Source organism: Mesorhizobium sp. B2-3-2 (assembly GCF_006442295.1).
GTDB lineage: Bacteria > Pseudomonadota > Alphaproteobacteria > Rhizobiales > Rhizobiaceae > Mesorhizobium.
On sequence record NZ_VFWA01000020.1, the window covers coordinates 55,152 to 104,657 of the forward strand.

Genomic DNA, 49,506 nt, shown 5'->3' on the forward strand with positions numbered 1-49,506 from the left:
ATGAAGCGCATGGCGAAGGCGAGGCAGGTGTCGGCATGAGCGCGATCCGGCTGCAGAACCTGGTCAAGACCTTCGGCGATTTCACCGCGCTGAAGACCATGGATCTCGAGATCGCCGATGGCGAGTTCATGGCGCTGCTCGGGCCGTCCGGCTGCGGCAAGTCGACGACCATGAACATGATCGCCGGCATGGAAGAGCCGACAAGCGGGAAGATACTGTTCGGCGAACGCGATATGGCCGGTGTGCCGATGGGCCGGCGCGGCGTTGGTTTCGTGTTCCAGAACTACGCCATCTTCACCCATATGACGGTGCGCCAGAACCTCGCTTACGGACCAAGGATGCGGGGCGCGGCGAAAGCCGAGATCGACCGCCGTGTCGGCGCCATTGCAGAAATGCTGCAGCTGACCTCACTTCTCGACCGCAAGGCCGATCGGCTGTCGGTCAACATATTGCAGCGCGTGGCGATCGGCCGTTCGGCGATCATGGAGCCTGCGATCTTCCTGCTCGACGAGCCGCTGTCCAATGTCGATGCGGCTTTCCGGGCGATCATGCGCACCGAGCTCAAGCAGCTGCAGCGCCAGTTCCGGCAGACCATGGTCTACGTTACTCACGACCAGCTCGAAGCCATGACCATGGCCGACCGCATCGCGGTGATGGACCATGGCGTGTTGCAACAGGTCGGAACTCCGCTCGAAGTCTACAACAATCCGGCCAATGTCTTCGTCGCCCGTTTCATCGGCGCGCCGGGGATGAACCTGCTCAAGGGCAGGCCGGCGGAGAGCGACCGTGGGCTGGTCGTCGACCTCGGGCCGTTGGGCATCACGCCACCGCTGCCGGACGAACTCGCGGCCGTCTTACGCGGTGCTGGCGGCGACGTTCTCTACGGCTTCCGGCCGGAGCAGGTGATGCTCTCCGACCGCGGGCTGTCGATGCCGGTGACCTTTGTCGAGCGCATCGGAGCGCGCACCATCGCTCATCTCGGCCACGGTGAGGGTGCGGTGAAGGCGGTCTTCGAGAATGATGTCGGGTTGTCGATCGGGGAAACGGCGATAGTCGCGCCAGAGGCGGCGTCGGTGCGCGTCTTCGATGCTGTCAGCAGCCTTGCGATAAAGGCGGTTTGAACCATGGCCGACATCGTCTTCCGCAACGTCACGAAACGCTACGGCGCAACGCTCGCCGTCGACGATGCCTCGTTCACGGTCAACGACAACGAGTTCTTCTGCTTCTTTGGTCCGCCACTATCGGGCAAGTCGACAATCCTGCGCCTAGTGCTCGGGCTGGAGATGCCGGACGCCGGAGAAATCCTGATCGGCGGCAAGCCGGTCAACGCCGTCTCGCCGGCCGAGCGCAACGTCGCCATGGTGTTCCAGAACCTGGCGCTGTTTCCGCATATGAGTGCGCTCGACAATGTCCGCTTCCCGCTGGTGGAACGCAAAATCGCCGAGCTCGACATCAGGAGACGTGTCGCCGATGTCGCCGCCAAGCTGCATATCGGCCATGTCTTGCATAAGCCGCCAGCGCAGCTTTCGGGCGGTGAACGCCAGCGCGTGGCGATCGCGCGGGCGCTGATGCGCGATCCCGCCGCCTATCTGATGGACGATCCGATCTCGGCGCTGGACGCGCGGCTGCGCGAGGAAACACGGGTCGAGCTGAAGCGCATCCAGCGCGAGCTTGGCAAAACGCTGATCTACGTCACGCACGACCAGGAGGAAGCAATGTCGGTCGCCGACCGCATCGCCATACTGGAGAACGGCCGCATCCGGCAGATCGGGGCGCCGGCAGAGATCTATGACCGGCCGGCAAGCGCCTATGTGGCAAGAATGCTCGGCTCGCCAATGATGAACATCCTGCCTTCGGTGCGGAGCAAAGGCGGCGTCGAGGCGGCGGATGGTGCAATCCGCATCGCCGACGACAAGGCGCCGGCCGAAGCGGTCGAAATCGGGCTCAGGCCCGAGGACATCAAGGTCCGCCCCTGGACCGATGGCGAAAAGATGGAAGGTGCGCCAAGCCGTCCGGCACAGGTATTCGAGGTCGAGCCGCTTGGTGGCTACACAGTCGTGACGCTTGCCGCCGGGCAGGCGCGGCTGAGGGCCCTGTTGCGCGGCCAGCCCGAGATCAGGCCCGATGCGATGGTGGCGATATCCTGCGTGTCGGCCAGAGTGCATTATTTCGCTCAAGGCGGAGGCGCGTTGTGACAGCGGCCGCAAGGAAAGAGTTTCGGGAGGAAGACATGGCAGGCAAAGGCTTCGAGCCGGACGTGAGGGTTCGCACCAGGGAATTCAAGATCGGCTGCGTCGGCGCCGGCATGATCATGGCCGAATGCCATCTCGCGGCCTATAAGGAAGCAGGCTTTCCTGTCGTGGCGATCGCTTCGCGTACAAGGGCGAATGCGCAGAAGGTCGCCACGCGCTGGGGCATTCCGGCCGTCCACGACACGCCGGAACGACTGATTGAGGATCCGCAAGTCGAGATCATCGACCTGGCTTTCCCGCCGGACCAGCAGCCGGCGCTGATCCGCCACGCACTGAAGCAGAAGCACATCAAGGCGATCCTGGCGCAGAAGCCGCTGGCGCTGTCGGTCGAGGAAGCGGTGAAGCTGCGCGACGAGGCGGCGAAGGCGGGCAAGATCCTCTCGGTCAACCAGAACATGCGCTACGACCAGTCGATGCGCGTGCTGAAGCAGATCATCGACAGCGGGGCGCTCGGCGACATCGTCTTCGCGCAGATCGACATGCATGCCATTCCGCACTGGCAGGGCTTCCTCGAGGATTATGACCGGCTGACGCTCGCCAATATGAGCGTGCATCATCTCGACGTGCTGCGTTTCCTGTTCGGCGATCCCGATGAGATCACCACACTGACGCGCAAGGATCCGCGCACGACATTCGACCATTCCGACGGCATCACGGTTTCAACCCTGCGCTTCCCGTCCGGCGTGCTGGCCGTGTCGCTGGAGGATGTCTGGTCCGGTCCGCGCCAGCAGGGTTATCGCGACGACCAGCACATCAACTGGCGCGTCGACGGCACCAAGGGCGTGGCCAAGGGTACGATCGGCTGGCCGACCGGTGCGGCCTCGACGCTCACCTACGCTTCGGCTGAGACGACAAGCGGCGAGTGGGTCAGCCCAAGCTGGGACACGATGTGGTTCCCGCATGCCTTCATCGGCGTGATGGAGCAACTCCAGCATGCGGTGAAAACAGGCACACCGCCAGCGCTCTCGGTCGCCGACAACGTCAAGACCATGGCACTGGTGGAAGCGGGCTACCGCTCGATCGCTTCGGGCCGCACGGTCAAGCTTTCCGAAATCTCGACAAACCCGATCAATTGAAATCACTGGCAACTGAATCGCTTACAGGGAGGAATTCACACCATGATGCAGGCAGGTATTTTCACGGGCTATTTCCCGTACGGCCTCGAAGAGACGGCGAAAAAGATCCGCGGGCTCGGTTTCAACACGGTGCAGCTCGACCTGCATTTCAAAGATGTCGATCTCTCGGCCGGGCAGATCACCAAGGAAAAGGCCAAGACGGTGCGCGATGTCTTCCGCGACCACAACCTGCCGGTCTGCTGCGTGTCGGGATACACCAACATCATCCATCCTGACAAAGCGGAACGCGAGAAGCGCGTTGGCTACCTCAAGGAGATCATCCGCAACGCTCGCCATTTCGGCTCGCCTTACGTGATCTCGGAAACCGGCACTTACAACACCGAATCCGACTGGGTGCACCACCCCAAGAACAAGACCGAGGAGGGGTTCGAGGAATGCCGCAAGGTCATCGCCGACCTTGCCCAGACGGCCTACGACCATGGCGCGGTCTTCCTGCTCGAAACCTATGTCAACAACGTCGTCGGCTCGGTCGAGGAGACGGTCAAGATGTTCGCGCAGGTCGACCATCCAGGCCTTGGCCTCTTGATGGATCCGACCAACTATTTCGAGACGCACAACATCGACCGGATGGACCAGATCCTGAACCAGGTGTTCGACACGTTGACGGACAAAATCAAGATAGCGCACGCCAAGGACGTCAAGCGCTCGGGCAGCGACAAGTCGGAAAAGCACGCCGACATCGGCGATGAGGATGCCATGGAAAGCCACACCTTCCGCGGCGTCGGCGAGATCGAACTGCCGGCGCCCGGCCTCGGCTCGCTCAACTACGACCTTTATCTTCAGCGGCTTGCCGAGAAGCACCCGAACATTCCCGTCATCATCGAGCACCTGTCGGAAGACGACGTGCCGCGCGCCAAGAAATTCCTCGACGGGAAGTTCCGCGCCAACGGGCTTTGATGGCTCCAAACAAGGGAGGAAAGAATGTTGAAATTCGCTTGGAAATTGACGGCCGCCGCGGCGGTGCTCGCTGGCGTGGCGCTTGGTTCGGCCGCGCAGGCACAGGACGGCCAGCAGACGTTCTACCTGCTGTCGCATGGCGGCCCGTCGGACGCGTTCTGGATCGACTGGAACGCGGGCGCCACCAAGGCTTGCGACCAGCTCAAGGTGACCTGCAAGATCTCCTTCAGCGGCGGCGACATGGCGGCGCAGAAAGAGGCATTCAACTCGGCATTGGCGGCCAAGCCCGACGGCATCGCCACCACCTCGGCGCAGCCGGGCCTATGGACCGAAGAGGTCAAGGCGGCGAAGGCCGCCGGCATCCCGATCGTGTTCTTCAACACCGACGACCCGGCGACGGGGCGGCAGGCCTATGTCGGAGCCGACCTGAAGGAGGCCGGCGCGACCTGGGCAAAGTATCTTGTCGACCACAAAATGGTGAAGCAGGGCGACAAGGTCTTCCTGCCGGTCGAGGTTCCCGGCGCCAGCTATCAGCAGCTCGAGACCGAAGGCATCGCCGGCGTTTTCGATCCGCTCGGCATCAAATATGACGTCGTCGATTGCGGCACCGATCCGGCCGGCATCATCGCCAAGATGACCGACTATATGGTCGCCAACAATCCGCCGGCGATCATCGCGCTCGGCGATTCCGTGGCGGCCAGCGTCAAGCGGGTCTTCGACGGCGCCGGCGTGCCGGCCGGCAAAATCCCGGTCGTCGGCTGGGGCAATTCGAAGGAGACGGCGCAAGCCGTCAAGGACGGTTTCGTCAACGCGGCCGCCTGGCAGTACCCATCGGCGCAGGGCTTCATGCCGGTGGCGCTGCTCGGGCTTGCCGCCTCGGGCGAGCCGATCGGCTACGACATCCATACTTTTGGTCTCTACGACGCCTCGAGCGTCGAGCCGATCCTCAAACTCTACGACAAGAAGTGAAAAATGGACGCCTGCCGCGCCGGCGGCGGGCGCCTTGCAAGCAGTATGGTTCAGAACGTTATGACAGTCACCGCGGAAGAGGGCGCAACAAGCGCCAGGAGCAGGTCGAGGCTGATGCGCTCGCCGCAATTTTCCTCGTTCATCATCCTCGTCGTCCTTCTCGTGGTGTTCGCGGTCGCGGACGGCAATTTCCTGTCGCCGCTCAACATCTCCAACATGATGGCGTTTCTGCCCGAGCTCGGCATCATCGCGCTCGGCATGACGTTGCTTCTGACGGCCGGCGAATTCGACCTGTCGGTCGGCGCCGTATTCGGCCTGGCGCCGGTGGTGGTGATGCTTCTGGTGCAGAACGGCGGGGTGGATATCGGCGTCGCGCTTCTGGCCGGACTTTTTCTGTGCATCGCGATCGGGGCGATCAACGGGGTGATCGTCACCAAGATCGGCATCTCGTCGTTCCTGGTGACCCTGTCCATGCTGCTGATCGTGCGCGGCGCGGCCCTCTACATCACCCAGGGTTTCCCGCTGAAGTCCTGGGACCAGCCTGGCTTCTTCGTGACGCTGCTTGCCGGCAGCTTCAATATCGGCTCGTTCCGCTTCTACACCTCGCTGTGGTGGTTCGTCGGCCTGTCGCTGCTGGCAATCTACGTGCTGCGCTATGCCAAGCTCGGCAACTGGATCAGCGCCATCGGTTCCAACCGCAACGCGGCGGTGGCGCGCGGCGTGCCGGCGGACGCCGTCAAGATCTGGCTGTTCATCGCCACCTCGGTGCTGGCCGGGCTTGCCGGCATGATCAGCGCCTTTCGTATTTCGGCCGCTTCGCCGGTGGCCGGCACAGGCTATGAGCTCGAAGTGATCGCCATGGTGGTGGTCGGCGGCACGGCGCTGACCGGCGGACGTGGCACCATCCTGGGCACCATCGTCGGCGCGCTGATGCTGCGTGCTATCCGCAACGGCATCGTGCTCGTCGGCGTGCCCGGGCTCGCCTACAACATCTTCGTCGGCGTGATCATCCTCGCCATGCTCATCCTGCATGCTTTGCTGCAGAAAAACGCGGCAAGGAGCTGACTGTGATGCAAGAAGTGCTTCGGCTGCAGAACCTGCAAAAATCCTTCGGCAGCGTGCGCGCGCTGAAGAATGCCTCGCTGACGCTGCGGGAAGGCGAGATAGTGGCCCTGCTCGGCGACAATGGCGCCGGCAAATCGACGCTGATCAAGGCGATCTCCGGCGTCTTCCCGGTCGATCGCGGCGACATCTATGTGCGTGGGCAGAAGGTTTCGATCCGCTCGACGCGCGACGCGATGGATCTCGGCATCGAGACCATCCACCAGGATACGTCGCTGGCACCGGATCTCAGCATCGCGCGCAATCTCTTCCTCGGCCGCGAACCGGTCAATCTCAAATGGTTGGGCGTGTTTGCGCCGCTCGATCTCGCCAAGCTGCGCGATGCTGCCTCCTCCCTGCTGAAGCGCGTCGGCATCTCGAAGAAACTCGACGCCGACGCGCTGGTCTCAACGCTGTCGGGCGGCGAGCGCCAGTCGATCGCCATTTCGCGGGCCATGCAGTTCGCCGCCAAGGTGATCATCCTCGACGAGCCGACTAACAATCTCGGCGTCGAGGAAACCCACGGCGTGCTGCGGTTCGTCAAGGAGATGCGTCAGGCCGGCCATTCGGTGCTGCTCATCACCCACAACATCCATCACGTGTTCGAGGTTGCCGACCGCATCGTCGTCATGCGCCGCGGCGAGATCGTTGCCGAGCAGACGGTCGCCGATACCGATCTGCTGACCGTGGAAAGCATCATCACCGGCGCCGACCTGTCGGCTCTGATGAAGAGGGCGCAGTGACGGCATGGTAGAGCTTTACGGCAGGACGCTCTCGCGCCGGCAGGTCTCGGAACGCTCAGGCATGCTGTCGCAGTTCGCCGGCGTGCGGCTGATGACGCTCGGCGACGGGGTGGAGCGCGGTATCCGCATGCTGGAGTTCCGCACCGGCTCCGGCCTGCGCTTCACCGCACTCGTCGACCGGGCGCTCGACATCGCCGATTGCGACTTCAAGGGTCAGGCCATCGGCTGGCACTCGCCGAGCGGTTTTCGCAACCCCGGTCTTCACGACTATGAGGGGGAAGGGGGGCTGGCCTGGGCACGCTCCTTTTCCGGCTTGCTGGTCACCTGCGGCCTCGACCATATACTGGGTCGGGAAGAGGTGCCGGCCGAGAACTACAACTATCCCGGCAAGAAGACCGTGATCCATTCGCTGCATGGCCGTGTCGGCACCATCCCGGCGCGTCTGACCGGCTATGGTGAGGCGTGGGACGGCGACCGCTGCGTGCTGTGGGCCGAAGGCATCGTGCAGCAATCGGCGGTGTTCGGTGAGGATCTGCATCTGATCCGGCGGATCGAGGCGGATGTCGGCGGCAACGAGATCCGACTGTCCGACCGTGTCGTGAACCATGGTTTCAATCGCACCCCGCATATGTATTTCTACCATGTGAATGTCAGTCATCCCCTGCTTGACGAGGGCTCGCGCTACCTGGCGCCAATCCGCGACGTGGTGTGGGCCGGCCATGCCGGGGAGCGCTATGAGGCGCAGAAGGTCGGCTATCGCACCGTGCCGGAACCGCGGATGGGGTTCAGCGAACAGGTCTGGCAGCACGAGATGGACGCCGATGGAAAGGGCGAGGTACCTGTGGCGGTGGTCAACGACCGGCTCGGCCTCGGCTTCGAAATGGTGACGCGGAAAGACCAGCTGCCTTGCGCCTATCAATGGCAGAATTTCCAGGCCGGACAGTATGCGCTGGGCATCGAGCCATCGACGCATCATGTGCTCGGCGATCTCGCCGCGCGCGAACGCGGCGAAATGATCTGGCTGGAGCATGACGAAGGCCGCGCCTACGACGCCGTGTTCCGGGTCCTGGACGGCAGGGAAGCGATCGCCGGCGCCGAAGCCAGGATTGCGGCGATCGCCCGCCAGCCCGAACAGGATTATCCTCGGCCTTCCGGCAATTTCCCAAGGCTGGCGGGTCCGGCATGAGCGCGACATGTATTCAAAGCAAGCCCTCCGGCCGGCGGACCGGATTGCGAGCGGTGCGAGAAGTTTGGAGGCCCGTGTGACAACGATGGCAAAAAAGCGGGATTACAGCCTGGTCGGTGAAAGCACCAGGACCGCGATCGAGACCGGCCTGGCCTCCGCCGAATGGTATCACACCGATGTCCCCCGCAAGGTGATGAAGGAGCTGATGCAGCGTTCCGACGGGCCGGCGATCCGCGACACCATCATCTGGATTGTTGCGATCCTGGCCTCGGCCGCCGGCATCATCTGGTTCTGGGGCTCATGGTGGGTGGTGCCGTTCCTGTTCGTCTACGGCGTGCTCTACGGCTCGTCGAGTGACTCGCGCTGGCACGAATGCGGCCATGGCACGGCCTTCCGCACGCGCTGGATGAACGATGTCGTCTACCACATCGCCTCCTTCATGCTGATGCGCAATCCCGTGCAATGGCGCTGGAGCCATGCCCGCCACCACACCGATACCATCATCGTAGGCCGCGACGCCGAGATCGCCGTCATGCGTCCGCCGGACCTGTTGAAGGCGGCGCTTGCCTTCACCGGCATTCTTGATTTCCGCTATTCGCTGCCGACGCTGGTGCGTCAGGCGTTCGGCAAGCTGTCCGACGAGGAGAAGAGCTACGTTCCGGAAATGGAGTGGGCAAAGGCGGTGACGGCCGCGCGGTGGCATGTCGCCGTGTATATCGCGACGATCGCTGTCGCGGTCGCGCTGAGGTCATGGATACCGGTTGTGCTGATTGGTTTGCCGCGCCTCTACGGCACCTGGCACATGGTAACGACCGGCCTGCTGCAGCATATCGGGCTGGCCGACAATGTCGTCGACCACCGGCTCAACACGCGTACCGTCTACATGAATCCGATCAGCCGGTTCATCTACTGGAACATGAACTATCATGTGGAGCACCACATGTTCCCGATGGTGCCCTATCACGCGCTGCCCAGGCTGCATGAGCTGATCAAGCACGACCTGCCCGAGCCCAACCCGTCGATGTGGCATGCCTACCGCGAGGTCTGGCCGGTCCTGCTCAGGCAGCTGAAATACGAGGACTATTACCTCAAGCGCGAGCTGCCGCCGACGGCCAGGCCCTATCGCGGTGAGTTCCACGAGGTCGATATGTCGGCGGCCGCCGAATAGCGATCGCGAATTTTTTGCAGGAGACCGATATGGCGGATTGGGTTGAAGCGTGCGCGGTGGACGATGTCGAGGAAGAGGATGTCATCCGCTTCGACCATGGTGGCCGAACCTTCGCGATCTATCGCTCCCCGGACAATGAATTCTTCGCCACCGATGGGTTCTGCACGCATGAGAAGGCACATCTCGCCGACGGGCTGGTGATGGACGACATCATCGAATGTCCCAAGCACAATGGCCGCTTCAACTATAAGACGGGCCAGGCCAAGGGCGCGCCGGTCTGCGTCAATCTCGCGACCTATCCGGTGAAGATCGAGGCTGGCAAGGTGATGATCGAGATCTGAAGCGCGGTGACCGATCCGGCACCGCGGCAAGCAAAAGAGGGACGTTTTGATGAGCCGAAAGAGACCGACCGTCGCGGACCTGCGCGCCATGAAGGGCAAGCGTCAGCTGACCATGCTGCGCGTGATGACCCTGGACGAGGCGGAAGCCGCCGAGCGGGCAGGGGTCGATATCGTCTCCGTGCCGCCGGAACTCGTGCTCAACCCGCAATACCGCGATGCGGCACCGAGCCTGTTCACCATGCCGGGAGACAATTTCTACGAAATCGGCACATCGGATGATTTCCTGCGTTGGGCTTTCCGGCTCTACAAGGCCGGCGCCGACGCGGTCTATTGCAGCGCGGGCTACGCCACCATCAAGCGGATGGCGGACGATGCCATCCCCGTCATCGGCCATGTCGGCCTCATTCCATCCCGCGCGACGTGGACCGGCGGCTTCAAGGCGGTCGGCAAGACTGCCGGCGCCGCCATGCAGGTGTTCGAAGCGGTGAAACAGCTCGAGGCCGCAGGCGCCATCGGCGCCGAAATCGAGGTGGTGCCGGTCGAGGTCGCCAAGGCGATCTCCGAACGTACCTCGCTGATCATGCTGTCGATGGGCGCGGGCACCGGTTGCGACGCGCAATATCTGTTCGCCGAAGATATCCTTGGGCAGAACCGGGGCCACATGCCGCGACACTCCAAGGTCTATCGCAACTTCGCTGCTGAATATGATCGGTTGCAGGCGGAGCGGGTGGCCGCATTCTCCGAATATGTCGCCGACGTCAACAGCGGCGCCTATCCCGAGGACAGGCATGTGGTGCACATGGACCCGGCCGAGCTACGCCTGTTCCTCGACAAGGTCGGCCGGGGCTAAGGTCACCTGCCAATTCCCATCGGCAAGTGCGGCATGAAGCGCGTCGGCTTCGATGCCGAGCGGCCGGTCCTCCTTCAGCGCCGGGACGAGCGCACGAATCGCGGTGTGGATAGCGGCCGTGCGCGGCGCCAGCACCAATCCGTCGCGCAGGTCGACGGCCTGGGCGGCGGCCATCAGCTCGAAGGCGATCAGCCGCCGCCACAGCGCAACCATAGCGGCGCATTTAGCGATCACCAGCGGCGTCTGCGTGGCATGGTCCTCGACGCCCTCGGAGACGGGCAGGAAATCGAGCATCACCGGATTGGCCTTGTGGCGGATGGCGGCGAGGATCGATGTCACCGTCTTTTGCAGCGGCACGAAGCCGGCCGACGCGCCGCCGACCGGCGACAGGTATTTCGGCAGGCCGTTGCGGCCCGAGCCGGTGAGCTGGATGAAGCGCGCCGCGCTTGCCGCGGCGCATTGCGCGATTGCCAGACCAAGCGTCTCGAAGGCAAGCGACAGCGAGGCGGTGTGAAAATTGCCGGTCGACAGCACCAACTCGTCGTCAACCAGCACCAGCGGGTTGTCGGCGGCGGCGTTGAGCTCGATCTCGACGGCACGTCTCGCCTGATCGATCGCCTCGATTACCGTGCCATGGATCGAGGGCATGCAGCGGATCGACAGCGGATCCTGCAAGGTGGTCGGCGCCGGCGCCTCGTCACGGGCCAGCAGATCGTGCAGCGCCTTGGCGGCCTCGGCCTGGCCTGCCGCCGGCCGCGCCAGGTGCAGGCGGGGATCGAGAATGGTGCGATTGGCGCCGATGCCTTCCATGGTCAGCGCGCCGGCCTGCTGCTGCTGGGCAAGGGCGGACAGCGCATCCGTCACCACAAGCGCGCCGCTGCCCGCGGAAACGGCGGACGCGTTGATCAGCGACAGCCCATCCTTCGGGGCCAGGTCGATGGGGGCCAGGCGAGCCATCACCAGCGCTTTGGCCGCGGGCATGCGCCGGCCCTGATAGTCGGCCTCGCCTTCGCCGATCAGCACGCGGGCGACAGCGGTCATCAGCACGAGATCGCCGGCGCCGATCGAGCCCAGCGACGGCATCACCGGATGGACGCCGGCATTGAGCGTGTCGACCAAGGCGACGAACACTGCGGGCGAAAGGCCCGAACCGCCGGCCGACAGCATCGTCAGGCGAGCAAGCATGGTCGCCCGCACGGTCTCCACCGGCAGCGCTTCGCCGACGGCGCCGCTGCGGCCTTCCAACAACTGGCGCTGGAAGGCGCTGGCGTCGCCCTCGACCGTTGTGCCGAGATTGGCGCCGAGACCCGTGTTGAGCCCGTAGATCTGCTGGCCGGACGCGGCGGCCTTGTCGAGCACTTTCCGCCCCTTCTCCAGCCTGCCGATAATATCGGGCCCAATTTCCACCGTACGTGCCCCGCGGGCAACGGCGGCGACATCGCCGACGCTGACGCCGGCTCCGGTGAGGATCAGAGCGCTCATGCGAAGCGCAGCCTCTGGCCGATGCCTTGTGCCTGCGCCTTGGCCAGCATTGCCTTGCCGAGCGCGATATCGGATAGCGATAGACCGCGATGCCAGAACAGGATTGTTTCGTCATCGCTTTCGCGCCCTGTTTTCAGGCCGGCGGCGATCTGGCCGAGCTCGGCATGCAGCGTCTTTTCGCTCAGCCGGCCGGTTTCGACATGGGCGCGCAGCGAGCCGAACTTGCCGCCCTTGCACTGGCCCCAGTCGTCGACGACCATTTTCTGCATGATGTCGGTCAGCGACAGCTCGACCGCGCTCATCGTGCCATAGGGCACGACCAGCGCACCACGCTTGATCCAATCGGTCTTCAGCAGCGGCTGCGGCTCCGGCAGGCGCGAGGCCTCGACGACGATGTCGGCGCCCTCGACGCAGCTTTGCCAGTCGGCCACCGCCTTGACTGCTTTGCCGAGATCGGCGGAGAGCCTGGCGGCAAAGCCGTCGCGGCTTTCCGGCCGGCGCGAATGGACGCGGATCTCGTCGAAGTCGAAGAGGTGGTCGAGCAGGCGCACGTTCCAGTAGGCCGTGCCGCGCGCGCCGATATGGGCAAGCACCTTCGAATTCCCGCGCGCCAAATGCCTGGCGCCGATAGCGGTGACGGCGCCGGTGCGCATGTCGGTGATGACGGTGGCGTCGAGGATGGCGCGCGGCGCGCCGGTGCGTGGATCGAATAGATTGAGGATACCGAATTCGGAGGGCAGGCCGTGCAGGTAGTTGTCGACATAGTCGCCGACGATCTTCACGCCCGCGGCATCGAGCGGCGCCACATAGCCGCGCAAGATATTGAAATGGCCGTGAAAGGAGGGATCAGGCTCTAAATGAACGCGCGGCTCGATCACCGTCTGGCCGTTGCCTTGTGCGACCAGGCCGGTCTCCACGGCGTCGAGGATTTCGGCGTCGGTCATGGCAAGGGCATCGATGTCGAGGGCGTTGAGATAGTCGATATAGATAGGCTTCATGCGTGCACGTTCCTCGGCCGCCCGTTCATCCATAACAGGCCGCGCCGCGACACGAAAGTTTGTTGGCTCTTGTCTGGACGACATCCGCCAAATGCTGTTCAAAGCGGTCCGTCATGACTGCCATCCCCGAGATTGAAGCTTCAGCCGACCCAGCCAGGAATTCGCGGCGTGTGGCACTGATCGTCGCCATCGCCTTCTTCATGCAGCTCTTGGATTCGACGATCATCTCGACGTCGCTGCCGCAGATGGGCGCCTCCTTCGGCGTGCCGGCGGTGGCGATGAGCATCGGCATCACCATCTATATGCTGACCATGGCGGTGTTCGTGCCGCTGTCGGGCTGGCTCGCCGACCGGTTCGGCGCGCGCAACATCTTCCTGGTGGCGATCGCACTGTTCATGCTGGCTTCGCTCGCCTGCGGCTTCTCCGAGAATCTCACCGAGTTCGTGGCGGCGCGCGCCGCGCAAGGGCTCGGCAGCGCATTGATGGCGCCGGTCGGCCGCATCCTCGTGCTGCGCAACGCGTCGAAATCGGAACTGCTCAACGCAACCGCGCTCATCACCTGGCCGGCGCTGTTTGCGCCGGTGATCGGGCCGGTGCTCGGCGGGTTCATCACCACCTATCTGTCCTGGCACTGGAATTTCTTCATCAACATCCCACTCGGCGCCCTCGGGCTGGCGCTGGTCGCCCGCTTCATCCCCGGCGATCGTGAAGCCGATCCCAAGCGACTTGACTGGCCGGGTTTTTTCCTGACATCGGCGGGACTTGCTTGCCTGCTCTACGGCCTCGAGCGCATTGCGCATCCCGACGACGGCGTGCTGCCGACGGTGCTGCTGATCGCGGCAGGGACCGTCATCGGCTGGCTGGCGGTGCGGCATCTCAGGCGTGCGCCCCATCCGCTGCTCGACCTGTCCTCGTTCAAGGTGCTGACCTTCGCTATCTCGACGCTTGCGGCCGGCACCATATTCCGCGTCGCGATCAACGCCACGCCCTTCCTGCTGCCGCTTTTGTTCCAGGTCGGCTTTGGCATGAGCCCGGTCGATGCCGGCATGATGATCCTGGCCTATTTCCTCGGCAATCTCGGGATGAAGACGGTGACCACGCCGATGCTGCGCCGCTTCGGCTTTCGTTCGGTGATGGTCGTCAACGGCGTCATTGCATCCGCGTCGATCATGGCGTGCGCGGCGATCTCGCCGCAGACGCCGCAGGCGCTCATGGTGGGGCTGATGCTGATCGCCGGCCTGTCGCGTTCCATGCAGTTCACGGCGCTGAACACTCTGGCCTTCGCCGATATCGCCGCGGCGCAGCGCAGCTCGGCGGCGACGCTCTCCTCGATGCTGCAGCAGATGGCAATGCTGTTCGGTGTGGCGATAGCGGCGGCGATCCTCAATTTGTCGCAGATCGCCAGGGCCCAGCCGGCGCTGGACCTCGTCGATTTTCGAGTAACCTTCCTGGTGATCGGCGTCATCGGGCTGGTGGCGTCGTTCCGTTTCCTGGTGTTGCCGAGGACCGCCGGCGCCGAGGTTTCCGGCCACATGGCCGGGAACTGAAATCGAATTTTCCCATCCATCGCAGGGTTAAATTCCATCTTCGCCTTGCGCCTTGGTGTCGTGCTTGCGCAAGACGCAGGGATGGCGCAAACAATTGCCAAAAGTGCTGGAGTTTCCGCGCGTTGCGCCAGCTTCAGCAATCAATGCGCCCACATCGCGAGTCTCGTCGGCAGTCCGTGTTTTGAACGCGGATTCATTTGACGAACCGACGTTGAGCCGATTAGCTTTCTTTCCCAGGGGCGGCAGCGCTGCCGCCGGGGTGAAGACAGACAATGAACGCGATCGGTCGGCCGAGTCTCAAGAGCCTGAACCAGGAAGGTATTGTCTTTGCCATAGCGGTGATGCTGTTCATTGCCGCAGCCATAGGCCTGCCGGGCTTCATCGCTCCGAACAATCTCGTGGCCATCGTTCGTTCGGTCTCGGTACTGGGTATATTGGCGTTGGGCATGGCGGTCGTCATCATCGGCCGCGGCATTGACCTGTCGGCGGTGGCGATCATGGCGATGTCGGTCGCCTGGTATCTGCAGTTGATGAATTCAGGAACGCCTGACGGGCTCGCCTTCGCCTATGTGCTGGCCGGCGTGCTCGCCATCGGCCTGCTCAACGGTTTTCTTGTCGCCTATGCCGACGTGCCGGCGATCTTCGTGACGCTGGCGACCGGCTCCTTCGTCTTCGGCTATGTGCGCTCGCAACTGATCACGCAGGATGCCGTTCCGGTGCCGCAGGGCCATTGGGTGGAACTGCTTGGCGGCATGCGCCTCCTCGACATTCCCATCGAGGTGTTCGTCTTCGCTGGGCTCGCCTTCCTGTTCTTCCTGTTCCTGCGCTACACCAAATGGGGCCGCTACATCTATTTCGCCGGCGACAATCCGGTAGCGGCCCGCAACATCGGCATTCCGGTGCGGCCGATGCTGGTGCTGCGCTATGTGCTTTCCGCCTTCGTCGCGCTGATCGCCGGCCTGCTGACGGCCGCCAGCCTGCATTCGATCAACACCCGCGTCGTCAACTCGACGTTGCTCTACGACATCGTGCTGGTGGCGGTGATCGGCGGCATCGGGCTTTCGGGCGGGCGAGGCGGGGTGCGCAACGTGCTGGTCGGTGCAGCGCTGATCGGCATTCTCTTGAACGCCATGACCATTATCGACATTCCGCTGCTCTACCAGAACCTGATCAAGGCGGCGATCCTGCTCGGCGCCATCATCGTCGACGGCATCATCAATCCGCGCGACGAACAGACGGCGCAGCAGGGCGACATCTAGAGCATGATCCCGAAAAATGGGAACCGGTTTCGGAAGAGATCATGCTCAAACAGGAAGACTAAAACCAAAGCGGACGGTTGGGGCCGGCCGCTGATAACAACGACCAACCAGAGGATGTGACATGAAACTGATCAAAACATTGATGGCCGCCGCGACGGCGCTTGTGGTCACCGCGTTCGTGGCGCCGAGCTTCGCTGCCGACGATCCGGGTCCCGCTGCCTATGCGCAGGCACTCAAGGGCAAACGCGTCATGCTGGTGCCGCTGGCGATGGGCTTCGACCTGGCGCAGGGCTGGGCGCATTACCTGAAAAAGGAAGTCGAGGCCTGGGGCGGCACGTTCGAGACGCGCGACCCGAACTGGGTCGTCGATGCCGGCGCGCAGGCGATCACCGACGCCATCTCGTCAGACACCAGGCCTGATGTGCTGATCATCCACGCGCCGGATCTCAACTCCTACTCCAAGCTTATGAAGAAGGCGCAGGCAGCCGGAACCTATGTGATCCTGGTCGACAATCCCGCCAATTTCCCGGCCGATGCCTTTGTCGGCAGCGATTGGGACCGGCTCGGCCAACTCGAGGCGGAAGCCGCGATCAAGGGCTGCGGCGAGAACTCGTCCAAAAAGATCGGGCTGGTGCAGGGCGACCAGGCGAATTCCTCCAGCCTCTACCAGTACGCCGGCATCATGAAGGTGTTGGAAAAACATCCCGACTTCCAGGTCGTCGCCAAGCCGGACTCCAACTGGGACGCCACCACCTCGCGCAATGTGACCACAACGATGCTGCAGCAGCATCCCGACATCTGCTCCATCATCGACTTCTGGGACGGCGACGCCACCGGCGCGTCCGCTGCGATCCGCGACGCCAAGCTCGACGGGAAGGTTTTTCTCGTCACCACTGGCGGCGGCGAAAAGGCGGCCGACTGCGACAAGCTGCAGGACGGCACCTATGGCGCGGTTGTCATGACCGACCTTGCCCGGCAGTCGGGGGACATGAACGCCATCATAAAGTTCCTGCTGCAGAGCGGCCAGCCGGCCGGCACGTCGCACACCTACATCTACACGCTGGAGAAGGCGACGACCAAGGCCGACCTCAAGCCCGACAGCTGCTGGGACCTGAAGGCGCTCCAGGCCGAAGCGGCGGCGAAGTAACCGCTTCTCGTGAAACCGATAGGTGCGAGGTGGCCGGACCGTCCGGCCACCTCTTTCTCTTTCCTTATTCTTTTTCTCTCGCGGCAGCAGTGAGCCGATGTCCTTTCGCGAACGCCTCCAGTCCTGGCGCTACAATCTCGTTCCCGACCATCTGGTCGGCGAAATCCTGACCAAGCGCTGGACCGACAACGCCATTCCCTTCCTGGCGCTGGTGGCGACACTCAGCGTGTTCGGTTCGATCATTCCGGGCTTCTTCAAACTGACCTCGCTGCAGGAATCGACCCGCCAGCTCGGCGAATTCTCGATGGTCGTCACCGGCATGACGGTGGTGATGCTGGGCGGCGGCATCGACCTGTCGGTCGGCTCGATCTTTGCGCTGTCCTGCTTTTCCGCCGTCTATGTCTTCTTCATCCTCGAACAGTCGATCTGGCTGGCGCTGGCCGCTTCGCTCGCCGCCGGCCTCGTCTTCGGCGCCGTCAACGGCTATCTCGTCGGTTACCTCAGGCTGCGCGCCTTCCTCACCACGCTGGTCACCTTCATTTTCGGGCGGGCGCTGTTCGATATCCTGGTCACCACCTATGCCGCCGACGTGCAGCTTTCCCAGGCCACCTCCGATATGCTCGACTTCATCGGCGACGGCACCTTCTGGGGCCTGTCGGTCTCGGTGTGGCTGGCCATTATCCTCGCCATCGTCACTCATATCGCGCTGACGCGCTCGCGGCCCGGCTGGCATGTGCTGGCGGTCGGCGGCTCCCGGCGTTCGGCTCACAATGCCGGCATCCGTGTGCGCCGCACCGTGTTCATGACTTATCTCTTCTCAGGCTTCTGCGCCTCGATCGGCGGCTTCCTCATCGCCTGCCGCTTGAGCGGGGCGGGGCCGGGCACCGGCCTCAACCTCGAGATCATGGCGCTGACCGCGGCGGTGGTCGGCGGCGTCAGCCTTGGCGGCGGGCGCGGCTCGGTGATCAAGGGGCTGATGGGCGCCATCATCGTCTTGACCATGACCAACGGGCTGATCCGGCTGGGCTACGGCACCGGCACCAACCAGATGGTGCTGGGCATCATGCTGGCGGTGGCGGTGACGATCGACATCCGCTGGTTGAAGAATCGCCACAAGGTGCTGAACGAGGTCTACGTCGCGCCGGTCTATCTCAGGATGGGCGAGACGCAGTCGGCGGCGCCCGGTTCTGGCACGCCTTATGAACTCGACAACCGGCTGTCGGGCGCCGACCATATCGGGCTCGGCGAACTGGAAGGACCGGAAGATGTCATCCTCGACCGTGACGATCATCTCTATTGCGGCACGCGCCATGGCGAGATCGTCCGCTTCTTCGCGCCGGACTACGTGAAGTCGGAAGTGTTCGCTCATATCGGCGGCTTTCCGCTCGGCCTTGCCTTCGACAAACCAGGCAATCTGATCAGTTGTGTCGGCGCCATGGGGCTCTATTCCGTCTCGCCCGATCGCGAGGTGAAACGCCTGTCGGCCGAAACGTCGCGCTCCTGGACGTCGGTCGTCGACGACGCACGGCTGCGCGATCCCAACGACTGCGACATAGCGCCGGACGGCCGCATCTATTTCACCGACTCGACCAAGCGCTACGACGCGCATGACTGGGCGCTGGATTCGATCGAGAACCGCGCCACCGGCCGCCTGCTGGTCTACGACCCGAAGGACGGATCGACCAGGACGCTGCTCGACGGCTACCGCTACACCAATGGTGTGTGCATGGCGCATGACGGCAAGTCGCTGTTCTTCGCCGAGAGTTGGGCCTGCCGTGTGCATCGCTACTGGCTGGAAGGGCCGAAGGCCGGCACCGCCGAATGCGTTATCCGGGACATGCCGGGCTATCCTGATAACATCAACCGCGCTTCCGACGGCAATTACTGGATGGCGTGGCTCGGCATGCGCACGCCGAGCTTCGACCTGTCGCTGCGCCATCCCGACATGCGCAAGCGCATGACGCGACGGCTGCCGCAGGACGAATGGCTGTTCCCCAACATCAACACCGGGGGCGTCGTGAAATTTACGGAAAAAGGCGGCATCGTCGAAGCGATGGGCGACCTCTCGGGCGGCGCGCATCCGATGGTCACCTCGATGCGCGAGCATAAGGGATATCTTTTCGTCGGCGGCATCCTCAACAACCGCATCGGCCGCTACAAGATTGCTGGCGCCGACCCGAATTGGACCAGCCCGGCTTCCTATTGGGGAGCAAAGTAATGATCCTCGATCCGATCCTGGATATATTTCGCGGCAAGGCGGTGACGATCCCGCCGCTGGACGGCGCTTTCCGCCCCAACACGCGGCTCGATGATGCGCCGGCTTTTGTCGAACTGACCGAGCCGGACAATCTGCTGGTGGCTGGCGACAAGCTGCTCGTTTCCAGCGGCAACGCCGTCTATTCGATTGCCGCCGGAACCGCGCCCAAGCTGGTCGAGACCTTTTCGTCCACCGTTTCCGCGCTGGCGCTCTCGCCATCGGGCGAGCTGGCGGTCGGATTGGAAAGCGGCAAGTTGCTGGTCGGCGGCAGGGATGTTTCGCTGCCGGCCGGTGTCAGCTGCATCACCGCGCTCGCCTATGCCGACGACGGCGCGCTGTGGCTGGCCAATGGTTCGGCTGAATACGCGCCATCGCAATGGGCCGCCGATTTGATGAAGAAAGGCGCGTCGGGATCGCTTTGGAAGCAGGATGCGGCAGGCGGGGACTTCCGCAAGCTGGCCGGCGCCATCGCCTTTCCCTATGGGCTCCATCCCGTCGGCGGGGACGTGCTGGTCAGCGAGAGCTGGCGCCATCAGCTCATCCGCTTCGGTGCGGCAAGCGGCAGCCGCTCGACGGTGTTGACCCATCTGCCCGGCTATCCCGCGCGGCTGTCGCCATCCGCCGATGGAGGCGCCTGGCTGACGCTGTTTGCGCCGCGCAACCGGCTGATCGAATTCGTGCTGCAGGAGACGCATTACCGTCAGGACATGATCGAGCAGGTGCCGCCGGCCTACTGGATCGCACCGGCGCTGGCCTCAAGCCGCAGCTTCCTCGAACCGCTGCAATGCGGCGGCATCCGCACGATGGGCATCCACAAGCCCTGGTCGCCGAGCCGCTCCTACGGTCTGGTGGTCAGGCTCGACCAGAACATGCAGCCTCGGTTCAGCCTGCACAGCCGCGCCAACGGCATACGTCACGGCATTTGCAGCGTGCTTGAAAAAGATGGCGAACTGTTTGTCGCCTCGAAGGGCGGCGACTGCGTGTTGGCTATCGCTTCGGGAAGTTTTTGATGGAACCGATCGTTCGCCTGGAGAATGTCACCAAGAATTATCGCGGCGTGCCCGCGGTGAAGAACGTCACCTTCGACCTGCGCAAGGGCGAGATCCACGCGCTGCTCGGCGAGAACGGCGCCGGCAAGTCTACGCTGACCAAGGTCATCGCCGGCGTGGTCGGCGCCAGTTCGGGCAAGATGTTCCACAAGGGCCGGGAGATCGCCTACGCCTCGCCGCACGCAGCGCTCGAAGCCGGCATCGCCATGGTGTTCCAGGAAACCAGCTTGGTGCCGTCGATGACGGTGGCGCAGAATCTTTATCTCGGTACCGAGAAATTCCTCAACCGGCTGCGCGGCACCTACATTTCCGCGCAGCAGTTCCTGCAGTCGTTGAATTTTCCGGTCGACCCGAACGCGATGGTGGCGACGCTTGGCGCGGCCAAGCGCCAGATGGTCGAGATCGCGCGCGCCGTGCACCACAATGCCGAGATCATCATCTTCGACGAGCCGACCGCGACGTTGACGCCGGAGGAGAAGCGGCACTTCTTCGCGCTGATCCGGCGCCTCAAGGCGCGCGGCGTCTCCATCGTCTTCATCAGCCATGCGCTGGAAGAGGCGCTGCTGATTGCCGACCGCATCACCATCCTGCGCGATGGCGAGTTGGTCATCACCGACGACACGGCGGCCTTCGATCGCGACCGGATCGTCGCCGCCATGGTCGGGCGCACGCTATCGGGGCAGATCTATCGCCAGCGAGACGAGGCCAAGCTGCGCAAGGCGGGGAAGAAAGTTCTGTCGGTGCAGGACATCTCAATGAGCAATGTCGTGCGCAACAATTCGTTCTCGATCTTCGAAGGCCAGATCACCGGCGTGTTCGGGCTGATCGGTTCCGGCCGCACCGAGACGTTCAAAATCGTGTCCGGCATCTACAAACGCGATTTCCTGCGCGGCGGGGCGATCGAGCTGGACGACAGGCCGGTGCGCTACCTCGTGCCGAGCGAAGCGGTGGCCGATGGCATCGTCTACGTCACAGAGGATCGCAAGAGCGAAGGCATTTTCGAGACGATGGGCATCGCCGAGAACCTATTCGGCGGGCTGCTGGCAGCAGGCCGCGAAAAGGGCTGGGTGATCAACCAGCAGGAGATGCGCGCGCTTTCAGCCGAATGGACCAAGACGCTGAACATCAAGGCGATCAACGACAATGCGCGCGTGGTCGAGCTCTCCGGCGGCAACCAGCAGAAGGTGGTGATCGGCAAGGGGTTGGTGCAGAAGCCGCGCATCGTCATCTTCGACGAGCCGACGCGCGGCGTCGATGTAGGGGCCATCGCCGAGATTCACCAGATCATCAATCGGCTGGCCGACGAGGGTCTGGCCGTGGTCGTCATCTCGTCCTACCTGCCGGAGATCATGAACCTGTCCGACCGGATCCTGGTCTGCCGTCAGGGCCGCATCGTCGAGGAGTTTTCGCCGGCGGAGGCGACGGAGGAGAAGATCATGTATGCCGCGGTGCATTAGCGCTGTGTCGGTATTCAGGTGAGGCCGGCCTGCAAACGCCGGCTTCCTGCGCTTCCGGTGCTGACGTACTTCAAGTACGCTCCGCTCCGGTTCTCGGAACCCGCCGTTTTCGAGTCGGCCTGACCTGAATCTCGACACACCGTCGCGGTGCCGTTTGCACTGCAAAAGCGAATAGGCGAATGAAGTGAATGGATTGGCGGCGGCTGTTCAGCGTCCGATTCAATCGTGCGGCATCGAGAAACGAAAGGAAACACCATGTCTACCACCAGACTTCTGAACGATGCCGAGGTGGAGAAAATCCCGGCAGTGAAGGCGGTGTTCGATGATATCCGCGCGACGCGTAAATCCGATTTCGTCAATAATTTCTGGCGTGGGCTGGCCAATGATCCCGCGGCGCTGAAGCGGGTGTGGGAGCAACTCAAGGCGGTCATGGTCGCCGACAGCGCGATCGATCCGTTGACCAAGGAGATGATCTACATCGCGGTGTCGACCGCCAATGGCTGCTCCTACTGCGTCCATTCGCACACCGCGGCGGCGCGGGCCAAAGGCATGACAGACGCACAGCATGGCGAGCTGGTGTCGATCATCGGGTTGGCGGGACAGACCAACCATTTGGTGACGGCAATGCAGATCCCGGTCGATCCACAGTTCGAGGTGAACTGAGGAAAGACGCGCTACACCGGCCTATAAACCTTCTCCGCCGCGTTCCAGAAAATGTCGGCTTCCGCCGCCGTGCCATGCTTCTCCACCGCATCGCGGTGCGCCTTCATCAGTTCGGCGTGGCTGGTCCACAGTTTTTCGATGGGAAAGTTCGAGCCGAACATCAGATGATCGCTGCCCAGAATGTCGATCGCATTGTCGATGATGTAGGCGATCAGCGCCGGGTCGTTGCGGTGAACGAAGGTGCCGAGGCCCGAAAGCTTGGCGTAGAGATTGGGTGCCGCCGACAGCGTGCGCAGTCCGGCCTTCCAGGCTTCGGTGGTTTCCGGTTCCATGCCGGTCAGCATGCCGGTGTGAGTCAGGATGAAATTCGTCTCCGGGTTTTCGCCGACCAGCGTCAGCCCGTCCTTCATCTGGGCGGGGAAGAGCTGCAGGTCGAAGGACAGGCCATAATCCTTCAGCCGCGCGACGTTGGCGCGGACCTTGGGGTCGATCACCTGATCGGCCGAGGCGGCGAAGCGGAAGGCCGGGGTCTCGTGCCAGTGCAGTTGCATGCGCACGCCGCGCAGCAGCCTGTATTTCATCAACCGGTCGATCTGCGGCCTGACATCGTCCACTGTCATGTCGGCATAGCCGACGATGGCGTGCGGCCAGCCGGTCTCGTCGGCGGTCTGCTGCAGGAAGGCGACCTCGTTCTCGAAATCCTCCTTGGCCCAGTTGGTCTGGACATAGACGGCTTTTTCGACGCCCGAACCTTTTTGGTCGGCCAGAAATTCACCGATCGGATAGTCGCGGCGGATCGGCTCGTAGGGGCCGAAGATGCGCGGCACCATCGGGCCGACCAGCCATGGTTGGTCTTTCTGGCGCCAGATGTGGAAATGCGCGTCGATGGCTTTCTGCATCACGATACCCTTTTCCAGATGGTCGCGGCCGCCGGGGCGGGGCGTGCGAGCGACAGGATGAAATCGGTGAGGCCGGCCAGCGACGAGCCGTCGACCAGATCGTCGAGGTCGGGCAGGATGGCGCGCAGCGCCGCTGTCGCCGGCTGGAAGCGTGGATCGCCGGCCAGCGGGGTCGCCAGCGATAGCCGGAAGGCGCGGGCGCTAAGCCTGCGCATGGCAATCTCCAGTTCGGCATGGTCGCCGCGCTCCAGCGCGTCGGAGAGAATGACGACCGCGGCGCCGCGCGTGAACGACGAAAAGCGCGGCACCGAGAGGAATGCCAGCAGGGTCGGTCCCATGCGGGTACCGCCATCCCAATCGTCGACCTGGCTTGCTGCCCACGCCAGCGCCTGATCACGGTCGCGGATGCGCAATGCCGAGGTGATGCGGGTGAGCCGCGTGCCGACGGTGAATATCTCGGCGCGATCCGCGCCCTGCACGGCGGCATGCGCCAGCTTGAGATAGTCGGCGGTGTGCAGTTTCATCGAGCCTGAGACATCGATCAGCAGCAACAGCTTGCGCGGCACGATCTGGCGGCGACGCAATAGCGGCCAGGGGACATCGCCATCGGCGCCGACAATTTCCCTGAGCGAGCGGCGCAGGTCGAGCTTGCCGCGGGAATGAGTACGCACCGTGCGGAAGGAGCGACGGGCGGGCAGGGCCGATGACAGCTTTCGGCGAAAGGTGGTCAGACTGTCGTGGTCGCGCTGGAAGTCGCGCGTGCTCAACTGCTCCAGGGCCGAAGACAACTCGCCGCCTTCCTGCCTCTGCTCGGCCTCGATCCGTTCATCGTCGGCACCGCCATCATCCTTGATGCGCGTTTCCTCGTCGGCGTCGCCTTCGATCACGGCTGACGCGTTGCCATAGAAATGGCTCTGGAAAAGGGCTTCGAATTCGGCGCGGCGATCGGGCGGCGGCGCCAGCGTGGCAAGGGCTGCCTCGCGTATGTCCGCCATCGAGCGTGGTCCGAGCAAGGTTATCGCTTGCATGAAGCTGGTGACTTGTTCGGGGGCGATGGCAAAGCCGTAGCGGCGCAGCATCCGGCCGAAGCTGAGGAAGGGCGCCGCCGCACGGGGCAAGCTACGGTCGCGCGGCATGGCAGAAATATTCCAACCGTTGCGTTCCTTCGCGCCCCCCTCTGTCCTGCCGGACATCTCCCCCACTTGGGGGGAAATCGGATGTCATCCCGGCTTTCGCCAATCTCCAACGTTGCAGGATTGAGCGAAGCGCCGAGGTTGCTGATCTCCCCTCTTGTGGGGGAGATGTCCGCCAGGACAGAGGGGCGCGCTGTCCCGCCGGCGTCAGGGAGAAGGGCGCGCTGAGATCGCGGCTCACGCCAGCGCCTCGTCGACGATGCGGCCAAGCTCGGGCGCGATGTAGGACAGATCCTCCTCGTCCTTGATCAGCACGCCGATGGCGCGGCGGAAGGCTTCCGGCCAGGGGCTGCCGCCTTTTTCCAGGATGGTCGCGGCATTCGCCCATTCGACGGCCTCGGCGATGCCGGGCGGTTTGGCGAGTGGACGCGCGCGGATGTTCTGCACGGCGGACGCCACAGCGCGTGCCGTTGCCTCTGCGACATCGCCGGCGCGCAGCATGATGATGGCCGCCTCGCGCTCGGCATCGGGATAGCCAATCCAGTGATAGACGCAACGCCGCCGGAGCGCTTCGGCGAGTTCGCGGGTGCGGTTGGAGGTCAGGATGACGATCGGCTGTGCGGTGGCGCGGATGGTGCCGCGCTCGGGAATGCTGATCTGGAAGTCGGAAAGAAACTCCAACAGCAGCGCCTCGAATTCGTGGTCGGAACGGTCGATCTCGTCGACCAGCAGGATGCGCTGCTCCGGCGCCTTCAGCACCTGCAGCAGCGGGCGGGCGATCAGAAAGCGGTCGTCGTAGATATCGACTTCTTGCTCGCCGGCATGGCGGATGGCGAGCAGCTGGCGCTGGTAGTTCCACTCATAGAGCGCATGTGCGGCGTCTATGCCTTCATAGCATTGCAACCGCACCAGATCGCGGCCGAGCAACTCGGCGATTGCCTTGGCCGCTTCCGTCTTGCCGACGCCCGGAGCGCCTTCGAGCAGCAGCGGCTTGCCCAGCCGGATCGCCAGGAAGATGGCCGTCGCCAGGCTTTCATCAGCCAGATAATGCGAGGCAGCGAGGCGCTCGGCGACCGCTTCTGGCGAAGTCGCGACCGTTTCGGCGTTTACCTCGGGCATGTCGGTCCTCAGGTCGTCGCTTGCGCCTTGAGCGCGCGCAAAATGCGTTCCGGCGTGATGGGCAACGTGTCGATGCGCACCCCGACAGCGTCGAAGACGGCATTGGCGACCGCCGGAATCTGCGGATTGGCGCACATTTCGCCGGGCCCCTTGGCGCCGTAAGGACCATCCGCCGAGGGCCGCTCCAGCACAATGATCTCGGTTTCGGCCAGGTCGCCGGGACCCGGCATCAGGTACTGGTTGAAGTCGGTGCCGCCATGGTCACGGTTGGGATAATAGGGCTCGGTCGTTTCGTAGAGCGCGTGGCTGATGCCCATCCAGGAGCCGCCGACCAACTGCTGCTCGACCATTTTGGGATTCAGCGCACGGCCGATCTCGAAGACGTTCTTCACCGTCAGCACGGTGACTTCGCCGGTCTCGTCGTCGACCTCGACCTCGGCCACCGTGCAGGCATGCGCGTAGCAGGTCGATGGCTTCATCGCGCCGGTCTCCTTCTCCGGATAGGAGCGCGGGATGAGAAACATGCCGCGTCCCGAGATCGAGCGGCCGCGCTTGAAATGCGCCGACAGCGCGACGTCGAAGATCGAGATCGATTTCTGCGGCGCGCCTTTGACCAATATGTTGCCCTGGCCGTCGGTCTCGAGGTCGGAGGCGTTGACCTCCAGCTCCTCCGCGGCCACTTCGAGCATCACCTGGCGGGCTTCCTTGGCCGCCTGGATGACGGCGTTGCCGGCGCGGTGCGTGCCGCGCGAGGCGAAAGTGCCCATGCAGTGCGGGCCGGTGTCGGTATCGGCGGTGTCGACGACGACGCGGTCCGTCGGCACGCCGATCGTCTCAGCGCAGATCTGCGCCATGATCTGCTTCATGCCCTGGCCGAGATCGACCGATGACAGCGTCACCATGAAATTGCCGGTCGGGGTCGAATGCACCAGCGCCTGGGTGGGGTCGCCGCCGAGGTTCATGCCTGTCGGATAATTGATCGCGGCAACGCCGCGCCCGCGCCTGATCGCCATCTCAAGCTCCCTTCGCGTAAGAGGACATCACCATGTACTTCTCGGCCACGGGCCAGTTGGCGGCGCGCGAGGCTTCCTGCATGCACTCGATAAGGGCCGCCCCTTCGGTCGGCTGGCGATGCGCCTTCATGTCGCCGTCGCGATAGGCATTGATGAAGCGGAATTCGAGCGGATCCATGCCGATCAGCCGTGCCAGCTTGTCCATCTGCACCTCCAGTGCGAAGTCGCCGATGGTGACGCCGAAGCCGCGCATGGCGGAGGAGGGGGTGCGGTTGGTGTAGACGCAGTACGTATCGATCCAGACATTGGGGATGGTGTAGGGGCCGGGATAGTGCCCCGCGCCCTTCTGGGCGCCATAGGGCGAATGGCGGGAGTAGGCGCCGGCGTCCGTGTAGCCGGTGACCTTGCGGGCGACGATGCGGCCGTCCTTCATCACGCCGTCCTTGATGACGACCTTTTCGGCCGCGCGAGGTGACGAGATCTGCATCTCCTCCTCGCGGCTGTAGATAAAACAGACCGGTCGCCCTGTTAGCTTGGCGCCGAGGATCGCGATCGGTTCGACGATGACATCGACCTTGCCGCCGAAGCCGCCGCCGACCGTGCCGCCGACGAAATGCAGCTTGCTGCCCGGCATCTGCAAAATGATCGACGTGTTGTCGAGGGTGAAGAACATCGCCTGGGTGTTGGTATAGCAGGTGAAGCGGTCATTGCCCTCCGGTGTCACGATACAGCCGGTGGTCTCGGTCGGCGCATGCTCGATCGGCGAGGAATGATAGCTCTGTTCGAGGACGTAGTCGGCCTCGGCAAAGCCTGTCTCGACATCGCCGAAGCGCACCTTGCGGCACTCGCCACTGTCATAGAGATAGTAGTTCTGGCCGTGATATTCGTTGACGAGGGGCGCGCCGGGCTTCAGCGCTTCCTCCATGTCGAAGACGGCCGGCAGCACCTCGTAATCGACCTTGATCTTGGCCGCGGCTTCCTGGGCGGCGCGCTCCGTCTCGGCCAGCACCGCCACCACAGCCTCGCCCTTCCAGCGCACCTTGCCGTCGGCCAGAACCGTCTCGTCCTCCGGCCCGATCTGGATCAGGATCAGGATGGTGTAGACATTGTGCGGGACGTCCCTGGCGGTGAGAATTTTCACCACGCCCGGATGTTTTTCCGCTTCGGAGGTATCGATCGACCGGATGCGGGCATGATGGTGCGGGCTGCGCACCATCTTCAGATGCAGCATGCCGGGAAAGTTGCGGTCGGCGAAATAGGCTGTCTTGCCGGTGACATGGCCGGGCGAATCCGAGCGGGGCCTCGGCTGGCCGATCTCGTTGAGGTCATCCTTGCGGACGTCCGAGAAATAGCTTTTGCGCAGTTCCATCTTGCTTCCCTCAGGCCGCGTTCTGCGAGTTGGCGCGAGCGGCGGTGAGCACCGCCTGGATGATAGGCTCGTAGCCCGTGCAGCGGCATATGTTGCCCGACAGCGCTTCGACGACGTCGTCGCGGCTGGGATTGGGGGTGTGGTCGAGCAGCACCTTGGCCGCCATGAGCATGCCCGGCGTGCAGAAGCCGCATTGCGTGGCGAAGGCGTCGAGGAAGGCGCGCTGGAGAGGATGCAGAACGCCGCCTTCGGCAAGACCCGACGTGGTGGTGATGGCAGCGCCGTTGCAGGTCTCGGCGAGCGTCAGACAGGACAGCCGGAGCTCACCGTCGATGATCACCGAGCAGGAGCCGCAGGTGCCCTGATGGCAGCCGCCCTTCGGCGAGGTGTCGCCGATCTTGTCGCGCAAGGCGTTGAGCAGCGTGGTGCCGCTTTCGACGAATTCGGCCTTTTCAGAACCGTTGAGCGTGAACTGGACGGGAACCTTTGCCATTCTTCCTCCTTGCGCGCCTGCCCCGCAGGGCAAGCGCGCGCCCCCGAAACTAGCTGAGCAGCAGCCGACCAAGATGAACCGGCAGCACTTGCGCGCGATACCAGGCGCTGGCGATCGGGTCGGTAATAGGTTCGATGCCGTCGTTGGCGGCAGCCAGAGCCAAAGCGACGCCGTCCGCGTCCAGTGTCCTGCCGAGCAGCGCTTTCTCGGCTGTCTTGGCTCGCATCGGCCGGTCGGCCATGCAGCCGAGCGCGATCCGCACCGAGGATATTGTGCCGTTGCCGGCCTGTTCCAGGATAGCGGCGATACTGAGCACCGAGACGCCCTTGGGCTTTACCCGCGAGACCTTCACGAATCGAAAGCTTCCCTGTGCCGGCCACGTGAAGCTTACAGAGGTGACGATCGCGCGGCTCCCGTCCCGCTTGGCCAGAAAGGCTTCCATCGGCATTTCGCCGTCATTGGTGCTCACGATGGCGTCCAGCGCCAGCAGGGCGACCGCGAAATCGCCATAGGGACTTGGCGCAAACAGATTGCCGCCGACGGTCGCCATGTTGCGGATCGCCGGACCGCCAACGGCACGCGCGGCCTTGGCAAGCTGGCTGAGCTCGGGATGGCGGGCGATCGCCGCCATGGTCACCGAAGCGCCGATGCGGATCGTGCCGCCGGAGACCGCGATGGCCGACAAGGCCGGGTCGGTCGACCTGACAAGGCCGGAGACCGAAACATCGCCTTCATTGGCGGCGCGCAAGACGAGCGTGCCGCCGCCGAGATAGCGCGTGCCGGCGGCTTTCAGCGCCGCGCTGGCGTCTTTCACCGTTGCAAAACTCTGCAGTGCCAGCGCCATGGCCCGCTCCTCAACCCTGGCCGGCGAAATGGCTCTTCAGGGCGTTGAAGCCGCCCTGAAAGACATTGGCGCCCATGCCCTCGGCCAGCTTGTCGGCTTCTTCGGGTGCTGCGTCGAAGCTGGCGGTCCATTCGGCATAGGTGCGGTCGCCGTCGGTGACGCGCCGCAATTGCAGCGTAGCCTTGTGGTTGGTGAGCGGCTGCGGCGTTTCCAGGATCGAATAGCTGACGAGGAAATTCTTATCGGAGAAATCGAGCAGCTTTTCGCGCAGCCGCGCGCCGCTGGCCAGCTGGAAGTTGCGCACGCAGCCGATCGTGGTGGCGTCCTTGCCGTCCTCGATATGGCTTTCGACCATGCGCGGATGCCAGCTCGGCAGTCCGTTGAAGTCGCGGATGCGCGCCCAGACCTTTTCGACCGGCGCGTCGATGACGGTGGAGATGGTGACATCAGCCATATGCTCTTTCCCTTGCAAACGTTCTGCTTGGGACGGTAGGCCGACCGTGGTCGCGATGCTTATCAATGCGTCTTGGGCACGTATCAATCAGTCTGAAAATAGCCGGTTTCCGGCCCGTCAGGACACTGCTCGCGCCGCTTCGCGATAGAGCGTCGGCGGCACGCCGACATGATCGCGGAAGAAACGCGAGAAATTGCCCTGGGTGGTGAAGCCGAGATTGCAGGCGACCGATATCAGCGGCTCATGCGACCACTGGAGTTGGCGCACCGCTTCCTCCATGCGCAGCGTGTTCCAGTAGACGTTGGGCGTCAAACTGGTCTGTTCCTTGAACAGAGCGAAGAAATGCGGCCGCGAGAGGCCGACGCTGCGCGCCACGTCATCGAAGGAGATACGCTCGCAGACATTGGCTTTCATCAACTGGATCGCCTTGCGGACACGGAAATCCTGCACGGTGTTCACGCGGCCGCGCGGCTCCTGCGGAGCCGAAGCGTCGGCGGCATCGAGCACCGAGTCGATGAAGCGCTCGATCTCGTAATTGGCGACATCGTCGATGCTCTCATTGTCGGTCAGGTGATCGAGCAGGCCGGCAGCAGCCTGGTGCAGCCAGGGTTCGAGCGTGATTGCCGCCTGCGCGAAAAGCGGCGCGGACGATGGCAGGTCACGGCGCCGCCGTGCCCAGTCGGGGTCGATGTAGAAGGCGAGGAACAGGCCCGGCGTGCCGTCCTGCGACAGCACATGGCTGTGCGGCTGCAACGAGTTGATGCCGGCAGCCGTGCCAGGCCCAAGCAGGACCGTCTCACGACCGATGGTCATCTCGCCGGCGGTGCCTTCCAGCCAGATGATGAGATGTGCCTCGACATGGGCATGGGTGACGAAGTCGCTCGCGACATTCAGGACAGAAACATGTCCGAACCGGCCCCAGTAGAGCCTGATCGCTTCCGTCATGGGTATATCCTCCCGCAGGCGACTGGCCTCCCTTCGCCTGCTTGGGGATTGTGCGGCCGGTTTTCCGTATCCGTCAAGGCATAGCCGCACGGCCGGTATTCGCGGCAGGCCGCTTCAGCCGATTTTCAGACTGAGCGATAGGACGGGGGATGAACGCCACTTCGGCGAAGACAGGCTTTTAATCGCTGCGCCTGAAGTTGCGGATGCGGTCGAACAGCACCGCCAGCAGGATGGCGCCGCCGATGAAGGTGCCCTGCCAGAAGGCGTTGATACCGAGCAGGCCGAGGCTGTTGCGGATCACCTCGATGAGAGCGGCACCCACGATGGCGCCGAAGGCGGTGCCGACGCCGCCGGCGAGATTGGCGCCGCCGATGACGGTGGCGGCGATGACCTGCAGCTCCATGCCGTTGCCGAGATTGGTGGTGACGGCGCCCAGCCAGCCGGTCTGGATGATGCCGGCAATTCCCGCCGACAGCGCCGAGATCATGTAGACGGCGACCTTGATCTGGCGCACCGGAACGCCGGTCAGCGTCGCAGCATGCTCGTTGCCGCCAATGGCGAAGATATGCCGGCCGAACTTGGTCCAGCGCAGGATGAAGCCGGTGATCAGCGCCAAAAGGATCATGTAGAGCACCGGATTGGCGATGCCGAAGAGCCAGGCGCCGCCGCCCAGCGCCAGCAGCTTGTCGTGATCGGGCCCGAACTGGAAGACGACGGTGTTGTTGGAGGCGACCATGGCGAGGCTGCGGGCGATCGACAGCATGCCGAGCGTCACCACGAAGGGCGGAAAGCCGAGATAGGCGATCAGAATGCCGTTGAAGCCGCCGATGACGAGTGCGGTGGCGATCGAGGCCAGGATGCCGACTTCGATCGAAAACCCGGCATGCATGGTAACGGCCAGCACCATCGAGCAGAGGCACAGTACCGAACCGACCGACAGGTCGATGCCGCCGGTGATGATGACGAAGGTCATGCCCAGCGCGACAATGGCGACGAAGGTGACGTTGCGGGTGATGTTGAAGAGGTTCTTCGGGGTGGCGAAGGCATCCGTGGCAAAGGACAGGAAGATACAGGCGAGGATGACGGCGATCACCACCCAGAACGTCTGGCTGGAGAGCAGCCGCGACAGAAAACTGTGCTGTTTCTGCGCGATCGTCTGATCAAGGGTGACTGCCATTATCGACCTTTCCTGCCGGCAGCGAAACGCGCCAGCGCAATGAAATCCGGTTTGCCGCTCTCACACCACCTGCTCGATGGCGCCGGTGATCAGCCCTGTCACCTCCTCGGGCGAACTCGAGGCGATCGCCTTGTCGGCGACTTTCCTGCCGCGCCGCATGACGATAACGCGGTCCGCGACGTCGAAAACGTCGGGCATGCGGTGGCTGATCAGCACAACGGCGATGCCCTGGTCGCGCAGATGGCGGATCAGGTTGAGGACCTCCGCCACCTGGCGAACCGAAATCGCCGCCGTCGGCTCGTCCATCAGCACGATCTTGGCCTGCGACAGCATGGTGCGGGCGATCGCCACCGCCTGGCGCTGACCGCCGGACATCTGCTTGACGAGGTCGCGCGGGCGCGTCTCGGACTTGAGCTCGGCGAATATCTGGCCGGCGCGCTTGTACATGGCGGCATAGTCGAGGATACGGAAGGGCCCGACGCCGCGGCGCAGTTCGCGGCCGAGATAGACATTGGCCGCCGCCGTCAAATTATTGCACAGCGCCAGATCCTGGTGGACGATCTCGATGCCGTGCTGGCGGGCCTCGACCGGCTTGTGCAGGATCAGATCCTTGCCGTCCATCTGCATGGTGCCGTGGCTCGGGCGGAAATTGCCGGCGATCATCTTGACCAACGTCGACTTGCCGGCGCCGTTGTCGCCCATCAGGCCGACGACCTGGCCGGGCTCGATCGACAGCGACACGTCGTTCACCGCCTGGATGGCGCCGAAATGCTTCGAGATGTTGGTGAGTTCGAGAACCGCCACCAGCCTTTTGCCTCCCATGTCTGGCCGTCTGTCCCGGGAAGGGGCGACAGCTTCGGTTCGCTCTCCCAGCTCCTCCCCGGAAGCAGCGACGCGGTCATTTACGCAAATGCCTGCACGGGCGTCAATTGTCTGACGAATAAGATTTGGGCAATTGTCGGACGAATGAGATCCTGCCTTTCTGGAAAAATCCGTTTTGTAGGACAAATAGCAATTGACGTTGGCGGCAAGCCGTTATTAGTTGAGCGTCGGAGGAAGATATGCCGGCTTTAACGACGTCGTTTGGCGGCGCAACCGGTGGAGGATTACCGATCGTGCCGGCATCGTTGCCGGCCTGGTCGCATCTGAAAATGCTTATCGGCCTGGCCTGACGGCACGAGCGCTTGCTTCTGTCATCTCGCATCAGGGCGATCTGTGTGGCGGGCACGCCGTGTCCGTCTGTTTCCAAGGGAGGACTGACATGAGGAAAACAGTTTTGCTCGCCGCCGTCGCCGCCATGGCGTTGGGCGCCGGGCCGGCTTTGGCCAAGAAGCAGCTCGTCATCGTGGTGAAAGGTCTCGACAATCCGTTCTTCGAGGCCATCCACCAGGGCTGCGAGAAATGGAACAAGGAAAACGCCAGCTCGGAATATGAGTGCTTCTACACCGGTCCGGCGTCGACTTCCGACGAGGCCGGCGAGGCGCAGATCGTGCAGGATATGCTGAGCAAGCCGGACACGGTGGCGATGGCGATTTCGCCGTCCAACGCGCCGCTGATCGCGCAAACGATCAAGAGCGCCAACCCGTCGATCCCGATCATGACCGTCGATGCCGACCTTGCCAAGGAGGACGCAGCACTTCGCAAGACCTATCTCGGCACCGACAACTATCTGATGGGCAAGAAGATCGGCGAATACATCAAGAAGGCCAAGCCGAATGGCGGCACGATCTGCACCATCGAGGGCAATCCGGCGGCCGACAACATCCTACGCCGCGCGCAAGGCATGCGTGACGCGCTGTCGGGCAAGGAAGGACTTGCAGCTCTTGCCGGCGAAGGCGGCTGGACGGAAGTGGCTGGCTGCCCGGTGTTCACCAATGACGACGGCGCCAAGGGCGTGCAGGCGATGACCGACATCCTTGCCGCCAACCCCAAGCTCGATGCGTTCGGCATCATGGGCGGCTGGCCGCTGTTCGGCGCGCCGCAGCCCTATCGCGATCTGGTCGGACCGCTGAAGGACAAGCTGGCCAGCAACGACTTCGTCATCGGCGCCGCCGACACGATCGGCGACGAGGTGGCGATCGCCCGGGATGGCCTTGTCACCGCGCTGGTCGGCCAGCGGCCGTTCGAGATGGGCTACAAGGCGCCGTCCGTGATGATCGACCTGATCGAAGGCAAGAAGGTCGACGATCCGGTGTTCACCGGCCTCGACGAATGCACCAAGGATACGGTCGACACCTGCATCCAGAAATAGGCGTCTCGATCGGGGCGCTCGCCAACGGGCGCCCCGCCACCTCTGCTGACGAACAGGGACACGCATTTCAGGGGCAGCGGCTCCGGCTTTGGCGCGCCCGAGGTTCGAATTTTTCGGCAATGGCATCGGCGGACCGACAGTTCCTGACCGGAACAGGTACGGCCGACGCATTGGAACGTGGATGCCGGACGAAAAGTCAAACAAGCGAGCCATTCGGACCAAGGCACAGGCCGGCCGCCGTCCGGCCGCCATGCGCCGGCCCGATGCGGCGCACTTTCCCGGTGCCAGCGTGCACGCCTCGCTGGCCAGCGAGATCGGGCTCAGGATCGTGCGCGGCGACTATCCGCCCGGCACCATCCTGCCCAACGAAGCCCAATGGTCGCAAACGTTCAATGTCAGCCGCTCGGCGGTGCGCGAGGCGATCAAGATGCTGATGGCCAAGAGCCTGTTGGCGTCGCGCCCCAAGATCGGCAGTTGGGTCGAACCGAAGGAGCGCTGGAACCTGCTCGATCGCGACGTGCTCGCTTGGTACGCGACCGCGCCGGACCGGGAGGTGTTTCTGCGGACCGTGCAGGAGTTCCGTCACATCATCGAGCCGGAAGCGAGCGCCTTTGCCGCGGTGCGGCGCAGCGACGAGCAGATGGCCGAGATCAGCCAGGCCTGCCGCGAGATGGGCGAGGCGGCAAGCCTGCAGGAGCGCATCCGCGCCGACACGCGCTTTCATCTCGCCATCCTGCGGGCCTCCGGCAACGACCTGCTGGTGCCGCTCGGCGTGCTGATCGAATCGGCGCTGGATCACCTCTTCGTCTTCACGACTCAACAGGTCGGCGACCAGCGGCGGGCACAGAAGCTGCACGAGGCGATCGAGAAGAACATTCGTTTGCAGCGACCCGCGGCGGCGCGCAACGCCGTGCACAAGCTGCTCGCCGATACCGATGAGAGGGTCGGAAGGGGGCGGGGGTGACCGGCGCTTGCGCTTGGTGATCGCCTTTCCCCGGGGCAATGCGTAGCCCTTCGTCGGCCCTTCGCAGGCTTAAGGCGTTCGAAGCTCGAAAAGCCAAGCTGTTGGCCCTTCATCCGCTGCGCGGACCGCTTCTCACCCCTTAAATCGTCTGTTTCTTTCCATCCTTCATCGGCATCAGGTCGACACCGTTGACCTTGCCGATATGGGTGGCCAGCATCGGCACGTACTGCTCGGCCGGGCCGGTAGCGAAGGCCCCGGCGAAGGCGTTCTTGGTGGCGTTGCCGAGCGGGTTGGCGATGCCGGCAGAACCCGCCATCGATTCGAGATAGGTCAGGTCCTTAAAGGCGTTGGCGACGGTGAATTTGTGGGCGTCGCGATCACCCTCCAGCGTCCAGCGCATGAAGGTCTGGTAGAAGCCGCAATCCATGCGGCCGTTGCGGATGACGCTGTCGAAGCGCGCCGGCGAGATGCCGACCTTCTCGGCCAAGGCCAATGCCTCGGAATAGATCGCGGCATAGCCCAGCGAGACGAAATTGTTGAGCAATTTCATGCGGTGGCCGTCACCTGTGTCGCCGATATGGACGATACGGCCGGCCCAGGTTTCGATCACCGGTTTGACCCTGGCAAAGACGGCGTCGGGGGCGCCGACCATGGCGTCGAGCGTGCCTTCCCAAGCCTCCTTCGGCGTGCGGCTGAGCGGCGCGTCGACATAGTCGACGCCGAGCGCCTTGAGCTCGGCGGCGAGCGCCACGGTCGAGACCGGGTCCGAGGTCGAGCAGTCGACGACGACCGCGCCTTTTTTCAGTCCCTCCTTGAGACCGCCGGGGCCGCGAATGATGGCTTCGACCTCGCGTGAACCGGTGACGCAGATGAAGACGATTGTCGATGCCGCCGCCACGTCGCGGGAGGTCGCGGCTTCGTGGGCGCCCCGGCTAGCCAGATCCTCCGCCGGCTTGCGGTTCTTGCGGCCGAGGAAGGTCAAGTGATAGCCTTTGTCGACGATGTTCTTGGCGATGCCATGGCCCATCAGGCCAAGGCCAATGAAGCCGATCTTCTCGCTCGCTGCGGTCGTGTTCATGCTGTCTGTCCTGTTTTGCGATTATCGATAATGTCGCTGCTGTTTTAGCCGTATGCGGTTGCAGAAAGCAATATTGTCTGACAATACACATAATCCCAGGGCTTTCGTGGAGACCAGAATGACGAAACGGATCATGTTCACCGGCGGTAGCGGCAAGGCTGGGCGCCACGTCGTGCAATATCTGGTGGAGCAGGGCTGCCAGGTGCTCAACATCGACACCAAGCCGCTCGACAATCCCAAGGTGCGCACGCTAATTGCCGACATCACCGACAGCGGGCAGGTGTTCAACGCGCTGTCGAGCTATGCGGGCCTGCATGAATTCGATCCGTCGCTGCGCCCGCAGCCCGTCGACGCCGTGGTGCATTTCGCCGCCATCCCGCGCATCATGATCACGCCCGATAATGAGGTGTTCCGCATCAACGCGATGGGCACCTACAATGTCATCGAGGCGGCGGTGAAGCTCGGCATCCGCAAGGTGATCATCGCCTCCAGCGAGACCACCTACGGCCTGGTCTTCGCCAACGAGCCGCGCGCGCCGAAATATTTCCCGCTCGACGAAGAATACGACGTCGATCCGATGGACAGCTATGCCCTTTCCAAGGTCGTCAATGAGAAGACGGCACGGGCTTTTGCGCAGCGCGACGGTACCGACATCTATGCATTGCGCATCGGCAACGTCATCGAGCCGCACGAATATTCGCTGTTTCCGAAATGGTTCGCCGATCCGGGGTTCCGCAAGCGTATCGCCTGGAGCTATGTCGATGCGCGCGACCTCGGCCAGATCACGCTGCGCGCCATCGAGAAGGATGGGCTCGGCTACCAGGTGTTCAACGCCGCCAATGACGACACTTCGTCGGATCTGCCGACTGCGGAACTGCTGAAGCGCTTCTATCCCGGCGTGCCGGTCAAGGGTGAACTCGGCGAATTCGAGACGCTGTTGTCCAATCGCAAGGCGCGCGACATGTTGGGCTTTCGGCCGGAACACAGCTGGCGCAAATACGTCAAGATCGCTTGAAAACAGGCCCCGCAGGGTTTTGAGTTGTGCACAGAAGCCGGCTTTGCGGGTGAACCCGCTTGCCGTGCTTGACACCCTGCTCAATCCGGACTTTCTGGAGCGTATGCGGGACGCGAAGCCGAACAAGGAAAAATCGCCGGCAAAAGCGGGATCGGCCGAGCGTCAGGCCGGCGTTCGCCGCACCGATGCGGCGCGCATTCCGGGTTCCAGCGTGCACACCTCGCTGGCCAGTGAGATCGGGCTCAGGATCGTGCGTGGCGACTATCCGCCAGGCACCATCCTGCCCAACGAAGCCAAATGGTCGGAGACCTTCAGCGTCAGTCGCTCGGCGGTACGCGAGGCGATCAAGATGCTGATGGCCAAAAGCCTGCTCGCCTCGCGCCCCAAGATCGGCAGCTGGGTCGAGCCGAAGGAGCGCTGGAACCTGCTAGACCGCGACGTGCTCGCCTGGTACGCGACCTCGCCGGACCGCGAGGTGTTTCTGAAGACCGTGCAGGAATTCCGCCACATCATCGAGCCGGAGGCGTCGGCTTTTGCCGCCATGCGGCGCACCGACGAACAAATGGCCGAAATCAGCCAGGCCTGCCGCGAGATGGGCGAGGCGCCAAGTCTGCAGGAGCGCACCCGCGCCGACACGCGCTTTCATCTCGCGATCCTGCGGGCGTCTGGCAACGATCTCCTGGTGCCGCTCGGGGTCCTTATCGAATCCGCCTTCGACCATCTCTTCACCTACACGACGCGGGAACTCGACGATTTGCAGCACGCACAGAAGATGCACGAGGCGATCGAGAAGAACATCCGCCTGCAGCGGCCCGACGCGGCGCGCGCCGCGGTGCGCAAGCTGCTCGCCAACACAGACGGCGTGATCAGGTCACGATAACGCGTTCCAGGAACCCTAGACGCAGCTTTCCTGCCTACCCCTCCTTCTCACGTCCGAACGCCGCGCGCAGTTCGTCCTTGGCCTCCTCGAGGACCTTCTTCTGCTTCGCCGGCAGGTTCTTGCCGGCACGATTGATGTAGAAGTTCAGCATCGACATGGCGGACTGGAACGGTTCGGCCTTGCGCCGGTCGCTGTGTTCGGCCGACCGCTTAAGCGAAGCCGCGATCTTCTTCGGGTCATGGGATTCGAAGACATGGTCTTCGAGATCCATGGCATTGCTGTGCTCGGTCACCTCAGCCGACCATTTCCGTTTCGCGCTCATGGCAATCTCCTTCGCGTTGAGCTGATTGCAAAACGTCATTCGTCGTCGCACGTTCCGGTGAGCCCGGACCGACGAACTCTGGAACCATGGAATTACCCATGTGGCGCTGCTCGGCGCGGCGAATGCGCCGATAGTGGCGAAAGGACCGTCGGCCGCTAGGCCGCATGACCGCGACAATGGTCAATGTCGATGACGGAATGGGAAACAGCTTGGCCTCGATCTTCTCCTCACCAGCAGCCGGTAGTGCCGTCGTCGACAGCTCGCATGCATGGATACGGCTGGCGGTATCGATGCTTCTATCGACAGTCGGCGGCGTAGGCATGTGGGCCGTGGTCGTGGTGCTGCCGGCCGTGCAGGCCGAGTTCGGCGTCGACAGGGCCGACGCCGCTCTGCCCTATACCGCGACCATGGTCGGCTTTGCCGCCGGAAACGTTCTGGTCGGGCGCGCTATCGACCGCGTCGGCTACTGGATCCCGGCGCTTGCTTCCTCGATGGCCCTGGTTGCCGGCTTCCTGCTGGCGGCGCTGTCGACCTCGATCCTGCAATTCACGCTCGCCCAGGGCCTGCTGATCGGGGTCGGTACATCGGCGATCTTCGGGCCGCTGATCGCCGACATCTCGCACTGGTTCAACCGCCGGCGCGGTGTCGCCGTGGCGGCGGCCGCGGCCGGCAGCTACCTCGCCGGAACGATCTGGCCGACCGTCATGCCGCCCCTGATGAAAGCGGAAGGCTGGCGCTTCACCTATGTAGCCATCGGCCTCTTCTGCCTGGCGACCATGGTGCCGCTGGTGCTGATGCTGCGGCGCGGTGCGCCGATCGCGGTCGCCGGTTCCGCGGGCAGCCGGCTGGTGCAGCCGATCTCGCTGTCGCCGACGGCACTCCAGGTGCTGCTTGTCATTGCCGGTCTCGGCTGCTGCGTGGCCATGTCGATGCCGCAGGTGCATATCGTGGCCTACTGCATGGATCTTGGCTACGGCGTCGCGCATGGCGCCGACATGCTGTCGATCATGATGGCGGCCGGCGTGGTCAGCCGCGTGGCCTCGGGCTTCGTCGCCGACCGCATCGGCGGGGTGAAGACCCTGCTTATCGGCTCGGTGCTGCAATGCCTGTCACTGTTCTTTTACATTCCCTTCGACGGGCTTGCCTCGCTCTACGTCGTTTCGCTGGTCTTCGGCCTGTCGCAGGGTGGCATCGTGCCCTGCTATGCGATCATAGTGCGGGAATACATGCCCGCCAGGGAGGCCGGCCAACGCGTCGGCATCGTCATCATGGCGACCATTTTCGGCATGGCGATCGGCGGCTGGATCTCGGGCTGGATCTACGACCTGACCGGCTCCTACGCCGCCGCGTTCCTGAACGGCATCGCCTGGAACCTGCTGAACATCCTGATGATGGTGCTGGTGCTTTGGAAGGCAAGACGCGGCGCGACGGCAATGGCCTGAGGTAGAGCGGAAGCACTCGCCCGCAAGCGCCCCGGCTTGACAACGGGCCGGGGCTGCGCGACGCCAGAGGCGAGCGGGTGCGGCACAGGCTGGTGAGATGGCGACAGCAACGTCGATCGTATTGCGGCAGCGCCTTGGCGGCCACGCACCGCATGGGGCCTGTCCTTGATCAAGCCGCGCTCGCGCCGAGGCGGCGGTCGCCCGACCATATCAGACGTCGCGCGTAAGGCCGGCGTAGGCGCAATCACCGTGTCTCGCGCCCTGCGCGAGCCGGAGCGGGTCTCCGAGGACCTGCGTCGCCAGATCCACGCCGCCGTCGACGAACTCGGCTACGTGCCGGATCCCAACGCACGGGCGCTGGCCTCGGCCCGCGCCGAGGTGTTCGGCGTGCTGGTGCCGTCGCTTACCAACAGCGTCTTTGCCGAGGTGGTGCGTGGCATCTATGACAGCCTGTCTGACAGCGCCTTCCGCATCCAGCTCGGCAACACCCACTATTCCGGACTTGAAGAAGAGCGGCTGCTGCAGGTGTTCGGGCCACAAAGGCCGGCGGCGCTGATCGTGGCCGGCATCGACCAGACGCCGGCCTCGCGAAAATTGCTGGAGAACGCAGGCTGCCCGGTGGTGCAGGTTATGGAAACCGGCCCCTATCCGGTGGATATGATGGTCGGCTTCTCGCATCTGGACGGCGGCAGGGCGGCGACCGAGCATCTGATCGAAGCGGGCTACCGTCGCATCGGATTCATCGGCGCGCGCATGGATCCGCGCTCGCAGCGACGCCTGGCCGGATACCGCATGGCGGTGGAGAAAGCCGGCCTGTTCGATCCACGCCTGATCACCACCACGCCGGTGCCGTCCAGCGTGACGCTGGGGCGCGAGCTTTTCCGCGACGCGCTGGCCAAGATGCCGACGCTCGACGGCGTATTCTGCAACAATGACGACATCGCGCTAGGCGCGCTGTTCGAGTGTCATCGCGCTTCGATCGATGTGCCCAAGAGGGTCGGCATCGTCGGCTTCAACGACCTCGACATGATGCAGGTGGCGTTTCCCTCCGTCACCAGCATCCGCACGCCCCGCTACGAGATCGGACGGCGGGCAGTGGCCATGGCGCTGGCGGCGATAGGAGGCGAGCCTCCGCAGCAGCGCGTCGTGGATCTCGGTTTCGAACTCATGCGCCGCGAGAGCACGGCGCGCTGAACACACTTTCGCGATCACGAGAAAGGGCGCTTTACACAACACTCTTGGTAGCGCTACCATCACTATCGGACAGGGAAGAGAATGCAACGGCACGCAGCCTGTCTATTATACATAAGCGACAACTAATTCTTGTTTATTATGTATAATATGCTATTTTCCCCAACAACCTGGGAACAACGGGGAGGAGGCATCGCATAGGCCATTGGCCATCGGAAAGGCAGGTAGGGCAAGGCAGGAGGAGCCGGAGCCGACCGTGCGAAATTCACATCGCGAAACGACATCAAAATTACAAAATGGGAGGATTATCGATGATCAAGTCACTGGTGGGTGGCATCATTGCCGCCAGCGCATTCGTCATGCTCAACTCGGCCGCCATGGCCGCCGGCCCCGAGATCGTGCCGGGCCCGGCCGCCCAAGCCGACTGCTTCGCGCCCTGGAGCGCGGACACGAAATTCTTCAAATATCCCAAGAAGGAAGGCCCATACCGTATCGCCTTCGCCAATGGCTATATCGCCAACACCTGGCGCATCCAGATGGTGCAGACCGCAAAGGCCTATGCCGCCCAGCCGGATGTCAAGGCCAAGATCAAGGAATTCAAGGTCGTCTCGACCGGAGAGGACGTGCCGGCGCAGATCTCGGCGATCAACAACTTCATCGATTCCGGCTATGACGCCATCGTCACCGACGCGCAGAATCCGACCGCCTTCGGCCCGGTCATCAAGCGCGCCAAGCAAGCCGGCATCGTGCTGGTCGCCTTCGACAACATCCTCGACACGAAGGACGCCATCAACGTCAATGTCGACCAGAAGGGGCTCGGCGAATTATGGGCCAAATGGCTGGTCGAGAAAGTGCCCAATGGCGGCAAGATCCTCGAAGTGCGTGGTGTGGCCGGCACTTCCGTCGATACAGACCGCCACAACGGCATTCATGAGGTGCTCGACGCTTCCGGCAAGAAATGGGACGTCACCGAAGTTGCTGGCAAATGGGACGACGGCGTGGCACAGAAGGTGACCGCGGATGCGATCGCCACAAATGGTCCGTTCGACGGCATCACCGGTCAGGGCGGTGACACCGGTATCGTGCAGGCGATGATCGACGCCAAGCATCCCTTCGTGCCGTTCGGCGGCGAAACCGAGAACGGTTTCCGCAAGTTCTGCGCGGCGCATTCGGCCGACGGCCTGAAGTGCACCTCCGCCGGCTCGGGGCCGGCCCAGGTCGCCGTCGCCATCAAGGCGGCCATTGCGGCGCTGGAAGGCGAGGTGGTGCCGCAAGAGGTGAAGCTGCCGCTGGCCGTCGCCTCTGATCCGGACATGAAGGAAGGCACGGATTACTTTCCGAAGGAGTCCGACAATTTCTTCGTCGGCAATTCCTTCCCGACCTGCGGCATCAACTTCAGCGCCCAGGAAATCATGGGCCAGACCAAGGAAAACCAGTAGTTCCGCTGGATGCCATTTCGGCGCTGCGGCCAACCCGCGGCGCCGGTCCCCGAATATACGAGCGCCCTGGGAGGGTTGATGGACGGTGCGGCTCCGCTCTTCCGCATGGAAGGCATATCGAAGCGCTATGGCGGCGTGCGGGCGCTGGAGAAGGCCGAGCTGTCGGTCGAGGCCGGCAGCATTCACGCCATCCTTGGCGAGAACGGCGCCGGCAAATCGACACTGATCAAGATCATGGCGGGGGTCGTTGCGCCGGACGAAGGCCGCATGCTGCTGGACGGGCGCGAGGCGACCTTCGCCTCGCCGGGCGCCGCGAACAAGGCCGGCATCGTCTGCATCTTCCAGGAGTTGTCGCTGATTCCCGAACTCAGCGTCGCCGATAACATCGTCATATCCGATCCGCCGAAGCGTTTCGGCATGATCGACCGCAAGGCGCAGCGGCGCATCGCCGAGGACGCGCTGGCGCGTGCGGGAGCATCCGACATCCATCCGCTGGCACTAGTCAAGGACCTGCCGCTGTCGCGCCGGCAGATGGTCGAGATCGCCAAGGCATTGGCCAGGAAGCCGCGCATCCTGATCCTCGACGAGGCGACCTCGGCACTGACGGCGGCGGATGTGTCGAAGATCTTCGCCGTGCTGAAGCGGCTGCGTTCGGAAGGGCTGGCGCTGCTCTACATCTCGCACCGCATGAACGAGATCGCCGAATTGGCGGACCAGTGCACGGTGTTCCGTAACGGCCGCAATGTCGCCAGCTATCCCGCCGGCTCGAAGAGCGACAGTGAAGTCGTCGAACTGATGATCGGGCGCGAATACAGCCACATTTTCCCGCCCAAGCCGACATTTGCGCCGGCCGTCACCGCGCCGGTGCTCGAAGCCCGCAAGCTGTCCTGGACGGATCGCCTGGATAACATCTCGCTCTCGGTCAGGGCAGGCGAGGTGGTTGGCCTCGGCGGCCTCGACGGGCAGGGCCAACGCGAATTGCTGCTCGCCTTCTTCGGCGTCCTGCGTGGCCTTTCCGGCCAGATCCTGGTCGACGGCAGGCCGGTCAGCATCGCCAGCCCCGCCGCCGCCCGCGAGAACGGCATCGGCATGGCGCTTATTCCCGAGGATCGCAAGACCGAAGGCCTGATGCTGCCGATGACGGTGCGCGAGAACCTGTCCTTCGCCGCGCTCGACCGGCTGTCGAAAGGCGGCATCGTCGACCGCGCCGCCGAGCAGCGGCTGATCGACGACATGGTCGGCCTGCTGGCGATCAAGACGGCCGGCCTCGACATTCCGGTCGGCGCGCTGTCGGGCGGCAACCAGCAGAAGGTCGTCATCGCCAAATGGCTGATGCGCCAGCCGCGCATCATCCTGCTCAACGATCCGACGCGCGGCATCGATGTCGGCACCAAGCAGGAGCTGTATCAACTGATGCGCAAGCTGGCGGACGCGGGGGCGGCAATCCTGTTCTATTCGACCGACTATGACGAGTTGATCGGCTGCTGCGACCGCGTGCTGGTGCTCTATGACGGGGCGGTCAAGCGCGAACTGGTGGGCGCCGAAATCACCGAGCGGGCGCTGATATCAAGCGCGCTCAACATGCCCGGCGGGGATAGCCCGGTGAAGCAGGGAGCGAACGCGTGAAAGGGATTTTGGCGTGAAGGATTGGCGCTACTGGCTGGCGGAGCAGCGCGGAACGCTGCTGGCGCTCGGCATCTTCATCGTCATGTTCGTCATCTACACCGCGAACCATCCGGCCGGCTTCACCGCCAATGTCGTGCAGACGGCGGCCAACAAGGGCGTGCTGCTGGCCTTCGTCGCCATGGCGCAGACGCTGGTGGTGATCACCGCCGGCATCGACCTTTCCGTCGGCATGATCTTCCTGTTGACCAACTGCCTGGCTTCGTGGCTGGTGGTGGGCACACCGATGCAGACGGCGCTTGGCGTGTTGGCGGTACTGGCCGTCGGACTGCTGTGCGGGGCGATCAACGGCGCCATCGTCATCTACGGGCGGCTGCAGCCGATCGTCGCCACCATCGCCACCGGCGCGGTCTATTATGGCATCGGGCTGCTGCTGCGGCCGTTCCCGGGCGGATCGGTCAACGAGGATCTGGCCGACGCGCTGACGGGCCGTGTGTTTGACGTGGTGCCGGCCAGCATGGTTGTGCTCCTGGCCGTCGTGCTGGTGATCTGGGTGCCGTTCAGCCGCTCGGTGCTCGGCCGCGCGGCCTATGCGGCGGGGTCGTCGGAAATGGCGGCCTACATGTCAGGCGTGCCCATCCGGCGCGGCAAGTTCGCAGCCTATACGCTGGCGGGGCTGCTGGCCTCGATCGGCGGCCTGTTCCTGACGTTCTTCACCTATACGGGCGAAGCGGCCTATGCCAGCGGCAACTCCTACACGCTGTTTTCCATTGCCGCCGTGGTGCTGGGCGGCGTCTCGCTGTTCGGCGGCAAGGGAAGTGCCGTCGGCGCTATCTTCGGCGCGCTTGCCTTCCGCACCATCGGCGATCTGTTGTTCGTCTTCGATTTCGACCCGCTGTGGCAGCCGCTGTTCCAGGGCGTTATCCTGCTGATCGCCGTCAGCCTCGGCGCCTTCGCGCTGTTTAGGGTCCGCAACCGGCTGGAGTGGTTCCTGTGAGCGAGACGACATTGGGCGGCATCGCCGGCCGTATGCCGAAATTCATTCGCCGCGCCGATCCCGCGGTGCTGACGGCCTTTGCCTGCATCGTGGTCCTGCTCCTGCTGGGCAGCCTTTATTCGCGCAGCTTCCTGTCGCCTGAATATCTCTTGCAGCAGCTCAAGGTGGCCTCTTTTCTCGGCGTCATCGCCACCGGCATGATGCTGGTCATCCTGCTCGGCCAGATCGACCTGTCGGTGCCGTGGTCGGTGGCGGCGGGCGCGATGATGGCTTGCGCCGCGGCCGCCTATGGCCCGGCCGGCGTTGCGTTGGCCATTCCATTCGGCATCTTGTGCGGGGTGCTGATCGGCATCGTCAACGGCATCGGCGTCGCCTATCTGCGCATTCCCTCCATGATCATCACGCTCGCCACCAACGCCGTCGCGCAAGGGCTGATGGTGGTCTACACTGGCGGGTTCTCGCCCCAGGATTCGGCCACCGGCGCCATGCGCTACCTGGCCACCGGCTTTGCCATTCCGGGAGTTCCCAATGCGGTCATCATCTGGGCGCTGATCGGCGCCGCAATGGTGTTCGTTCTGACCCGCACCGGATTTGGCCGCACCGTCTACGGTATCGGCAACCGCGAGCGTGCCGCTTATCTCTCCGGCATCGACACAAGGCGCGTGGTGATGATCGCCTTCGCCGTCTCCGGCGGGCTCTCCGCCTTCGGCGGGGTGCTGCTTGCCGGCTACGCCTCCAAGGCGGCGCAGTCGATGGGAGACGCCTATCTCCTGCCGTCGATCGCGGCCGTCGTGCTGGGCGGCACCTCGATCCTTGGCGGGCGCGGCTCCTATCTCGGCACTGTGGCCGGCGTCATTCTGATCACGCTCCTGCAATCCATACTGTCGGTCATGCAGATGCCGGAGGCGGGTAGGCAGATCATCTATGGCGTCGTCATCGTCGCCATGCTGCTGCTCTACGGCCGCGCGCCGGCAAGCCGCTAGACCATCGTGGCGGAAAGGACAGATCAATCGCCGACCGGCGCCAGCGGGCAGGCGCCGGTCATCGTGGCGATGGGCGTCGCCGGTTGCGGCAAGTCGGCCGTCGGCATGGCGCTGGCAGAGAGACTGGGCGCCGTCTTCATCGAAGGCGACCGGCTGCATCCGCCGGAAAACGTCGCCCGCATGGCCAGAGGCGAGCCGTTGACGGACACTTTGCGCGAGGGATGGCTTGACGCGATCGGCGAGCGCATCGCGACCTCGGCCGGCAAAGGGCAGGGCGTGGTCGCCGCCTGTTCGGCGCTGAAGCGAAGCTATCGTGAACGACTGCACGGCTTCCGCCGTGACATCGTCTTCCTCTACCTGGAGATCGACCCGGCCACGGCGCGGCAGCGCGTCGGCAACCGCAAGGGTCATTTCATGCCGGCAAGCCTGGTCGACAGCCAGTTCGCCATTCTCGAGCCGCCGGCGGCGGACGAGCGGGCGCTGACGCTCGATGCGACGCACCCGATCGCCGAACTTGTCGCCGAGGCGGTGCGCGTGACGCGGCGGTTCTGAACCTTGATCGGCGCCATGCCGGCATTCGACTTGCGCCGGCAAATGCCGCGCATGCGCAGGGTCTAGATCTGTGACGTCAACTCGACCGGAAAATCATCATTGTCGGCATCGCGCATGGCGGCAAGGCTGCGGTTGTCCAGTACCTCGGCGATTGCCTGGCGCACCTCGAGCATCATGTGCCGGACCTGGCACGTCGCTTCGTCGCAATCCTCGCAGCGCTGATATTGCGTGCGGCTGGCGCATGGGATCGGCGCCAGCGGCCCGTCCAGCACACGCACGACATGGCCGATCTTGATCTCCGAGGCCGGGCGGGCGAGGCGATAGCCGCCTTCCTTGCCCTTGCGGCTCTGGACGAAGCCGGCATTGCGCAACTCGCCCAGAATGGCATCGAGGAATTTCTTGGGAATGTTGTTGGCGACCGCGATGTCGTTGACGAAGGCCAATTGGCCAACCGGCAAGCCGGACAGATGCACGAGGGCCTTGAGGCCGTATTTGCCTTTTTTTGTCAGCATGCCCGAGTCAACCCATGAAGCCCCAACAACCCGCATCTGGCGGCTGTTTGTGTGCAAATGATGACGGGGCTTGTGGAGCGCTGCCGTTTCGCGAACAAGCCGATTTGCCGGCACATTAGGCGCAAACGCGTTGATTCTTCGTAACCTTGTGTGCGGCAGGCGTCGTATTTGCCATGCTTTGCCGCAAACGGAGAAAGCCGGCAAAGCGCCGGCTTTCCTGATTTGCTTATCCCGCCCTGCTATCGCGCCGCGAAAACCTTATCGGCTGCCATAGGCCTGGTCGAGCAGGCCGCCGGCGGCGAAATGCTCTTTCTGGATGTTGTCCCAGCCGCCGAAGACGTTTTCCACCGTCAGCAGGCGCACGTCCGGGAAGTCGGCCTTGTGCTTGGCGGCGACCGCGGCGTCGCGGGCGCGCAGGCCATTGTCGGCGGCGATGTCCTGGCCCTCGGGCGTATAGAGGAAATCGAGATAGCTTTTGGCCAGATCACGCGTGCCATGTTCGTCGGCGACCTTGTCGACGATCGCCACCGGGAATTCTGCCAGCAGGCTGACGGAAGGCGTGACCTGCTCGAATTTGTCGTCGCCATACTCCTTGCGGATGCCGCGGGTTTCGGATTCGAACGTGATCAGCACGTCACCGATCTCGCGCTGCACGAAAGTGGTGGTGGCTGCGCGCCCGCCCGTGTCGAAGATCGGCACGTTGTTGAACAACTTGGTGATGAATTCCTTCACCTTGGCGTCGTCGCCCTTGAAGGCCTCCTTGGCGTAGGCGGTAGCCGCCAGATAGGTGTAGCGCGCATTGCCCGAGGTCTTCGGGTTGGGGAAGATCACCTGCACGTCGTCGCGCACCAGGTCGCTCCAATCCTTGATGTGCTTGGGGTTGCCCGCCCGCACCAGGAAGGATGGCAGCGAATAGAAGGGCGAGGCGTTGTCGGGAAAATCCTTCTGCCAGTCGGCCGAGACGAGGCCCTTCTTGACCAGGAAGTCGATGTCGGTGACCTGATTGAAGGTGACGACATCAGCGCCGAGCCCTTCGGCGATGGCACGCGCCTGCGCCGAGGTGCCGGCATGCGACTGGTCGATGCTCACACCCGGGTGCTTCTCGGTAAAGGCCTTGTTGACCTGGACGAACAGTTCGCGGCCGACGTCATAGGAGGCGTTGAGAAGCTTGTCGGCAGACCAGGCTTGGGAAGATGCGAGGAACAGGCCGGCGACCGTGGCGACGCCGAGGAGAAATCGCTTCATGAAATGAGACTCCGTCTAGTGCTTAATCGCCCGACCATAGCCCTGCGCCACTGGCCCGACGAGACACCTGCAATGGTTTCGCGCTGCCACCGTAAGAAAAAATGTCGTCACGAGCGCGATCACTAGAATTCTGTTCCGCCCAACGCTTTCTTACCCTTGCACTGCTGGGCCAGCATGCATATACAATATGCATATACAAAGGGAGGCAACCATGCCCCAACACCGCCATTCAACAACACGGCCGTCGAAGGAGGCGAAGCTGTTTCGCAATAACCGCAGCCAGGCGGTGCGCATTCCTGTCGAGTTCGAGCTTCCCGGCGAGAAGGTCCTGATCAGCCGTGAAGGCGACCGCCTTGTCATTGAGCCGATCCGCAAAGCTGGGCTCGGAGCGTTGCTCGCCCAATGGGCAAACGAGCCGCCGCTCGGCCCCGAGGACGATTTTCCCGAAATCAATGATGCGCCGGTCGAATCCGAGGACATTTTTTGATGCGGTTTATGCTGGATACGAACATCATCAGTGACATGATCCGAAATCCGGCTGGCAAAGCCGCCAATGCAGTGGAGCGCGAGGGAGACGACGCCATTTGCACGAGCATCGTGGTGGCCTCGGAATTGCGATATGGCTGTGCCAGGAAGGGATCAGCCAAGCTGCTCAAAAAAGTCGAGCAATTGCTGGCCGAGATTCCGGTCTTGCCGCTCGATGTGCCGGCGGATGCAGAGTATGGCGCCCTTCGTGCAGAACTGGAGGCCGCCGGCCAACCCATTGGCCATAACGACCTTTTTATTGCTGCGCACGCCTGCGCTATGGGCATCACTTTGGTAACGGCCAATACGGGCGAGTTCATCCGAATCCGCAACCTGAAGATCGAGAACTGGCTGGAGTAGTGCTCGGTCTACTATCAAGCAGCCGGAAACAGCTTCCAGCGGCCCGGGCGGAACGCTACCCGGCTCTTCTGCGCGGCGGGATGGTCGACGGGCAGCTCGATTTCGACGCGCTGGCGTTCGCCGCCGATCTCGAGTTCCACCCGGCGGGTGCCGGCGACGCGGCGGCTGGCGACCACCGT

General features: G+C 63.6%; 51 protein-coding genes (1 of these 51 cut by a window edge). 32 read left to right on the forward strand and 19 right to left on the reverse strand.

Features of this window, described 5'->3' with window-relative positions:
* The 12 genes from FJ964_RS28265 to FJ964_RS28320 all read left to right on the forward strand — a co-directional run.
* Positions 1-39 carry the 3' end of a sugar ABC transporter permease gene (locus tag FJ964_RS28265; protein ID WP_140553784.1) on the forward strand. Its footprint begins 921 nt before the window's first position, so 39 of the gene's 960 nt are visible here — the last part of the coding sequence; its start codon lies beyond the left edge, outside the window; it ends in the stop codon at positions 37-39.
* The gene (locus tag FJ964_RS28270) at positions 36-1,121 is read left to right on the forward strand and encodes an ABC transporter ATP-binding protein (protein WP_140553785.1); all 1,086 of its coding nucleotides are present in this window, start codon (positions 36-38) and stop codon (positions 1,119-1,121) included. Before FJ964_RS28265 ends, FJ964_RS28270 begins: the two co-directional genes overlap by 4 nt.
* Before the next feature lie 3 nt (positions 1,122-1,124).
* Entirely contained in the window at positions 1,125-2,195 is a 1,071-nt protein-coding gene (locus tag FJ964_RS28275) for an ABC transporter ATP-binding protein (RefSeq protein ID WP_140553787.1), read from the forward strand.
* Between the two features lie 35 nt (positions 2,196-2,230).
* On the forward strand, positions 2,231-3,328 hold the full coding sequence (locus FJ964_RS28280; protein ID WP_140553789.1) for a Gfo/Idh/MocA family oxidoreductase: 1,098 nt from the start codon (positions 2,231-2,233) through the stop codon (positions 3,326-3,328).
* 42 nt (positions 3,329-3,370) lie between these two features.
* Complete coding sequence (locus FJ964_RS28285) at positions 3,371-4,285, forward strand: sugar phosphate isomerase/epimerase (protein WP_140553790.1); 915 nt, start codon at positions 3,371-3,373, stop codon at positions 4,283-4,285.
* A 24-nt stretch (positions 4,286-4,309) separates the two neighbouring features.
* Complete coding sequence (locus FJ964_RS28290) at positions 4,310-5,254, forward strand: substrate-binding domain-containing protein (RefSeq protein ID WP_140553792.1); 945 nt, start codon at positions 4,310-4,312, stop codon at positions 5,252-5,254.
* 60 nt (positions 5,255-5,314) lie between these two features.
* Positions 5,315-6,319 (forward strand): ABC transporter permease, encoded by a 1,005-nt coding sequence (locus tag FJ964_RS28295; RefSeq protein WP_140553793.1) that lies wholly within the window; start codon positions 5,315-5,317, stop codon positions 6,317-6,319.
* Between the two features lie 2 nt (positions 6,320-6,321).
* On the forward strand, positions 6,322-7,098 hold the full coding sequence (locus FJ964_RS28300) for an ATP-binding cassette domain-containing protein (protein WP_181172641.1): 777 nt from the start codon (positions 6,322-6,324) through the stop codon (positions 7,096-7,098).
* Between the two features lie 4 nt (positions 7,099-7,102).
* Positions 7,103-8,284, forward strand: a complete 1,182-nt coding sequence (locus FJ964_RS28305; RefSeq protein WP_140553796.1) for an aldose 1-epimerase family protein — start codon at positions 7,103-7,105, stop codon at positions 8,282-8,284.
* An 85-nt stretch (positions 8,285-8,369) separates the two neighbouring features.
* Positions 8,370-9,452, forward strand: coding sequence for a fatty acid desaturase family protein (locus FJ964_RS28310; RefSeq protein ID WP_140553798.1), 1,083 nt, complete (start codon positions 8,370-8,372; stop codon positions 9,450-9,452).
* Between the two features lie 29 nt (positions 9,453-9,481).
* Entirely contained in the window at positions 9,482-9,793 is a 312-nt protein-coding gene (locus FJ964_RS28315; RefSeq protein WP_140553799.1) for a MocE family 2Fe-2S type ferredoxin, read from the forward strand.
* Positions 9,794-9,842: 49 nt separating this feature from the next.
* Positions 9,843-10,643, forward strand: coding sequence for a 3-methyl-2-oxobutanoate hydroxymethyltransferase (locus FJ964_RS28320; RefSeq protein ID WP_140553801.1), 801 nt, complete (start codon positions 9,843-9,845; stop codon positions 10,641-10,643).
* On the opposite strand, the gene hutH is transcribed toward FJ964_RS28320, so the two are convergent.
* Entirely contained in the window at positions 10,608-12,125 is a 1,518-nt protein-coding gene (gene hutH, locus FJ964_RS28325; protein WP_140553802.1) for a histidine ammonia-lyase, read from the reverse strand. The two genes, FJ964_RS28320 and hutH, sit on opposite strands and share 36 nt — an antisense overlap.
* The gene (locus tag FJ964_RS28330; RefSeq protein WP_140553804.1) at positions 12,122-13,123 is read right to left on the reverse strand and encodes an ornithine cyclodeaminase family protein; all 1,002 of its coding nucleotides are present in this window, start codon (positions 13,121-13,123) and stop codon (positions 12,122-12,124) included. Before FJ964_RS28330 ends, hutH begins: the two co-directional genes overlap by 4 nt.
* A gap of 113 nt (positions 13,124-13,236) precedes the next feature.
* On the opposite strand from FJ964_RS28330, the gene FJ964_RS28335 reads away from it, so the two are divergent.
* Positions 13,237-14,670, forward strand: a complete 1,434-nt coding sequence (locus FJ964_RS28335; RefSeq protein ID WP_140553805.1) for a DHA2 family efflux MFS transporter permease subunit — start codon at positions 13,237-13,239, stop codon at positions 14,668-14,670.
* A 27-nt stretch (positions 14,671-14,697) separates the two neighbouring features.
* Here the strand turns inward: FJ964_RS28335 and FJ964_RS28340 are convergent, their stop codons facing one another.
* Complete coding sequence (locus tag FJ964_RS28340; protein ID WP_140553807.1) at positions 14,698-14,943, reverse strand: hypothetical protein; 246 nt, start codon at positions 14,941-14,943, stop codon at positions 14,698-14,700.
* On the opposite strand from FJ964_RS28340, the gene FJ964_RS28345 reads away from it, so the two are divergent.
* From FJ964_RS28345 to FJ964_RS28370, 6 genes are all read left to right on the forward strand, one after another.
* On the forward strand, positions 14,943-15,929 hold the full coding sequence (locus FJ964_RS28345) for an ABC transporter permease (protein ID WP_140553808.1): 987 nt from the start codon (positions 14,943-14,945) through the stop codon (positions 15,927-15,929). The genes FJ964_RS28340 and FJ964_RS28345 overlap by 1 nt on opposite strands.
* A gap of 121 nt (positions 15,930-16,050) precedes the next feature.
* Positions 16,051-17,076, forward strand: coding sequence for a sugar ABC transporter substrate-binding protein (locus FJ964_RS28350; protein ID WP_140553810.1), 1,026 nt, complete (start codon positions 16,051-16,053; stop codon positions 17,074-17,076).
* Positions 17,077-17,173: 97 nt separating this feature from the next.
* Entirely contained in the window at positions 17,174-19,294 is a 2,121-nt protein-coding gene (locus tag FJ964_RS28355; RefSeq protein ID WP_140553812.1) for an SMP-30/gluconolactonase/LRE family protein, read from the forward strand.
* On the forward strand, positions 19,294-20,343 hold the full coding sequence (locus tag FJ964_RS28360) for a hypothetical protein (RefSeq protein ID WP_140553813.1): 1,050 nt from the start codon (positions 19,294-19,296) through the stop codon (positions 20,341-20,343). Before FJ964_RS28355 ends, FJ964_RS28360 begins: the two co-directional genes overlap by 1 nt.
* Positions 20,343-21,839: a sugar ABC transporter ATP-binding protein gene (locus FJ964_RS28365; protein WP_140553815.1), complete on the forward strand. Its 1,497-nt coding sequence runs from the start codon at positions 20,343-20,345 to the stop codon at positions 21,837-21,839. The genes FJ964_RS28360 and FJ964_RS28365 overlap by 1 nt, the downstream gene beginning before the upstream one ends.
* Positions 21,840-22,094: 255 nt before the next feature.
* Entirely contained in the window at positions 22,095-22,502 is a 408-nt protein-coding gene (locus FJ964_RS28370; RefSeq protein WP_140553817.1) for a carboxymuconolactone decarboxylase family protein, read from the forward strand.
* Between the two features lie 11 nt (positions 22,503-22,513).
* Here FJ964_RS28370 and FJ964_RS28375 read toward each other — a convergent pair whose 3' ends face one another.
* The 11 genes from FJ964_RS28375 to FJ964_RS28430 form a co-directional block, all read right to left on the reverse strand.
* Entirely contained in the window at positions 22,514-23,401 is an 888-nt protein-coding gene (locus FJ964_RS28375; protein WP_181172644.1) for an amidohydrolase, read from the reverse strand.
* Positions 23,401-24,537 (reverse strand): VWA domain-containing protein, encoded by a 1,137-nt coding sequence (locus FJ964_RS28380; RefSeq protein WP_140553820.1) that lies wholly within the window; start codon positions 24,535-24,537, stop codon positions 23,401-23,403. The genes FJ964_RS28375 and FJ964_RS28380 overlap by 1 nt, the downstream gene beginning before the upstream one ends.
* Positions 24,538-24,771: 234 nt before the next feature.
* On the reverse strand, positions 24,772-25,653 hold the full coding sequence (locus FJ964_RS28390) for a MoxR family ATPase (protein ID WP_140553821.1): 882 nt from the start codon (positions 25,651-25,653) through the stop codon (positions 24,772-24,774).
* Between the two features lie 8 nt (positions 25,654-25,661).
* Positions 25,662-26,666 (reverse strand): molybdopterin cofactor-binding domain-containing protein, encoded by a 1,005-nt coding sequence (locus FJ964_RS31725; RefSeq protein WP_140553823.1) that lies wholly within the window; start codon positions 26,664-26,666, stop codon positions 25,662-25,664.
* A gap of 1 nt (position 26,667) precedes the next feature.
* Positions 26,668-28,035: a xanthine dehydrogenase family protein molybdopterin-binding subunit gene (locus FJ964_RS31730; RefSeq protein ID WP_140553824.1), complete on the reverse strand. Its 1,368-nt coding sequence runs from the start codon at positions 28,033-28,035 to the stop codon at positions 26,668-26,670.
* Positions 28,036-28,045: 10 nt separating this feature from the next.
* Complete coding sequence (locus FJ964_RS28405) at positions 28,046-28,528, reverse strand: (2Fe-2S)-binding protein (RefSeq protein WP_140553826.1); 483 nt, start codon at positions 28,526-28,528, stop codon at positions 28,046-28,048.
* Positions 28,529-28,577: 49 nt separating this feature from the next.
* Positions 28,578-29,372 (reverse strand): FAD binding domain-containing protein, encoded by a 795-nt coding sequence (locus FJ964_RS28410; protein ID WP_140553828.1) that lies wholly within the window; start codon positions 29,370-29,372, stop codon positions 28,578-28,580.
* A 10-nt stretch (positions 29,373-29,382) separates the two neighbouring features.
* Entirely contained in the window at positions 29,383-29,826 is a 444-nt protein-coding gene (locus FJ964_RS28415) for an SRPBCC family protein (RefSeq protein WP_140553830.1), read from the reverse strand.
* Between the two features lie 117 nt (positions 29,827-29,943).
* The gene (locus FJ964_RS28420; RefSeq protein ID WP_140553832.1) at positions 29,944-30,771 is read right to left on the reverse strand and encodes an AraC family transcriptional regulator; all 828 of its coding nucleotides are present in this window, start codon (positions 30,769-30,771) and stop codon (positions 29,944-29,946) included.
* A 178-nt stretch (positions 30,772-30,949) separates the two neighbouring features.
* Positions 30,950-31,948: an ABC transporter permease gene (locus FJ964_RS28425; RefSeq protein WP_140553834.1), complete on the reverse strand. Its 999-nt coding sequence runs from the start codon at positions 31,946-31,948 to the stop codon at positions 30,950-30,952.
* Between the two features lie 60 nt (positions 31,949-32,008).
* Positions 32,009-32,752, reverse strand: coding sequence for an ATP-binding cassette domain-containing protein (locus tag FJ964_RS28430; RefSeq protein ID WP_140500157.1), 744 nt, complete (start codon positions 32,750-32,752; stop codon positions 32,009-32,011).
* Positions 32,753-33,209: 457 nt separating this feature from the next.
* Here FJ964_RS28430 and FJ964_RS28435 point away from each other — a divergent pair, with 457 nt between their 5' ends.
* Both FJ964_RS28435 and FJ964_RS28440 read left to right on the forward strand, forming a co-directional pair.
* A complete protein-coding gene (locus tag FJ964_RS28435; protein WP_140553836.1) occupies positions 33,210-34,199 on the forward strand; it encodes a sugar-binding protein in 990 nt (329 codons plus the stop codon).
* 181 nt (positions 34,200-34,380) lie between these two features.
* A complete protein-coding gene (locus FJ964_RS28440) occupies positions 34,381-35,163 on the forward strand; it encodes a FadR/GntR family transcriptional regulator (RefSeq protein WP_140553837.1) in 783 nt (260 codons plus the stop codon).
* A 139-nt stretch (positions 35,164-35,302) separates the two neighbouring features.
* Here the strand turns inward: FJ964_RS28440 and FJ964_RS28445 are convergent, their stop codons facing one another.
* Positions 35,303-36,241 (reverse strand): NAD(P)-dependent oxidoreductase, encoded by a 939-nt coding sequence (locus FJ964_RS28445; RefSeq protein ID WP_140553839.1) that lies wholly within the window; start codon positions 36,239-36,241, stop codon positions 35,303-35,305.
* Between the two features lie 118 nt (positions 36,242-36,359).
* Between FJ964_RS28445 and FJ964_RS28450 the strand changes: the two genes are divergently transcribed.
* Both FJ964_RS28450 and FJ964_RS28455 read left to right on the forward strand, forming a co-directional pair.
* Entirely contained in the window at positions 36,360-37,256 is an 897-nt protein-coding gene (locus FJ964_RS28450) for an NAD(P)-dependent oxidoreductase (protein ID WP_140553841.1), read from the forward strand.
* Between the two features lie 103 nt (positions 37,257-37,359).
* Positions 37,360-38,136, forward strand: coding sequence for a FadR/GntR family transcriptional regulator (locus FJ964_RS28455; RefSeq protein ID WP_140553865.1), 777 nt, complete (start codon positions 37,360-37,362; stop codon positions 38,134-38,136).
* A gap of 34 nt (positions 38,137-38,170) precedes the next feature.
* On the opposite strand, the gene FJ964_RS28460 is transcribed toward FJ964_RS28455, so the two are convergent.
* Complete coding sequence (locus tag FJ964_RS28460; protein WP_181172642.1) at positions 38,171-38,458, reverse strand: DUF3175 domain-containing protein; 288 nt, start codon at positions 38,456-38,458, stop codon at positions 38,171-38,173.
* 197 nt (positions 38,459-38,655) lie between these two features.
* Here FJ964_RS28460 and FJ964_RS28465 point away from each other — a divergent pair, with 197 nt between their 5' ends.
* From FJ964_RS28465 to FJ964_RS28495, 7 genes are all read left to right on the forward strand, one after another.
* Complete coding sequence (locus FJ964_RS28465; protein ID WP_140553867.1) at positions 38,656-39,900, forward strand: MFS transporter; 1,245 nt, start codon at positions 38,656-38,658, stop codon at positions 39,898-39,900.
* A gap of 165 nt (positions 39,901-40,065) precedes the next feature.
* Entirely contained in the window at positions 40,066-41,094 is a 1,029-nt protein-coding gene (locus FJ964_RS28470; protein WP_140553845.1) for a LacI family DNA-binding transcriptional regulator, read from the forward strand.
* Positions 41,095-41,402: 308 nt separating this feature from the next.
* Positions 41,403-42,530, forward strand: a complete 1,128-nt coding sequence (locus tag FJ964_RS28475; RefSeq protein ID WP_140553847.1) for a sugar ABC transporter substrate-binding protein — start codon at positions 41,403-41,405, stop codon at positions 42,528-42,530.
* A gap of 78 nt (positions 42,531-42,608) precedes the next feature.
* A complete protein-coding gene (locus FJ964_RS28480; RefSeq protein ID WP_140553849.1) occupies positions 42,609-44,156 on the forward strand; it encodes a sugar ABC transporter ATP-binding protein in 1,548 nt (515 codons plus the stop codon).
* 13 nt (positions 44,157-44,169) lie between these two features.
* On the forward strand, positions 44,170-45,150 hold the full coding sequence (locus FJ964_RS28485; protein WP_140553851.1) for an ABC transporter permease: 981 nt from the start codon (positions 44,170-44,172) through the stop codon (positions 45,148-45,150).
* Positions 45,147-46,133 (forward strand): ABC transporter permease, encoded by a 987-nt coding sequence (locus tag FJ964_RS28490; RefSeq protein WP_140553852.1) that lies wholly within the window; start codon positions 45,147-45,149, stop codon positions 46,131-46,133. Before FJ964_RS28485 ends, FJ964_RS28490 begins: the two co-directional genes overlap by 4 nt.
* Positions 46,134-46,202: 69 nt before the next feature.
* Positions 46,203-46,685 carry a gluconokinase gene (locus FJ964_RS28495; protein ID WP_140553869.1) on the forward strand — a complete coding sequence of 161 codons (483 nt, stop codon included), beginning with the start codon at positions 46,203-46,205 and terminating at the stop codon, positions 46,683-46,685.
* Positions 46,686-46,747: 62 nt separating this feature from the next.
* Here the strand turns inward: FJ964_RS28495 and FJ964_RS28500 are convergent, their stop codons facing one another.
* Together FJ964_RS28500 and FJ964_RS28505 are read right to left on the reverse strand one after the other, a co-directional pair.
* Positions 46,748-47,197, reverse strand: a complete 450-nt coding sequence (locus FJ964_RS28500) for an Rrf2 family transcriptional regulator (RefSeq protein WP_006202816.1) — start codon at positions 47,195-47,197, stop codon at positions 46,748-46,750.
* A 258-nt stretch (positions 47,198-47,455) separates the two neighbouring features.
* Entirely contained in the window at positions 47,456-48,442 is a 987-nt protein-coding gene (locus FJ964_RS28505) for a sulfate ABC transporter substrate-binding protein (RefSeq protein ID WP_140553854.1), read from the reverse strand.
* Between the two features lie 211 nt (positions 48,443-48,653).
* Between FJ964_RS28505 and FJ964_RS28510 the strand changes: the two genes are divergently transcribed.
* Positions 48,654-48,929 (forward strand): antitoxin, encoded by a 276-nt coding sequence (locus FJ964_RS28510; RefSeq protein ID WP_140553856.1) that lies wholly within the window; start codon positions 48,654-48,656, stop codon positions 48,927-48,929.
* The gene (locus FJ964_RS28515; RefSeq protein WP_140553857.1) at positions 48,929-49,327 is read left to right on the forward strand and encodes a type II toxin-antitoxin system VapC family toxin; all 399 of its coding nucleotides are present in this window, start codon (positions 48,929-48,931) and stop codon (positions 49,325-49,327) included. The genes FJ964_RS28510 and FJ964_RS28515 overlap by 1 nt, the downstream gene beginning before the upstream one ends.
* Positions 49,328-49,341: 14 nt before the next feature.
* Here the strand turns inward: FJ964_RS28515 and FJ964_RS28520 are convergent.
* Positions 49,342-49,506 (reverse strand): TOBE-like domain-containing protein (locus FJ964_RS28520; RefSeq protein WP_181172643.1); only part of this gene is annotated, 165 nt, incomplete at its 5' end.

Excerpts from the sequence above, each read along its gene's own strand:
- FJ964_RS28290 (WP_140553792.1), top strand. The coding sequence starts at position 4,310 with ATGTTGAAATTCGCTTGGAAATTGACGGCCGCCGCGGCGGTGCTCGCT.
- FJ964_RS28440 (WP_140553837.1), top strand. The coding sequence starts at position 34,381 with ATGCCGGACGAAAAGTCAAACAAGCGAGCCATTCGGACCAAGGCACAG.
- FJ964_RS28425 (WP_140553834.1), bottom strand. The coding sequence starts at position 31,948 with ATGGCAGTCACCCTTGATCAGACGATCGCGCAGAAACAGCACAGTTTT.
- FJ964_RS28275 (WP_140553787.1), top strand. The coding sequence starts at position 1,125 with ATGGCCGACATCGTCTTCCGCAACGTCACGAAACGCTACGGCGCAACG.
- FJ964_RS28505 (WP_140553854.1), bottom strand. The coding sequence starts at position 48,442 with ATGAAGCGATTTCTCCTCGGCGTCGCCACGGTCGCCGGCCTGTTCCTC.
- FJ964_RS28280 (WP_140553789.1), top strand. The coding sequence starts at position 2,231 with ATGGCAGGCAAAGGCTTCGAGCCGGACGTGAGGGTTCGCACCAGGGAA.
- FJ964_RS31725 (WP_140553823.1), bottom strand. The coding sequence starts at position 26,666 with ATGGCGATCAGGCGCGGGCGCGGCGTTGCCGCGATCAATTATCCGACA.
- FJ964_RS28500 (WP_006202816.1), bottom strand. The coding sequence starts at position 47,197 with ATGCTGACAAAAAAAGGCAAATACGGCCTCAAGGCCCTCGTGCATCTG.
- FJ964_RS28315 (WP_140553799.1), top strand. The coding sequence starts at position 9,482 with ATGGCGGATTGGGTTGAAGCGTGCGCGGTGGACGATGTCGAGGAAGAG.
- FJ964_RS28320 (WP_140553801.1), top strand. The coding sequence starts at position 9,843 with ATGAGCCGAAAGAGACCGACCGTCGCGGACCTGCGCGCCATGAAGGGC.
- FJ964_RS28390 (WP_140553821.1), bottom strand. The coding sequence starts at position 25,653 with ATGCCCGAGGTAAACGCCGAAACGGTCGCGACTTCGCCAGAAGCGGTC.
- FJ964_RS28405 (WP_140553826.1), bottom strand. The coding sequence starts at position 28,528 with ATGGCAAAGGTTCCCGTCCAGTTCACGCTCAACGGTTCTGAAAAGGCC.
- FJ964_RS28445 (WP_140553839.1), bottom strand. The coding sequence starts at position 36,241 with ATGAACACGACCGCAGCGAGCGAGAAGATCGGCTTCATTGGCCTTGGC.
- FJ964_RS28345 (WP_140553808.1), top strand. The coding sequence starts at position 14,943 with ATGAACGCGATCGGTCGGCCGAGTCTCAAGAGCCTGAACCAGGAAGGT.
- FJ964_RS28370 (WP_140553817.1), top strand. The coding sequence starts at position 22,095 with ATGTCTACCACCAGACTTCTGAACGATGCCGAGGTGGAGAAAATCCCG.
- FJ964_RS28460 (WP_181172642.1), bottom strand. The coding sequence starts at position 38,458 with ATGAGCGCGAAACGGAAATGGTCGGCTGAGGTGACCGAGCACAGCAAT.
- FJ964_RS28480 (WP_140553849.1), top strand. The coding sequence starts at position 42,609 with ATGGACGGTGCGGCTCCGCTCTTCCGCATGGAAGGCATATCGAAGCGC.
- hutH (WP_140553802.1), bottom strand. The coding sequence starts at position 12,125 with ATGAGCGCTCTGATCCTCACCGGAGCCGGCGTCAGCGTCGGCGATGTC.
- FJ964_RS28475 (WP_140553847.1), top strand. The coding sequence starts at position 41,403 with ATGATCAAGTCACTGGTGGGTGGCATCATTGCCGCCAGCGCATTCGTC.
- FJ964_RS28450 (WP_140553841.1), top strand. The coding sequence starts at position 36,360 with ATGACGAAACGGATCATGTTCACCGGCGGTAGCGGCAAGGCTGGGCGC.
- FJ964_RS28305 (WP_140553796.1), top strand. The coding sequence starts at position 7,103 with ATGGTAGAGCTTTACGGCAGGACGCTCTCGCGCCGGCAGGTCTCGGAA.
- FJ964_RS28335 (WP_140553805.1), top strand. The coding sequence starts at position 13,237 with ATGACTGCCATCCCCGAGATTGAAGCTTCAGCCGACCCAGCCAGGAAT.
- FJ964_RS28435 (WP_140553836.1), top strand. The coding sequence starts at position 33,210 with ATGAGGAAAACAGTTTTGCTCGCCGCCGTCGCCGCCATGGCGTTGGGC.
- FJ964_RS28355 (WP_140553812.1), top strand. The coding sequence starts at position 17,174 with ATGTCCTTTCGCGAACGCCTCCAGTCCTGGCGCTACAATCTCGTTCCC.
- FJ964_RS28455 (WP_140553865.1), top strand. The coding sequence starts at position 37,360 with ATGCGGGACGCGAAGCCGAACAAGGAAAAATCGCCGGCAAAAGCGGGA.
- FJ964_RS28330 (WP_140553804.1), bottom strand. The coding sequence starts at position 13,123 with ATGAAGCCTATCTATATCGACTATCTCAACGCCCTCGACATCGATGCC.
- FJ964_RS28515 (WP_140553857.1), top strand. The coding sequence starts at position 48,929 with ATGCGGTTTATGCTGGATACGAACATCATCAGTGACATGATCCGAAAT.
- FJ964_RS28495 (WP_140553869.1), top strand. The coding sequence starts at position 46,203 with ATGGGCGTCGCCGGTTGCGGCAAGTCGGCCGTCGGCATGGCGCTGGCA.
- FJ964_RS28510 (WP_140553856.1), top strand. The coding sequence starts at position 48,654 with ATGCCCCAACACCGCCATTCAACAACACGGCCGTCGAAGGAGGCGAAG.
- FJ964_RS28380 (WP_140553820.1), bottom strand. The coding sequence starts at position 24,537 with ATGCCGCGCGACCGTAGCTTGCCCCGTGCGGCGGCGCCCTTCCTCAGC.
- FJ964_RS28310 (WP_140553798.1), top strand. The coding sequence starts at position 8,370 with ATGGCAAAAAAGCGGGATTACAGCCTGGTCGGTGAAAGCACCAGGACC.
- FJ964_RS28420 (WP_140553832.1), bottom strand. The coding sequence starts at position 30,771 with ATGACGGAAGCGATCAGGCTCTACTGGGGCCGGTTCGGACATGTTTCT.
- FJ964_RS28375 (WP_181172644.1), bottom strand. The coding sequence starts at position 23,401 with ATGCAGAAAGCCATCGACGCGCATTTCCACATCTGGCGCCAGAAAGAC.
- FJ964_RS28410 (WP_140553828.1), bottom strand. The coding sequence starts at position 29,372 with ATGGCGCTGGCACTGCAGAGTTTTGCAACGGTGAAAGACGCCAGCGCG.
- FJ964_RS28415 (WP_140553830.1), bottom strand. The coding sequence starts at position 29,826 with ATGGCTGATGTCACCATCTCCACCGTCATCGACGCGCCGGTCGAAAAG.
- FJ964_RS28360 (WP_140553813.1), top strand. The coding sequence starts at position 19,294 with ATGATCCTCGATCCGATCCTGGATATATTTCGCGGCAAGGCGGTGACG.
- FJ964_RS28465 (WP_140553867.1), top strand. The coding sequence starts at position 38,656 with ATGGGAAACAGCTTGGCCTCGATCTTCTCCTCACCAGCAGCCGGTAGT.
- FJ964_RS28350 (WP_140553810.1), top strand. The coding sequence starts at position 16,051 with ATGAAACTGATCAAAACATTGATGGCCGCCGCGACGGCGCTTGTGGTC.
- FJ964_RS28365 (WP_140553815.1), top strand. The coding sequence starts at position 20,343 with ATGGAACCGATCGTTCGCCTGGAGAATGTCACCAAGAATTATCGCGGC.
- FJ964_RS28295 (WP_140553793.1), top strand. The coding sequence starts at position 5,315 with ATGACAGTCACCGCGGAAGAGGGCGCAACAAGCGCCAGGAGCAGGTCG.
- FJ964_RS28270 (WP_140553785.1), top strand. The coding sequence starts at position 36 with ATGAGCGCGATCCGGCTGCAGAACCTGGTCAAGACCTTCGGCGATTTC.
- FJ964_RS31730 (WP_140553824.1), bottom strand. The coding sequence starts at position 28,035 with ATGGAACTGCGCAAAAGCTATTTCTCGGACGTCCGCAAGGATGACCTC.
- FJ964_RS28285 (WP_140553790.1), top strand. The coding sequence starts at position 3,371 with ATGATGCAGGCAGGTATTTTCACGGGCTATTTCCCGTACGGCCTCGAA.